Annotated in this window: 43 protein-coding genes and 1 pseudogene (2 of these 44 running past the window's edge); 34 read left to right on the top strand and 10 right to left on the bottom strand. The window is 53.5% G+C overall.

Annotated elements, in window-relative coordinates; genetic code table 11:
* From K7P76_RS12020 to K7P76_RS11970, 11 genes and pseudogenes are all read left to right on the top strand, one after another.
* Positions 1-1,205, top strand: the 3' portion of a protein-coding gene (locus K7P76_RS12020; RefSeq protein ID WP_232185536.1) for a response regulator transcription factor. It extends 493 nt beyond the left edge of the window; only the last 1,205 of its 1,698 coding nucleotides appear in the window; its start codon lies beyond the left edge, outside the window; the stop codon is at positions 1,203-1,205.
* A gap of 124 nt (positions 1,206-1,329) precedes the next feature.
* A complete protein-coding gene (locus K7P76_RS12015; RefSeq protein ID WP_232185535.1) occupies positions 1,330-4,716 on the top strand; it encodes a discoidin domain-containing protein in 3,387 nt (1,128 codons plus the stop codon).
* Positions 4,717-4,742: 26 nt separating this feature from the next.
* Positions 4,743-6,911, top strand: coding sequence for a glycosyl hydrolase (locus K7P76_RS12010; protein WP_232185534.1), 2,169 nt, complete (start codon positions 4,743-4,745; stop codon positions 6,909-6,911).
* The gene (locus K7P76_RS12005) at positions 6,908-8,578 is read left to right on the top strand and encodes an extracellular solute-binding protein (protein ID WP_232185533.1); all 1,671 of its coding nucleotides are present in this window, start codon (positions 6,908-6,910) and stop codon (positions 8,576-8,578) included. The genes K7P76_RS12010 and K7P76_RS12005 overlap by 4 nt, the downstream gene beginning before the upstream one ends.
* A gap of 77 nt (positions 8,579-8,655) precedes the next feature.
* Entirely contained in the window at positions 8,656-9,567 is a 912-nt protein-coding gene (locus tag K7P76_RS12000; RefSeq protein ID WP_373692379.1) for an ABC transporter permease, read from the top strand.
* A gap of 15 nt (positions 9,568-9,582) precedes the next feature.
* A complete protein-coding gene (locus K7P76_RS11995) occupies positions 9,583-10,467 on the top strand; it encodes a carbohydrate ABC transporter permease (protein ID WP_232185683.1) in 885 nt (294 codons plus the stop codon).
* A 37-nt stretch (positions 10,468-10,504) separates the two neighbouring features.
* The gene (locus K7P76_RS11990; protein WP_232185532.1) at positions 10,505-13,318 is read left to right on the top strand and encodes a glycosylhydrolase-like jelly roll fold domain-containing protein; all 2,814 of its coding nucleotides are present in this window, start codon (positions 10,505-10,507) and stop codon (positions 13,316-13,318) included.
* The gene (locus K7P76_RS11985; RefSeq protein ID WP_232185531.1) at positions 13,315-14,466 is read left to right on the top strand and encodes a glycosyltransferase WbsX family protein; all 1,152 of its coding nucleotides are present in this window, start codon (positions 13,315-13,317) and stop codon (positions 14,464-14,466) included. Before K7P76_RS11990 ends, K7P76_RS11985 begins: the two co-directional genes overlap by 4 nt.
* A 272-nt stretch (positions 14,467-14,738) precedes the next feature.
* Positions 14,739-14,921, top strand: a pseudogene (locus K7P76_RS11980) (TGS domain-containing protein); the annotation flags it as partial.
* A gap of 72 nt (positions 14,922-14,993) precedes the next feature.
* Positions 14,994-15,416 carry a DUF6157 family protein gene (locus K7P76_RS11975; protein ID WP_232185530.1) on the top strand — a complete coding sequence of 141 codons (423 nt, stop codon included), beginning with the start codon at positions 14,994-14,996 and terminating at the stop codon, positions 15,414-15,416.
* Positions 15,417-15,788: 372 nt separating this feature from the next.
* On the top strand, positions 15,789-16,877 hold the full coding sequence (locus K7P76_RS11970; protein ID WP_309244755.1) for an RNA-guided endonuclease InsQ/TnpB family protein: 1,089 nt from the start codon (positions 15,789-15,791) through the stop codon (positions 16,875-16,877).
* Between the two features lie 125 nt (positions 16,878-17,002).
* Here K7P76_RS11970 and K7P76_RS11965 read toward each other — a convergent pair whose 3' ends face one another.
* Together K7P76_RS11965 and K7P76_RS11960 are read right to left on the bottom strand one after the other, a co-directional pair.
* Entirely contained in the window at positions 17,003-17,599 is a 597-nt protein-coding gene (locus K7P76_RS11965; RefSeq protein WP_232185528.1) for a hypothetical protein, read from the bottom strand.
* Positions 17,589-18,404 carry a hypothetical protein gene (locus tag K7P76_RS11960; RefSeq protein ID WP_232185527.1) on the bottom strand — a complete coding sequence of 272 codons (816 nt, stop codon included), beginning with the start codon at positions 18,402-18,404 and terminating at the stop codon, positions 17,589-17,591. Before K7P76_RS11960 ends, K7P76_RS11965 begins: the two co-directional genes overlap by 11 nt.
* A 169-nt stretch (positions 18,405-18,573) precedes the next feature.
* Here K7P76_RS11960 and K7P76_RS11955 point away from each other — a divergent pair, with 169 nt between their 5' ends.
* Complete coding sequence (locus tag K7P76_RS11955) at positions 18,574-20,745, top strand: methyl-accepting chemotaxis protein (RefSeq protein WP_232185526.1); 2,172 nt, start codon at positions 18,574-18,576, stop codon at positions 20,743-20,745.
* 57 nt (positions 20,746-20,802) lie between these two features.
* Here the strand turns inward: K7P76_RS11955 and K7P76_RS11950 are convergent, their stop codons facing one another.
* On the bottom strand, positions 20,803-21,252 hold the full coding sequence (locus tag K7P76_RS11950) for an SRPBCC family protein (protein ID WP_232185525.1): 450 nt from the start codon (positions 21,250-21,252) through the stop codon (positions 20,803-20,805).
* A gap of 129 nt (positions 21,253-21,381) precedes the next feature.
* On the opposite strand from K7P76_RS11950, the gene K7P76_RS11945 reads away from it, so the two are divergent.
* Both K7P76_RS11945 and K7P76_RS11940 read left to right on the top strand, forming a co-directional pair.
* Positions 21,382-22,200 carry a DUF6597 domain-containing transcriptional factor gene (locus K7P76_RS11945; protein WP_232185524.1) on the top strand — a complete coding sequence of 273 codons (819 nt, stop codon included), beginning with the start codon at positions 21,382-21,384 and terminating at the stop codon, positions 22,198-22,200.
* Positions 22,201-22,297: 97 nt separating this feature from the next.
* The gene (locus K7P76_RS11940; RefSeq protein ID WP_232185523.1) at positions 22,298-22,483 is read left to right on the top strand and encodes a hypothetical protein; all 186 of its coding nucleotides are present in this window, start codon (positions 22,298-22,300) and stop codon (positions 22,481-22,483) included.
* A 100-nt stretch (positions 22,484-22,583) separates the two neighbouring features.
* On the opposite strand, the gene K7P76_RS11935 is transcribed toward K7P76_RS11940, so the two are convergent.
* Positions 22,584-23,054 (bottom strand): SgcJ/EcaC family oxidoreductase, encoded by a 471-nt coding sequence (locus K7P76_RS11935; RefSeq protein WP_232185522.1) that lies wholly within the window; start codon positions 23,052-23,054, stop codon positions 22,584-22,586.
* Positions 23,047-23,895 carry an aminoglycoside 6-adenylyltransferase gene (locus K7P76_RS11930; protein WP_232185521.1) on the bottom strand — a complete coding sequence of 283 codons (849 nt, stop codon included), beginning with the start codon at positions 23,893-23,895 and terminating at the stop codon, positions 23,047-23,049. The genes K7P76_RS11935 and K7P76_RS11930 overlap by 8 nt, the downstream gene beginning before the upstream one ends.
* Before the next feature lie 115 nt (positions 23,896-24,010).
* On the opposite strand from K7P76_RS11930, the gene K7P76_RS33360 reads away from it, so the two are divergent.
* Positions 24,011-24,892: a cyclic nucleotide-binding domain-containing protein gene (locus K7P76_RS33360; protein ID WP_304518401.1), complete on the top strand. Its 882-nt coding sequence runs from the start codon at positions 24,011-24,013 to the stop codon at positions 24,890-24,892.
* Between the two features lie 158 nt (positions 24,893-25,050).
* On the opposite strand, the gene K7P76_RS11915 is transcribed toward K7P76_RS33360, so the two are convergent.
* The gene (locus K7P76_RS11915; protein WP_232185520.1) at positions 25,051-25,197 is read right to left on the bottom strand and encodes a hypothetical protein; all 147 of its coding nucleotides are present in this window, start codon (positions 25,195-25,197) and stop codon (positions 25,051-25,053) included.
* A gap of 311 nt (positions 25,198-25,508) precedes the next feature.
* Positions 25,509-25,940 carry a universal stress protein gene (locus tag K7P76_RS11910; RefSeq protein WP_232185519.1) on the bottom strand — a complete coding sequence of 144 codons (432 nt, stop codon included), beginning with the start codon at positions 25,938-25,940 and terminating at the stop codon, positions 25,509-25,511.
* 254 nt (positions 25,941-26,194) lie between these two features.
* On the opposite strand from K7P76_RS11910, the gene K7P76_RS11905 reads away from it, so the two are divergent.
* Positions 26,195-28,099, top strand: coding sequence for an ABC-F family ATP-binding cassette domain-containing protein (locus tag K7P76_RS11905; protein WP_232185518.1), 1,905 nt, complete (start codon positions 26,195-26,197; stop codon positions 28,097-28,099).
* A gap of 19 nt (positions 28,100-28,118) precedes the next feature.
* On the opposite strand, the gene K7P76_RS11900 is transcribed toward K7P76_RS11905, so the two are convergent.
* Genes K7P76_RS11900 through K7P76_RS11890 form a run of 3 tightly spaced genes read right to left on the bottom strand, consistent with a single transcriptional unit; the run spans position 28,119 to position 31,318 of the window.
* Positions 28,119-29,093: a 2,3-diaminopropionate biosynthesis protein SbnB gene (locus K7P76_RS11900; RefSeq protein ID WP_232185517.1), complete on the bottom strand. Its 975-nt coding sequence runs from the start codon at positions 29,091-29,093 to the stop codon at positions 28,119-28,121.
* An 18-nt stretch (positions 29,094-29,111) separates the two neighbouring features.
* On the bottom strand, positions 29,112-30,077 hold the full coding sequence (gene sbnA, locus K7P76_RS11895) for a 2,3-diaminopropionate biosynthesis protein SbnA (RefSeq protein ID WP_232185681.1): 966 nt from the start codon (positions 30,075-30,077) through the stop codon (positions 29,112-29,114).
* A gap of 20 nt (positions 30,078-30,097) precedes the next feature.
* Entirely contained in the window at positions 30,098-31,318 is a 1,221-nt protein-coding gene (locus K7P76_RS11890; protein WP_232185516.1) for a phenylacetate--CoA ligase family protein, read from the bottom strand.
* A 168-nt stretch (positions 31,319-31,486) separates the two neighbouring features.
* Between K7P76_RS11890 and K7P76_RS11885 the strand changes: the two genes are divergently transcribed.
* The 18 genes from K7P76_RS11885 to K7P76_RS11800 all read left to right on the top strand — a co-directional run.
* Entirely contained in the window at positions 31,487-32,359 is an 873-nt protein-coding gene (locus K7P76_RS11885) for a YheC/YheD family protein (protein ID WP_232185515.1), read from the top strand.
* On the top strand, positions 32,359-32,745 hold the full coding sequence (locus tag K7P76_RS11880; protein WP_309244754.1) for a TFIIB-type zinc ribbon-containing protein: 387 nt from the start codon (positions 32,359-32,361) through the stop codon (positions 32,743-32,745). The genes K7P76_RS11885 and K7P76_RS11880 overlap by 1 nt, the downstream gene beginning before the upstream one ends.
* A 163-nt stretch (positions 32,746-32,908) precedes the next feature.
* Complete coding sequence (locus K7P76_RS11875; RefSeq protein ID WP_232185514.1) at positions 32,909-33,784, top strand: ABC transporter ATP-binding protein; 876 nt, start codon at positions 32,909-32,911, stop codon at positions 33,782-33,784.
* A gap of 54 nt (positions 33,785-33,838) precedes the next feature.
* On the top strand, positions 33,839-34,879 hold the full coding sequence (locus K7P76_RS11870; protein WP_232185513.1) for an ABC transporter substrate-binding protein: 1,041 nt from the start codon (positions 33,839-33,841) through the stop codon (positions 34,877-34,879).
* Positions 34,876-36,975 (top strand): Fe(3+)-hydroxamate ABC transporter permease FhuB, encoded by a 2,100-nt coding sequence (gene fhuB, locus K7P76_RS11865; protein ID WP_255678471.1) that lies wholly within the window; start codon positions 34,876-34,878, stop codon positions 36,973-36,975. Before K7P76_RS11870 ends, fhuB begins: the two co-directional genes overlap by 4 nt.
* 59 nt (positions 36,976-37,034) lie before the next feature.
* A complete protein-coding gene (locus K7P76_RS11860) occupies positions 37,035-37,997 on the top strand; it encodes an AAA family ATPase (RefSeq protein WP_232185512.1) in 963 nt (320 codons plus the stop codon).
* 1 nt (position 37,998) lies between these two features.
* Positions 37,999-39,096, top strand: a complete 1,098-nt coding sequence (locus K7P76_RS11855; protein WP_232185511.1) for a DUF58 domain-containing protein — start codon at positions 37,999-38,001, stop codon at positions 39,094-39,096.
* Complete coding sequence (locus K7P76_RS11850; protein WP_232185510.1) at positions 39,096-40,400, top strand: hypothetical protein; 1,305 nt, start codon at positions 39,096-39,098, stop codon at positions 40,398-40,400. The genes K7P76_RS11855 and K7P76_RS11850 overlap by 1 nt, the downstream gene beginning before the upstream one ends.
* 104 nt (positions 40,401-40,504) lie before the next feature.
* Positions 40,505-41,230, top strand: a complete 726-nt coding sequence (locus tag K7P76_RS11845; protein WP_232185678.1) for a MerR family transcriptional regulator — start codon at positions 40,505-40,507, stop codon at positions 41,228-41,230.
* A gap of 37 nt (positions 41,231-41,267) precedes the next feature.
* Positions 41,268-41,492, top strand: a complete 225-nt coding sequence (locus K7P76_RS11840; protein ID WP_232185509.1) for a hypothetical protein — start codon at positions 41,268-41,270, stop codon at positions 41,490-41,492.
* Positions 41,493-41,702: 210 nt separating this feature from the next.
* Positions 41,703-42,620, top strand: a complete 918-nt coding sequence (locus tag K7P76_RS11835; RefSeq protein WP_232185677.1) for an ABC transporter ATP-binding protein — start codon at positions 41,703-41,705, stop codon at positions 42,618-42,620.
* Positions 42,613-43,569: an ABC transporter permease gene (locus tag K7P76_RS11830; RefSeq protein ID WP_232185508.1), complete on the top strand. Its 957-nt coding sequence runs from the start codon at positions 42,613-42,615 to the stop codon at positions 43,567-43,569. Before K7P76_RS11835 ends, K7P76_RS11830 begins: the two co-directional genes overlap by 8 nt.
* Positions 43,570-44,286: 717 nt before the next feature.
* A complete protein-coding gene (locus K7P76_RS11825) occupies positions 44,287-48,186 on the top strand; it encodes a hypothetical protein (protein ID WP_232185507.1) in 3,900 nt (1,299 codons plus the stop codon).
* A 31-nt stretch (positions 48,187-48,217) separates the two neighbouring features.
* The gene (locus tag K7P76_RS11820; RefSeq protein ID WP_232185506.1) at positions 48,218-51,427 is read left to right on the top strand and encodes a glycosyl hydrolase; all 3,210 of its coding nucleotides are present in this window, start codon (positions 48,218-48,220) and stop codon (positions 51,425-51,427) included.
* A 5-nt stretch (positions 51,428-51,432) separates the two neighbouring features.
* Entirely contained in the window at positions 51,433-53,349 is a 1,917-nt protein-coding gene (locus tag K7P76_RS11815) for a hypothetical protein (RefSeq protein ID WP_232185505.1), read from the top strand.
* Positions 53,342-55,015: a response regulator gene (locus tag K7P76_RS11810; protein ID WP_232185504.1), complete on the top strand. Its 1,674-nt coding sequence runs from the start codon at positions 53,342-53,344 to the stop codon at positions 55,013-55,015. The genes K7P76_RS11815 and K7P76_RS11810 overlap by 8 nt, the downstream gene beginning before the upstream one ends.
* A 31-nt stretch (positions 55,016-55,046) precedes the next feature.
* A complete protein-coding gene (locus K7P76_RS11805; protein ID WP_232185503.1) occupies positions 55,047-56,783 on the top strand; it encodes a sensor histidine kinase in 1,737 nt (578 codons plus the stop codon).
* A 108-nt stretch (positions 56,784-56,891) separates the two neighbouring features.
* Positions 56,892-57,671, top strand: partial view of an extracellular solute-binding protein gene (locus K7P76_RS11800; protein ID WP_232185502.1) — the beginning only. 894 nt of this gene lie beyond the right edge of the window; the window shows 780 of its 1,674 coding nt (coding positions 1-780); the start codon lies at positions 56,892-56,894; its stop codon lies beyond the right edge, outside the window.

Here is a 57,671-nt window from a genome sequence, read left to right as displayed (position 1 = left end):
GCGATGAACAGCTTCGGGAGCTCGGCTTGGCGTTCGAGCCGGCATCGCCTGTTGCCCTGATTATCGGTCGAATCGACGGACAGGATTCCTATGCGGCGTTTACCGGCAAATCGCAAAGGATGTATTCGGTCAACGTCATCACCGAGGAGAAGCTCACGGCGGTTTCAGCCTTCTGCTTCGCTCCCGTCCGCTCCAACATGGTGTGGATCGTGCAGCCGAACGACTCGTTCCGCGGCGTAATCGCGGATCAAGCGGATCATCCGGATCACCCAGGCCAAGCGGGCTGTCAGAGCCAATCTAAAGCGGGTTGGCACAAGTTTGCCGCTTACTTGAACGGCATGCTGGAGTCCGTGCAGAATCTGTGCAGGGAGACGCTGGGGTTTACGGTTTCTTTTGCTGTCGGCAGCGTTCCCGTCCTTTGGGAGGACATTCACCAGAAATACCGTTTGCTGTGCGGCATCGTCGGCTTCAAGTGGGGTGACGGCACCGAAATGCTGCTCAGCGAAGAGCAGATGGTCCGGCACGACACGGATCGTTACAACGCAGCGGATGAAAGGGAAGGCAATTTGCCGCTCCGGATGGAGAAGCTCAAGGCTTGTCTGGAAGCGGGACAGCGGGACGAGTTCATGCGTTTGTACGATGGCTTGACCGGGGGAGTTGAGCGAACCGATGCGAACTATTTCAAAACGGTCGAACGCTATTATGCCGTCTCGTCCATCCTGCTGTCTTATGTCAACGAGAAGAAGCTGGCGGACAAGCTGCCCGAGCTACATCGCATCGGCCAAATCGAAGCGCACGATTCTTCAAGCGGCGCCATGTTCTACTTGGCCGGGCTGGCGAACACGCTGTTCGATCTAAGGGGCGCGGAACAGGAGACGAGCACGGCTTCGGTCATCGAGTCGATTCAGCGCTATATTGGCGACAGTTTGCAGGGAGATCTTTCTCTTCTGCAGCTGGCGGAGACGTTTTATTTTAACCCCTCTTATCTGTCCAGACTTTACAAACAGGCGACCGGAACGAATCTGTCGGACTACATTATTGATCGGCGGGTCGCCGCGGCCAAAGAGCTGCTGGCTGACAAACAATATAAGATCAACGAAATTGCCGCCAAAGTCGGCGTGGATTCGGTATCGAACTTCTCCAGATATTTCAAGAAGCACACGGGCATGACGCCTCAGCAGTATCGGGACGTCCATATGAAGTAAAGCGGTGACGAGGAAAGTAAAGATTTGAATATTAAAACGCACGACAAAATCCCCTATGCTAAATACAAGAGCGGCCGCTCGGCAGGAAACCACATCACGGAAGGCAAGGGGAGGGCATCGCGGTATGGAATGGGTGACGAAAGATAAGCTTCCGGTTTATCTGAAAGCGCTGCTGTTTACGGCGTTACTGTATTTCGGTTTGTCTTGGTTAACGGCGGAATCGGCTTCCGCCGCCGGCACGACCTATTACATTAACAATGTAAGCGGATCCAATGCGGATAACGGGATGTCGGAGCTGACGGCGTGGGCCGATTTCACGAACGTGAACAACCTGACCTTGCAGCCGGGAGATCGGGTTCTGCTTGTTCGGGGAGGGGTTTGGAATCAGGAATTGCGTATTTCCGGCGCCGGCACGAGCGCGGACTGGATCGAGATCGGCGCCTACGGCACCGGCGACCGTCCGAGGATTGCCGGGAATGCGAATACGACGGATCGGGCCGTCAGGCTGAACAACACAGACTATGTGCGCATTAGCCAACTCGAGATCAGCCACGTTCCGGTGGGCATCGTCGCCTACTACACGAGCAACGGTCACCGGGGGCTACGCATCGAGGACTGTTATTTTCACGATATCTACGGGTTCAAGGGCTCGCAGCCGATCCAGGATCACACCGATATCCCGGGACTGTACCACTCCGCCAGTATCTTTATCTCGGGGGACGTGCCGGTCACGACAAACGAATATGCGATCCAGGACATTACGATCGAAAATTGCGAGTTCGACAAAGCCGGCAACGCCGTGGACGTCGCCGGGTTCAACTACGATCCGCAGGGCCAGCAAGGCTTCCTGAGCACGGAGCTCGGCACCCACGCGGCGCGCAACATCGTGTTGAAAAATCTGGACGTGCGTAACGCGCTGGCGTTCTTCAATCTCGGCAATGTGGAGGATGTCAAAATCGTCAGCTCGGGCTTCGATTTCAGCGGCTACGATCTGACGAACGGGTGCGGCGGGTTTTTCTGGTCGGTGAAGAACGTCGAGATGACGAACAACACCGTGACCAATCAGAACTACAAGATCAGCGGCGGAGCGTTCTTCGTCGACAACTCGGGCATCGATTTCGAAGCCTACAACGATTCAATAAAGGTGCGGGGCTCGTACATCGCCGATCATAACGGACCGGGCATCGAAGTGCTGGCGATCGCGACAACGCCGGGCAATCATCAGACGAACCATGTGATCTCAGGGAATGTATTCGCAAACAACGGAAAAGCAGACAATACCCGGTACGTATCGGGTGTTTGGTTGGACAATCACTACCAGGTGGATCTGACGGGCGCGATCGACGACAATCTGTTCGCCGAGCCGACCGGCCTGATCGCAAGCAGCGGCGCCGGCGACGACGATTTTACGTACAGCGGCAATCTGTTCTATGCCGACCGGTCCGACATCTACCATGCGGCCAACGATTTCGGCATCGTGCAGGGACACCGCGATTGGAAATACGAATATCTCGATAGTGGCACTTACTACAGCCTGAACTATGACAGCGCCAACAAGCGGTGGGGGAATCTGGAGGGCAACGTTTCCCGGTTCGACATGAATACAAACAGCGACAGCGATATCTGGTTGAGCCGGACGTGGGAAGCGCCGGAATCGGCCGTCATTTCGGTGCGCGGCCGGGCGCTGAAGAACGATATTAGCGGCGGAGACGGCGTGCGGGTACGGATCACGAAGAACGGTAGCGTCATCTGGCCGGTTTCCGGTCCGTCGCAAGCCATCGCGTACAACGACAATTCCGGGATCGATACGTTCCTCGATTCGATCAGCGTGAACGAAGGTGATCTGATCCGGTTCGAGGTCAACAACGGCGGCAACGGGGACAAGACGGGCGATCGGATCAGCTGGACCCCGGCCATCGGCATGAACGGCGCGGCGGCCGCCTCGCCCTACCATACGACGATCGAGGTTTCCGACGCCGACGGCATCTCGGGCCTCGGCACGAACGCGATTGACGACAACGAAACGACAGCCTGGCAAGCGTCCGACACGTCCTATCCTCAATGGCTGAAGTACGATCTGGGAGCGGTCTATCCGCTGAACAGCGTATCGATTCGTTTTATCGCCGATACGACCTGGGAATACAAAATCGAAGGCTCCGCAGACAATGCGACATGGACAACGTTGTCCGATCATACGGGAGTGGGGGTCGGCGGCAGCAAAGCGCTCGACACGGTCTCCGGAAGCTACCGGTACGTCCGGGTGACGATAACCGGCGCAACGGTCGGACCGGCGGGAATTACGGAGCTGAGAATCAATAAAAATATCGGCTATGCGACACTGCTGTCTGCGGGCAAGCCGGTTATCGCCACCACATCCTCGGGAGCGTCGTACGACGGCAGCAAAGCGGTCGACGGCAACGACGCCACCTACTGGTGCGCTTCGAGCGGCAGCTTGCCGCAATCGCTGACGGTGGATCTCGGCGACCTTAACTACGTGTCCAATGCGGCGATCCGTTTCATTACATCCGACGTTTGGAGCTACCGGATCGAAGGGTCGATCGACAACAGTGAATGGGTGACGATGATCGACCGCACGGCGGATGCCGTACAGACCGGCGTCGCGTTGGAACGGACTTATGGCACTTACCGTTACGTTCGGCTGACCGTGACTGGAAGCGGCGGCAATTGGGCGGCCGTCAACGAGTTCAAGATTTTCGGCAGTCCCGAAGCGAGAGCGCTCATATCCCAAGGCAAACCGGCGACCGTCTCCTCCTATTCCGGCAGCAATACGGCAAGTCAAGCGCTTGATGGGGACGAGGACACGTACTGGGTGGCGTCGAACGGGACCAAGCCGCAATGGTTGACCGTCGATCTCGGCAGTCAAATGGAGCTGACGGGCATTCGAACCGCGTTCTATGTACCGGATACATGGCAGTTCAAAGTGGAAGCTTCGACGGACAACGCGAATTGGATGCTGCTGACGAACAGCTGGGACGGCGGCGTCTACTGGGCCAATCCGAATTTCGAAGACGCCGTTCACGGCAAGTACCGTTACGTGAGGCTGACTGTCCGAAAGGGAGATACGCATTGGGCAGCCGTGAAGGAATTTAAAGTATTCGGAATTCCGCAGGAACTTTCAGCGGGAAAAGGAGCGGCCGCTTCGTCCAGCTCTTCGGCGGCGTTCGCGGCGGACAAGGCGACGGACGGAAATGCGGACACGTACTGGTGCGCTACGGACGGCACGTTCCCGCAATGGCTGACCGTCGATCTCGGGACGTCCCAGGCGCTGTCGAAGGCGACGACCCAGTTCTTCGTGAACGATACGTGGAAATATAAAATCGAAGGCTCGAACGACAACAGCAGTTGGACATTGCTTGCGGACCGCAGCGCAGTCGGGGTCGCAGCCGGGCAGGTCGCCGACAATTTGAGCGGCAGTTACCGTTACGTCCGGATTACTGTCGTATCCGGCGCGGCCAACTGGGCGGCAATTCGGGAATTCAACCTATACTGATCAGACAAACATCGGAGGATATGCAATTGCAATCGCAATCGTGGATCGAAACATTCATAAATCCGCCCAAGGACGCACGCATGCTGAAAATCATTCACGCCTGGCCCGACGATCCTGCGCAAGCCGCGCGCGATATCGCGCAAATGGTCCGCCAAGGGTACGGTGGCGTTGTATGCAACCAAGGCTTCGACGGCGTGACGTGCGACGCGTCAATGGACGGCGGCTATGTCGAAAGCGCTTTTAAATGGGCGACGTTCCGCAAAGGTGTGGAGTTAGCCGACGAAGCGGGCTTAACCATGTGGCTGTACGACGAGGCGGGCTTCCCGTCCGGCGTGGCGTGGGGCATCACGCTGCGGGATCGGCCCGAATGGGAGGCCGCCGGTCTGTTCGCGGCGGAGACGATCACCGAAGGCGAAGGCGTTGGCGGTCAGGTTCATCTGGAGATTCCTCCGGGCACGCTCGTCTCCGCCGCAGCTTATCCGTTAGCGGAAGGCGTTGCCGATCTGGGACGAGCCATCGATCTGACGCCGCATGTGCAGGCAGGACGAATAAGCTGGGCAGGCGGCATGGGGGAGTGGCGTGTAGTTGCCATCACTTCCGGCCCGTTGTTCGAAGGGACACACACGGGCGTAAGCGGTGTCCCCGGCAAACAGAAATATATCAATTTGCTTCTCCCCGAGCCTGTGCAGCAATTTATCCGGGTCACACACGACCGCTACGCGGAACAGCTTGGGGGAGATTTGGGCAGGTACTTTGAAGCGGCCTTTACGGATGAACCCTCGCTGATGAGCCTGTTCATGCGTGAAATGCCGTACAAGCCGCTGCCGTGGTCGGACCGACTGGCTGGCCAGTTCCGCGAGAGGTATGGCTACGAACTGATGCCGGTGCTGTCGGCGTTGTTCATCGAAGCGGGGAACGTCTCCAGGCGAGTGCGCTTCGACTTCTGGCAATTGATCGGCGAACTCGTGTCCGATAATTACTTCGGCGCATTGCGATCGTGGTGCCGAGAGCACAATCTGCCGTCCGGCGGCCATCTGCTGCTTGAGGAGTTTCCCGTGCAGCATGTTCCGAACTACGGCGATTTGTTCCGCTGCCTGCGTCAGCTCGACGCGCCGGGAATGGACTGCCTGACGATGAAGCCTGCGCAAGCGCCTTGGATGGTGGCCAAGATGGTCGGCAGCATTGCCGACCTGCAAGGCAAGCTGCACACGATGAGCGAAACGACCGAGTTTCACGAGCTGAATTGCAGTCCGCCTTTGGCAATATCGCTTGCCGAGTACAGGGGCACCTGCAATCGGCTGATAGCCGGAGGCATCAATAAGATTACGACGTACAGTAAGTTCCCGGAATTAAGCGATGAGGAGTTGGCTGAGCTGAACGTCTGGATCGGCCGCTGCTGTGCCTTGCTCAAAGGCGGTCGTCACGTGGCGGATGTGGCGGTGTATTATCCGATCGAAAGCTTATGGACCGCTTTCGCGCCTTCGCGCCATTGGGTCGACGAGGCGGGGCCGCAAGCCGAGCGCATCGCCAAGCTGTTCGAGGACGCAAGCAACGCTCTGTACAAGTCGCAATACGAATTTACTTATTTGGACAACACGGCCTTATCCGCTTGCGAGGTGTCGGACGGCAAGCTGGTGTACGGCGAATTGAGCTGGAAAGCGCTAGTGCTTCCGGGCGTCACAACCTTGAGGAGCGAAGCTGTCCGCGTCATCGAAGCATTCTGGCGGGCGGGCGGTACCGTCATCGCATTGGGAGACGTGCCAGTCAATACCGAGCAAAGCTTCCCGTGCCCCGATCTGCAGGCTTTGTCCGCGAATATCTTCGACGGCAGCGACAACGGCTATCGGATTGTGGACGACGTGGCGACGGCGCTGCCGGCCACCCTCGTTCGCGACTTTGTCAAGGACGTGACGGTCGGGCAGCCGGATTCAGAGCTGCGCGTCGCCCATCGGCTCATAGAAGGCAAAGACATTTATTTTATCATCAACGATAGCCCGGATGCCTGGGAAGGGGACGTCACGATCGCGGGCGTCTCCCGTGGTGGAACAATCCTGCGGCTGGACCCCGCGACAGGAGACGCAACTCCGATTGAAGCGGGGCGGCCTATCCGGCTGGCGCTGGGCGAATACGGCGGCGTGCTGCTGGTCGTTGATAAGACGAATAGGACCATAACGACGGAGGTAACGACAAAATGACGACTAAGTCCAAACGCGGATTGCGCTTTTTCCTTCCGGCATTGACACTTTCCCTGACGCTGTCCGCATGCAGCGGCGGCAACTCGCCGGACGCATCTCCGGCCGAATCGTCGGCCAGCGCGACGAGTACGAGCAGCGCTTCGCCGGCCGCAACCGGCAAATACGACCCGGCGATCGAGCTGTCCACGGTGCGGGTTCTTTATGACGGCGATACGTTCGCCGGGGATGTGTCGATGGACAACAACATCTGGTATCAAACGTACGACAGCGAGCTGGGAATCAAAGTGAAGAATCTGTGGACCGTCCCGTCCGCGCAGTGGGAACAGAAGATGAACATTACCATTGCGTCCAACAACATTCCCGACTTCATGGCGGTCAACTCCAAACAGTTGAACCAGCTGATGAAATCGGACATGATCCAGGATCTGACCCAAGCCTACAACGACTATGCGACGCCGTTGACCCGGCAGATCATGGAGTCGGACAACGGCATCGGCATGAAATCCGCCACCTTCCAAGGCAAGCTGATGGCGCTGCCAAGCATGAGCAGTTCGCTCGACCAGGCTTCGATGATCTGGGTGCGTACCGACTGGCTGACGAAGCTGGGACTGGCCGAGCCGAAGACGATGGACGACGTGTTGAAAATATCCGAAGCGTTCACGAACGGCGATCCGGACGGCAACGGCAAGAAAGACACGTACGGGTTGGCCGTGCAGAAGGAGCTGTTCGGTTGGCTCGCCGCTTTGCAAGGCTTTTTCGAAGGCTACCACGCCTACCCGAACAGCTGGATCAAGGATGCAAGCGGCAAACTCGTTTACGGCAGTGTACAACCGGAAGTTAAGACCGCGCTCGCCAAGCTGCAGGAAATGTACAACGCCGGCCAGATCGACCGCGAGTTCGGCGTGAAGGATTACGGCAAGTTGGCGGAGGATATGACGGCCAACCGGGTGGGGCTGCAGTTCGGCATGTCCGGCAACGCGTTCTACCCTTATCCGGATCATGTGAAGAACAACCCAGATGCGGACTGGAAAGCGTTCCCGATCGTATCCGCCGACGACAAGCCGGCCAAGGTGGCGCTTAACAACGGCGTTCTGCAATATTACGTCGTCAACAAGAACGTCAAAAATCCGGAAGCGGTCGTCAAATTGCTGAACTTCGCCGTAGAGAAGCAGTACGGCGAGAAGGGCCGCGATCTGGCGTTCTGGACATCCGAGGACGCGCCAAACCTGTGGCATACGGCGGCGGTCATCGGCCAGGACGCCAGACAGAACATCAATATTTACCTGAATATCAAGGACGCGGCGGCGAACGGCGCGGAGCTGTCCTATGACGCGAAGGACAACTACGACCAGATTCAGAAGTTTCTAGCCGGCGACAAGAGCTTCTGGGGCACTTACAGATGGGCGGGAGAAGAAGGCTCGCTCAGCGTGCTCGATCTGTACGATACGGAGAAGCGCATCCAGTTCAATGAGTTTTACGGCGCTGCGACGGACACTATGACGGCCAAGATGGCGTCGCTCGACAAGATCCGGTTGGAGACGTTCACGCGAATCATCATGGGTTCAGCGTCGATCGACGAATTCGACAAGTTCGTCAGCCAGTGGAACTCGCTCGGCGGCGCGGACATTACCCAAGAAGTCAACGACTGGGCCGCATCCCTGCAATAAGCGGCGGTTCGATCAGAATGGGCGGGGAGGACGAAGCGTTTCGCATTCCTTACCGCCCATGAAAGGAGTTGCCGATATTGCATAAATCGGAAAGAACGGGAAAGTGGTCGACGGAGTTGCCGCTCCACCTTATGGTGCTGCCGGCCGCGGTCCTGATCGCGATCTTCAGCTACGGCCCGATGGTCGGGCTGACGATCGCCTTTCAGGATTTTAATCCGTCGAAAGGGTTTTTCGGCTCGCCGTTCAACAATCTCGATAATTTTCGCTACGTGCTGCAGCTGCCCGATTTGCCGGGCATCCTGTTCAACACCGTCTACATTTCTATGCTGAAAATCGTGGCGGGCGGCATCGTGCCGATTCTGTTCGCCGTGCTGCTGAACGAAGTGCGGGTACGGTTCTTCAAGCGGACGGTTCAAACGCTCGTTTATTTGCCCCACTTCCTGTCCTGGGTGCTGCTTGGCGGCATCCTGATCGAAATCCTTTCTCCTTCCAGCGGGATCGTCAACGCCGTACTCGGTTTTTTCGGCATCGAACCGGTCTTTTTCCTCGGGGATTATCGGATTTTCCCTTACGTGCTCGTTGCGACGGACGTCTGGAAGGAATTCGGCTTCGGCACAATCGTTTATTTGGCGGCGCTGACCGCCGTCGATCCGCGCTTGTACGAAGCGTGCGTCATCGACGGGGGTAACCGCTGGAAGCAAACGATCCATGTGACGATCCCGGCGTTGTTTCCGGTCATTATTTTGCTGTTGACGCTGAGCCTCGGCAATATTCTAAACGCGGGATTCGATCAGGTGTTCAACCTGTACAGTCCGCTCGTTTACCGTTCGGGCGACGTTATCGACACCGCGGTGTACCGGATGGGCTTGCTCGACATGCAGTTCGGCGTGGCGACGGCGGTCGGCCTGTTCAAATCGGTTGTGTCGCTGGTATTTATTTCGCTGTCTTACTTTCTGGCCTACCGGTTGGCTGGCTATAGAATTTTTTGAGTGGGTGAACAGATGATGGTACAGAAAAGCTCGCCGGGGAGAATGCTGTTTCAGTTCGCAAACTATTCGCTGCTCGCGATTATTGCGGCGGTATGCTGCCTGCCGTTGATTCATATTGCGGCTATTTCCTTCAGCTCCAGCTCTGCGGCAACCGCCGGTCTGGTGAACGTATGGCCCGTCGATTTTACGACGATGGCTTATCAGTACACACTGTCGAAATCGGAATTTCTCACCTCGTTTCTCGTTGCGCTCGAAAGAATCGCGATCGGCGTGCCGCTGGCGATGCTGCTGACCGTGCTGGTCGCGTTCCCGCTGTCCAAGGAATCGAGGCATTTTCGTTTCCGCAGCGTTTACGTCTGGTATTTTGTCGTCACGATTTTGTTCAACGGCGGGCTGATTCCGTTTTATGTGTTGCTGAAGGAGCTGCACCTGCTGGATACGATCTGGGCGCTGACGCTTCCTGCCGCGGTGCCGGTGTTCAATGTCATTCTGCTGCTGAATTTTATGCGCGGATTGCCCCGGGAGCTGTCGGAAGCGGCCTATATCGACGGAGCTGGCCACTGGTCGACGCTATGGAAGGTGATCTTTCCGCTCTCCAAGCCGGTGTTGGCGACGGTGCTGCTGTTCACGTGCGTAACGCACTGGAATTCGTGGTTCGACGGCCTGATTCTCATGAACGACCCGCATAACTACCCGCTGCAAAGCTACCTGCAGACGGTCATTATCAACCAGGACCCGCGCTTCATGACGGTGTCTGAACTGAAGGTGTTGTCAGAGGTGTCCAACCGAACGGCGAAAGCGGCGCAAACGCTGGTGGCGGCATTGCCGATATTGCTTGTCTATCCGTTCCTGCAACGGTTTTTCATCAGCGGCATCGTGCTCGGCAGTGTAAAAGGGTAAAAGATTCGGGATTCGACGAGCAAGGAGTGCAAGCGCAATGGGCGAAAGATGGAAGGAATTGATGGATGGCGCGCAGGTGCCGGGATATATCGCGCCTTTATTCTGGCAGCATGGCGAAGACGGAGAACTGCTGCGCGAAGAAATCCGGCAAATGCGCGCGGCGGGCATCGACAGCTTCGTCGTCGAATCGCGTCCGCACCCGGATTATTTGGGCGACGGCTGGTGGCGCGATCTGGAAGTCATCCTAGCGGAGGCGCTAGAGTTGGATATGAAGGTATGGTTGTTCGACGATTGCCAGTTTCCGAGCGGGTTCGCAGGCGGATTCGCCCGCGACGCACATCCGGAATATTTGAAGACGTATTTGGCGGAAAGGCATATTGACGCGATTGGCCCGCTGAAGGGCAGTTCGTTTCTCGTCGATCTGTGGCTGGAAAAAGAGGAGAAGCTGCTGGGCGTCGTCGCCGCCAAACGCGCGGACGGCGCAGACGGCGCGGACGGTACAAACGGTGCAGACCGAATTGACGGTGCGACTTTGACGGATATCGGGCATCTCGTACACGACGGCGTGCTTCACTGGGACGTTCCCGAAGGCGCATGGCGGGTGTTCATTCTTGTTCGCACGCGCCTTGGCGGCGAGGCCTATACGAAGGACTATATCAATCCGATCGACGAACGGGCGGTCGGGATGTTTATCGATCGCATTTACGAAGCGCATTACCGCAAGTATGCGGAGCATTTCGGGCGAACGATCGCGGGATTTTTCACAGACGAGCCGCGCTTCGGCAACGTCGGTTCCTACGATGCGAGCCTCGGCCGCAAGCAGTTGGAGTTTCCTTACGGCGGAGAGCCCGCCAAGCCCGGCTATTCGCCGTACGTATTACCTTGGTCGGACACGCTGCCGGCGGAATTGGACAAGGCGTGGAACGGCAGCCAGGACGGGAGCGTAAGCGTCAGCGTCAGCGGAGGAAATGGAAACGAAAACGGACAGGAACAAGCGCAAGCACAGGGACTGAATGCCATTCGCCGGTGGCTGCCGCTGCTTTGGTATGAGGGCGGCGACCAGACCGCGGCGGTGCGGTTCACTTTTATGAATACGGTCAGCAAGCTGTTCGGACAAAACTACATGCGCCAAATCGGCGATTGGTGCCGGTCGCACGGCGTTAAGCTGATCGGACACGTGGTCGAGGACAACGGGGCACACGCGCGGCTCGGGTTCGGCAGCGGACACTTCTTCCGTTCGGTGAGCGGGATGGACTATTCCGGCGTCGACGTCGTCTACCATCTGTGGCCGGAATTTACGGAAGGGAAATTTCATTCGCCGTTCGGCTATCTCGACGCGGATTTCTTCTATTGGGGCTTAATCAAAATGGCCAGCTCCGCCGCGCACATTGACCCCGCGAAGCAGGGGACGACGATTTGCGAAGCGTTCGGCGCTTACGGCTGGCAAGAGGGACTTAAGCTGATGAAATGGATCACGGACCATATTTGCGTCCGGGGCGTGAATTTCATCGTGCCGCATGCGTTCTCGCCGAAATACCCGGATCCCGATTGCCCGCCTCACTTCTATGCACGGGGAGAAAATCCGCAGTGGCGGTTTTTCACGGAATGGTCCCGTTACGCCAACCGGGTCTGCCATCTGCTCTCCGGCGGGCGTCATGTCGCATCAGCGGCGGTCGTCTATCATGCCGAAGCGGAATGGGCTGGCGGCTATCAGCCGTTCGAAAAGGTCGTCAAAGAACTGGCACTGCGCCAAATCGACTGCGATGTCGTTCCGATCGACACGATTGTCGCGCAAGCTGCGGTCACGGCTGTACGCGACGGCCAACTGGTCATCCACGAAGAAAGCTACAAGATCATAATCGTTCCGTACGCGGAGTGTTTGCCCGAAGCTTTTATGACCGCATTGCTTGAACTGACGAGGCACGGAGCGACGGTTCTGTTCTCGGACGGTTTGCCAAGCCGAAGTGTGGAAAATAGCGCAGGATTGCCGGAGTTGCTCGGGGAGCTGGCGCGGAGAACCGCCGTCTGCGCATTGGATGGGTTGTCCGATTGGTTGGGGCTGCACGGCTTACGCGACATAGAAGTCGGCAAACGCGAACCTTCGCTGCGGTATTGCCATTACGTCCGCGAAGGAGAGGAGCTTTATTTCTTCGTCAATGAGAGCCGTTCGAAGGTTGTTCATACCCCGGTCACGATGAAGCATGGCCGCGTCAAGCCGGTCGCCTACGACGCGCTACGCCACGAAGCGTACGAAATCGATTGTGTTAGCGATGGAGAGACGACGACGGTCGATCTATGGCTGGAGCCGTATGAATCCATCTTCCTCGTCTATTCAACCGCCGGAAATGCGTTCGTTAACGAAGCGCTGCAGCAAGCACATTTCTCCGCGCGTCAATCCGGTCAACAGCTTGCTGAGCTGCTGGGACAATGGACGGTCAGTCTGGCCGATGCGGAGAACTATCCGCAATTCCGTCCGGCAGCGCAGCTGGATGCGTTGACGAATCTGGCGAGTCCCGCGCTGTTTCCGTCGTTCTCCGGAACGATCAGCTATGAAACGAAATTCGAGGTGCGGGCGGAAGAGGTGGAGCTGTACGCAACGCTCGACCTGAATGAAGCTTACGAAATTACCGAGGCATGGCTGAACGACCAGCCGCTCGGTATCCGGATTTGCCCGCCGTACCGGTACGACATCGGCGGTAGAGTCACGGCAGGCGTGAACCGCTTGCGTATCGAAGTGACCAATACGCTGGTCAAGCGGCAGCCGTCCGCCTTCGATCGGGCGATGGCTCAGGAGCCTTCGGGATTGATCGGACCCGTCGTTATCACCAATGGATGGAGGAAACCAGGATGACCACGAGCTTTAAGCCTCAGGTTGCCGTTTATTATTTTCCCAATTATCATCTCGATCCGATCAATGAGCGGACTCACGGGAAAGGCTGGACCGAATGGGAGCTGGTGAAGCGCGCCACACCCCGATTCCCGGGACACGAGCAGCCGAAAGAACCTTTGTGGGGCTACCTGGACGAGTCGAAGCCGGAAACGGCTGAACGTCAAATCGCAGCAGCGGCTGACCACGGCATCGACGCTTTTATATATGACTGGTACTGGTACGACAATCAGCCGTTTTTGCACCGCGCGTTGGAAGAGGGCTATTTACATGCCGAAAACCGCGAGCGGCTGAAGTTTGCGCTGATGTGGGCGAACCACGACTGGCTGAATATTTTTCCGTACAAGCGGGGGATGAACCATACGGTGCTCTCGAGCGGACTTGTGTCCGATGAGGCGTTCGAAGCGGCAACCGATTACGTGATCGCCAACTATTTTAGCCAACCGTCCTATTGGCGTGTGAACGGCGGCTTGTACTTTTCCTTCTATGAATTAATGAGTCTTATTCAAAGCTTTGGCACGATGGATGCGACTAAACGCGCGCTCGACCGCTTCCGTACAAAAGTACGGGCCGCCGGATTAGGCGAACTGCACGTGAACGCGGTCGTATGGGGAATTCAGAACTTGCCGGGCGAGAAAAAGCTGGAGCGGCCGGACGAGATGGCGCGAGCGCTCGGGGTGGACAGCGTCACCTCCTACGTGTGGATTCACAACGTGCCGCTGGAGGAGTTTCCAACCGTTGATTACGCCAAAGTCGCCAAACAGGCCGAACAGGACTGGACCAAGTTCAAGCACGAATTTTCGGTGCCCTATTTCCCCAACGTCTCGATGGGATGGGACCCGAGTCCGCGCACGGTGCAGTCGGATATTTACGATGCGCTCGGGTATCCTTTTACGCCGATTATTACTGGAAATACGCCGGAAAGTTTTGAAGAAGCGATGAATGCGGTGAAAAAGTTTCTGGCCGGGTCGGACGAAGGCGTTCCGCAGATCGTAACTGTTAATTCCTGGAACGAATGGACCGAGGGCAGCTATATCGAACCGGACACGGTGCACGGCACCGCTTATCTAGAAGCGATTCGCCGCGTCTTCGGCGATACGTCGAACGTGTGAGTTGTTCCTAGGGCGACCGGTTGGCAAGGCTTACGGGTCGCAGCTCCATATTGGGTGCCGGGAGACATGTGCAGGATTACATTGTCTGCAGTGTTCCAAGCAGTCAAATCATAATATGAAAACCATCGGCTGCCTTCAGTAACAAACCTGAAGGAGCCGATTGTTATTTCAATGAGAAATGACTGAACATTCGAGGACTCGGTTAAGAGTGTAAGTTCATGTCCTTTAAAGATGCATGTTCTTGTCCTCCAACAGTTCCATCGGCGGGTCGAATTAGGGTGGAACCACGAGCTGAACGCACTCGTCAAGGGACTACGATTGAACAGGTTGCTGAGTCCATCAGTCCAAGCTTAAAGAAAAACGCGGTAGCCGGCAAAATCAATGGAAAACCCGTTGATCTAAACAGGCCAATCGAAGAGGATAGCCATATCGGGATCATTACGCTCGACAGCCAGATTGACTGACTGTATCTGTCAGGTTATTCGGATATAATGGAGACAAAGCGGTGAAGCAAGGAGGGATTCGATTTGGAATGGAATTATTACGATTCGTTCATTACGGTAGCGGGGGATTGTCCTGCCGAGAGAGGAATGATTCCTCCGGAGAAGAAAAACGGCAGAACGAAGCCGCGCATCGAGTATGAAATGCTCTTCAACCATCCGTACACTTATACGCAAGAGGAGCTTCTCTATCAAACCTATGTCCAGCACAAGGAGATTTCCGAAGAGGAGCTTTCGGCACGGGGAGATCAAATTCGCGAGGCTTTTTTCCAGAAGCCTATGCCTTGCTTGCGGGCATCGATGCTGCCGAAGAAATACGGCTGGGGCCTGCATTTCGATACGGAGGGGAGAATCGCCCTCGTTGCTCGGGAGTCCGCGGAATATGACGATTTTACAAATGGGAATGGCGGGGATTTGAGAATATTAGCCGCAATGCGGAATAGTCGATAGAAGAGAAAACAAATAACAAAAGCCGGACCCATGGGGATTCCGGCTTTTCGCATTGTAGTAATCGTTGCGCCCCTTGCGCCCCTAAGCCTGCTTCACAGAGCTAGAGTTGTCCGAACCCATTACGTTTGCAGCGACCCAATCGGCAGGAATATCCGAAGCTTTGTCGTGGGGGTTTTTAATAGTAATCCGAGAGTAGTCCTCTTCCTCTGTAGGGAGGGGATGAATTTCGGTTAGGCAAAGCCTAACTGTATTTGTCTATTTGCCTGAATCCGACATCAGAATCGATCGCTTATCATATTTTCTAAAGTTGGAATGGAGGATGTTTTTGTAGTATAATAGGAATATACGTTCCCATTATGGCGGTGAACCTTTGTGCAAATAACCTTTCAGTTTCGCCTCTATCCGACCCCCGAACAGGAACAACAAATGAATCGAACGCTGGATTTGTGCCGGAAGCTTTACAATCAGGCCAAGGAACAACGTGAGACCGCCTACAACCAAGAAGGTAAAACCATCACTTATGCCATGCAGCAGAACGACTTGCCTGCCTTAAAGAAGGAATTTCCAGCCTACAAGGAAGTCCATTCGCAAGTGCTGCAGGATTGCCTACAACGTTTGGACGATGCCTATCAGCGTTTCTTCCGCGGTGAAGCAGGGTACCCCCACTACAAGTCGGCAGACCGATACGTCTCCTTTACCTACCCGCAGCCCGGTGCGGTACAAAAGACATTTGCCAAAGAGGGAACCGTCTATCTCCCAAAAATCGGCGTTGTCAAAATGAATGTCCACCGTCCCTTCGACCGGGTGAGCGTGACGCAAATCAATGTGAAACGATATGGGGAACGGTGGATGATCAACATCAGCGTGAAAGTGCCGAATACGGAAGTCATGCAAGCGGTGGAATCCGCCGTCGGCATTGACGTAGGGCTGAGCTCGTTTGCGGCGCTGTCCGATGAAACAAAGGTGGACAACCCGCGGTATTTGCGCAAAGCGGAGAAGCGGCTGAGGCGCGCTCAGCGGCGGCTTTCCCGCAAACAACGAAATTCCCGCAACCGGCAGAAGGCCAAACGAAAGGTCGCCAAAACCCACCAAAAAGTCGCGCGGCAGCGCAAAGACTTTCTGCATAAACAATCGTACCGCATCGTTCAGGGCCATGATCTGATCGCGGTGGAACAGTTGAAAGTTAGGAACATGGTACGCAACCGCCGCCTGGCCAAAAGCATCTCGGATGCCGGATGGAGAAAGTTTATCACCTACCTGTCCTATAAAGCCGAAAGACATGGAAAGCGATTCGTTCAAGTGCCTGCCCACGGTACATCGCAGACCTGTCTATGTGGCGCGGACGTTCCGAAAACGTTGGCAGTTAGGGTTCATGAATGTAAAAGATGCGGGCTTATTCAAGACAGAGACGTTGTTTCGGCCAAGATTATCTTGCAGCGCGCCTTGAAAATATCAGCTTGATGGGCCGAACACCGTAGGGAGGGTTTGCCCCGAACGGGATGCGAGCAGCATCGAACGCTTGTGGAGATCATGTAAGACCTTTCTCCCGGGAAAGGCAGAGATCGTCGAAACAAGAAGCCCCCGCCTCAGTAGGCGGTGGGAGCATTCACTTGGATATTTTTCAAGCCGCGTGACACGTTGATGCATAGGGTCAAGAAAATGCAATAAAGGGTAAACTCAAAAGCGGAGTGGACAAGCAATACCGTCGTGCTTGGATCGTCTATTCTAGAGATGTATTTGCTAAGAACGTTTGTAATGAAGAAGAAGATAATCAACGGTGCAGCTAGCCAGCGAATGATACGGCCCTGCTTTTCAACGCCGATTGCCTCTCGAGAGTAATGCGTTCCAATCCAATTGTAGGTCGAGGGTATACCATAAAAGTTGTAGAACGGCACCATCATGCAAGCAAGCGACGAGCCTGGCGAACGGGGGTAGTTGGGGAACACGGCAATTAAATCCATATGTATTCGGTAGATCCATATTAAATAAATAACGAGGATAATGTAATAAAGAACGACCGAGCTTAAATTTACAAACCCGTTCAAGGAGTATGCATGTTCGATGAAGAAGTCAATGTCAATGGCATAGATAATCGTGCTTAATAGTTCTAACGCTGACAACACGACTAAAGCCCAGAGCAATAAGGACAGAACATTGGACATCAATTCCGATTTAAGTTTCATTCGCTGTATTCTCCTCATCCAGATGGTTTAACGTTCTTAGAAAATCCAGCGCTTCCTCCATGGTTTCCACCGGTACGACTTGAAGGCTCAGATGCAGTTCTTGCGCGACCAGTTCGGCTTCCTCCTCGTTGCTGAGCCCTTCATAGTAGAAATGTTCTTTATCTTTAGGTACGAAAAAATAATCCGCCCCAAACTTCTCCGCTGTCCGAAGCTTATCCCGTATCCCCCCGACGGAGCCAACCGTATGGTCTGCTTCCATCGTTCCCGTCCCGGAGATGACATACCGGCCATTCCCGGAGAAATCCAAGTGTTGTTCCTCTTCGACCAAGCCGATGCCAAGCATTAGCCCGAGCGAATCGCCGTAATAGTTGGACGTTTCTTCGACAAGGGTGTCTAATCTTTGCTCTAATTCATCATCCGATACCTGATCATCCATCTGCTCGCCCGCAGAACTTACCGCATTTCTAATGGTTTCATTTCGAGCCTGTTCGCCGATTTCTTCAACGTTGGAAAATTCGTCTTTGGCTGAAGCGTCGGCTGGAACGAATTGCGCATCCGGCATCGCTCGCCGCAGGGACCACCGTTCATACAAATTTCGAGTGTATCCTTCGCGTACATAGCAGAAGCTCACGCTGCCATTCACGCCGATTTCTTGAACGGAGACAATTTCTCCGGGGGCCGTGAAGCGATAATATTGCGGGAGAAAACAATAAGTTGCTACGCTGATCGGAAGGAGCAGGAGCACGGATACGATAAGGATATCCGGGCGGATTCGCAGTTTAGTCAACTTTTGCGCCAATGTCATCAAGTCCAATCTTGGTAAATGTTACTTTCCTAAGGAAAATTCGACAACAATTTCATGAATCCCTTTGATTTTCGACAAATTTTACACAATATGTTCCTATCGATGATTCTGAGTTAAATATTACCTATTAGTGTTATGCCTAAGTGCAATTAACTTAGGAGGAATTCCCGTGATCGGTAAGGACAGATTCAAGGGATGGTCGCTCGGACCTCGTACGATCCAGAACCAATTTTTGCTAACGTTTATGTCAGTCGTTCTCGTCATCACGATTACTCTAACCTGGGTGAGCTATGCATTTTCCAGACAGTTGATCGCGGACGGCATTGAGGAGAAACTGAAAAGCCAGGCGCATCAATACGTGAATGAAATCGAGAACAAACTCATTTCGACCGTCCTTACTCCGCAGACTCTGGCCCCGGTAGCGGAGGCCAATGGTACTTTGGGCGGGCAAGTCTCATACGAGGATCCGTATTTGGATCAGACGACAGGGACGGCGATGGTCAAAGTGAAGGTTCCCTATTTTGACGAAAATGCAACTTTAATAGGCGTAACGACAGCGGACATCCCGCTAGATAACATACAGCAACTTGTCGGGAGCATTACGGTAGGGAGGAATGGCTCGGCCATCATGATCGATAAGACCGGTCTAATCCTGTCCAGCAAAGATTATGCCAAGATGATGACGGAGAAGCTCACCGATGACCCGAATAAATCGCTAGCCGACTTAGCCCGGCAGATGCTGGCATCTCCTGCGCCCGAAGAGGCCGCCGACGGAGAGAGTGCAACGAGCGAAAGCGTGCCAAGCGAAAACGCGATGAGCGAAAATGTACCAAGCGAGAGCGCGGCAGCGAGTTCCGATGATGGAGCAGGTTCGGAGGCCACGGATGATACGGAGGGCGACCTGGCGGGTCTCGGCCTTGAGCTGGACTTGAGTTCCGATGACGGCACGGTTCAGGAGAGCCCGGCCTCCGCAGCCGAACCGAGTGGTTCAGCCAACGATCAGCTAGTGGATGAGCTCGATGCGAATGTGACTGCGCCTATTCAGAATATCGAGGGCATGGGAACTTATGAGAATTTAGGGCGCACTATACGGGTCTATTATGTCACGGTTCCGGATACGGGCTGGCTGCTTGCCCTTACCATCCCGGAAAGCGAGCTATATGGACCTTTATTCAAGCTCTTCGAGCCTATGATCTCTATCATCATTGTTTCCTGCGTAATCGTTGCTTTGTTCGCGCATTTGTATAGCCGTTATATTCTGAAAAATATTCGGGACATCGATCGTCTGGCCATCGCCATGTCGGAAGGCGATTTCACGAAACGTACCCAGATGCGGTCTGGTAACGAGCTTCAAAGGCTTGGAGATAGATTTAACCAGACGTTGGACGGGTTGTGCGATACGATGGACAGCATAGCCGCCGCCTCACACGAAATGTCGGCTCACGCCGATCAGATGAAGAGCGGGACGGAGGAAACGACGCGCGCGGCCGAGGAAATCGCCAACTCTATTCAGAACGTCTCCGAAGGAGCGGAACGGGAGGCGGGAATCGTACTAGGCTTCAAGGACGCAGCCCAGGATGTTCTCAGTCGAGTCAAACAAATTAATGCCGGCACGGAGCGGATGTCGGAACTGGCTATGAAAGCGAAAGCGGCGTCCGAGGGCGGCAACCAATCACTGACGCAGGTTATTCAGCAGATGGATACGATCCATTATTCGGTGCAAACATCCTCCGAATATGTCCTTAAGTTGAAACAGAGCTCAAATGCCATCGATGAGATTGTAGCCTTCATTACTTCCGTTGCATCGCAAACGAGCCTCTTGGCGCTCAACGCGGCGATCGAGGCAGCTAGGGCGGGAGAGGCGGGCAAGGGGTTCTCGGTTGTATCCATGGAAATTCGCAAGCTTGCTGACCAATCCTCCCGTGCAGCCGGAGAAATTAGCGGGCTGCTCTCGGAAATTCAAGGCTCCATCGCTCATGCGGCGCTTAGCATGGATGAAGGAACGGATGCCGCTAGCGCCGGGATCGAGCTTGCCCGTGAAGCGGAGCAGTCTTTCGGCGGCATCGGGAGCAGTATCGAGAAGGTCACGCTGCAAGCTGCCGATGTGTACGATTCCATCCGGCAAATTGTCGCGAGCACGGACAGCATGGCCGCATCGGTGCAGGATTTGCTGAGGATTGCGGCCAAGAACGCGAACGATACGGGCAACATCGCCGCAGCGGCCGAGGAGCAGAATGCTGCCATGCAGCAAGTTGCTGCATCTGCCGCTTATCTCGCAAGCTTGTCCCGCGAATTGAAAGAGAAAGTTCAGCCTTTTAAGAAGACAACAGCTAAGAAATAGTCAGGTGAATGCAAAAACCCACCCTCATGGCCGCGAAGCCGATAGGTGGGTTTGTTTTTACCATCCGAAGTCCAGTGTCTTGCCCGTTTCCGAATATGTTTTGATGTTGCTTAGGATCATAGGCCAGCTTTCGGAGGTGTTGGAGAACGAAGGGTGGTTGTCCGTCCACTGGTCGTTGACCAAGGTTAACTTAGTCGTGTTGCCGACGGTCTCAAGCGTTATCGTGATGCGGCTCTCGAGCTCAGCGTGGTTCGGATTATAAGAAGGTCCCGGGTGCTCCGTGCAACTGAACACTTTGTTCGGTTCGAAGACAAGCACCTTGCCGTAGACATGAACCGTTTCATCGCCGTCGCTGCCCGGTCCGACATACTTATATGGACTGCCCGGTTCGAAAGTGGAGTCGATGATGCAACCGAAGAAATTGGCCTTGGTTCCCTCCGGCGAGACGAAAGAATTCCATACGACTTCGGCGGAAGCCCCGATATAAAATACGAATTTTAGTTCCATGATTAAATCCCCTTTCGCGTGCAATTAGATGACGTAGTTCACTCCGGTTACTATCTTTTATGGTAGAATAACACGAGAGAATAGTATTGTAAAAACGCGACAGACCGGAGTACGGAAGGAGCCGGATGGATGGATCCCAAAGCCGATCATTCAACAAAAGGAATATTGCAAGCGGATGCGGGTAAGCAGAAATTCAGTCTCTTGCGGTACGAGCCAGCGGAAAAGCTCCGAGTGTACATTCAGCATTATTGGGTGGTCGAGTGGGATTTAAGGGGTCAAGAGCCTTATCGTCAGGTCGTGCTTTCCCATCCTAACGTCAATCTGGTTTTCGAGCCCGGCCGTACCCGGTTGTACGGAATCTGGGAGAAGACCTCCGAGCAACTGCTTCAAGGCCAAGGCAGCGTGTTCGCCGTTAAATTCAATCCCGGCGGATTTTATCCTTTCTGGAAGCAGCCCGTCTCGAAATTAACCGGCTCATCAATGGCATTAACGGAAGTGTTCGGTGAAAGCGCGCGGATACTTGAGGAAGATATTCTTGCTACGAAAAACGTTGCTCATCTAGTCGAACGGATTGATCGTTTTTTCATCTCGCATCTTCCGGAACAAGACGATAACGTCGCGCTTCTGAATGAGATGGTAGCCGTTCTCATAGCGGAGAAGGACATTCTCAAGGTTGAACATTTGGCTAGTCGTTTCGGCATGAGCATGCGAACATTACAGCGGCTCTTCAGTAAATACGTTGGCGTAAACCCGAAGGGTGTCATTCAACGATATCGGCTTCATGAGGTCGCCGAGAAGATCGAAAACGGGGAAGCCATAGACTGGGTAAAACTAGCTACGGATATGGGATACTACGATCAAGCCCATTTCATTAAGGATTTCAAAGCCATCCTGGGCAAGTCGCCCGATGAGTATATAAGATCAATCGACCATTCCAGAGAAGCATGAGACAGATTACGGCGTTTTGGCTAAAAATAGGTGAAAAACCACGGATTACATGATATAGTGTTGGATATATCTAGAAATGAAAGCGGAGGAAATGCAAATGAGCATGAGCGTTGGAGGCAGTCGTGGAGAAGGCGTTATCACCCAGTCAGTTCAATCGGGTGTGCAGAGAGCTGAACAAGTCGTTCAAGAAATGATCAACGATGTGAAGAACGATCCAGCGAAAACATTGCGTGAATTGCAGCAGCCGTCCGGATTGAGTACGTTCTTGGATATCCGCATTTAATTTAATCGCCAAGTCATCTGCATGACGCGGCTTTATAGGCTGAACGAGGTAGCAATGCGACCACGTTCAGCCTTATTGGGTTTGCATATAACTTTCGTTTCTAAGATAGCAATTGGCTGAGCTCGTCGGTCAATTGCTGAACCTCCTCCGGTCTGCCGTGCAACTGAACGGGAGTGTTCTGGAAGAGCTTGATTCGCCAATTACCCGCTTGCTTCACCGCCATAATGGTCTGATGCGCGTGTACATTGGGGTTAAGCTCCGATTGCCCGCGCGGCACCATACCTGCGACGGCACGAAGATAAGCGATATCGGGGCCCAATAATCGAATCACCCGAACTTTGTTCACGTAGGCGGCAGTAGGGTGATCGGCAAATATAGGCGCAAGATGCGCGGAAATTTCCGACTGTCCTCCGATAAAAGTTCCATCATATCCGATGAGCTCGCCATCCTCTGCGAACAGCTTAGCCATGTCGTCCGCATTGCGGTTGTTCCATCCTTGTAACAATTGTTGATACAGCGTATAGATTTCCTTTTCCTCGGCAGAGTATGTGTTATTCGATTGGTTAGCCATTTTCCCGTGCGCTCCCCTTCCGTAATTGAATGATATATTCCGTTACTTTCGTGTCCTCCGCTTGCGGATAGTCGCAGCCTAGGCCGTCTGCGACTGCTTTCCCAACCGTTCTGACTAACTCGCCGGTCTCGAGGAGCGCATTCCAGTTGTGCTCCGGATCGCCGCCTACATACGTTTTGGCAAACGCGGTCCAAACGTCCCCCGGCAAAAACCTTTCAAGCCATCTGCCAGCTTTCCCCGTGTTAATATTCCATCCGTTATTCATCCCGATGTACCAGGACAGCAACGTCACTACGGCATCCCTGACGACGACATCCAGCATGTACTTGGCATAAGGAAGCTCGCCTCTCCATAGCCCCTTGGCGACATTCGTCGAACACCACCAAATTTCGTTTAACGCCTCGTCATATTGCTCTTTGCTCGGTTTATTAGTGACATAGGAGCGATCGCTTGCAGGCTCTATTATACCCATTAGGTTTTCTTTGTCCAAGAGCACCTTCGTCAGGCTATCTGCAGGTTCTATGATTTGCTCTGTTTTTCGAATTGAGAGATCGACCCGTACGCCATCCGTAAAAAGCATCAAGAAGATAGGCCAATCCTCGGCATCCTCCTGAATGGTGTTATGCTGCATAATGATGAGCTCGCCGAACTTTGAAATCCACTCCTGATTCTCGACAAAAGAGTTTGTATCCATCACGCCGAAAATGACATCATAATCGCACAAAATATCTTTGCTTACTTTAGGGTTTACGCGCGAGCCATTTAGGAGAACGACCTTAACCCGAGCATCAAGTTCGGCATAGCGCAGCAATTGTGATATAACTTCTTTTTCGCTTCTCATTTTGATCACCTGATTAATGTATTAGACATAAGTCGTTTACTTCCCTGCTGCTGTACGGATTTTGATGGCCGCAACCGATATAAGAGGTAGAGAGAGAAGGAGTGTGAAGGAAGAGATGACTGGACCTGAAATTCCGCAAATTAAAGGTGAGGAAATGATCTTCCTTGCCGGAGAAACGATTTTTCACGAGGGAGATACCGGAAGGCAAATGTACGTCTTGCTGGAGGGAACGGTGGTAGTAAACGTCGTGTCGGACGGTACCCGCATTCCCGTGGGTAAATTCGCCCAAGGCGATTTCTTCGGAGAGATGTCTCTGCTCGAAGGACTTCCGAGAAGCGGTACGGCGGTCGCGTCGGAAAGAAGCCGCCTGCTGGCGCTCGACGAGGCGGCATTTCGCGAGCTAGTCGCCGGGGACAGTTCCTTCGCTTGGCGAATCATGAAAGCATTGTCGTTGCGAATCCGCAACAATAATAGGGAGCTCATTCAGCGAATCGGCAGCGATCTCCAAGAGGTCTCGGCGCAATTAGGAGACCACGCGCGCGGAATTCATCAAAGTATTGAAGAAATCGCCGTTTCCGCGGGGGAAATCGAAATGAACGAGAAGCGTCTCGCTGAGCAAGTCAAAGACGTGGAGCTCCTATCCGGGCAAATCGTATCCACGCTGACTTTCCTTCAGCAGGTCGCTCGGCAAACCCAAATTCTTGGGCTGAATGCCGGAATTGAAGCGGCCAGAAGCGGGGAATTCGGACGCGGATTCTTGATCATAGCCGAGGAAATACGCAAGCTTTCGGTGTTATCCAAAGACAACGCGGAGAAAATCGCCGTGCTCACGGAACAGATCGGCACGAAGATCGGCAGCGTCGCGGCAGCCTCGGAGGATAGTGCCCGCAGAAGCAACGAACAAGCATCAGCCACGCTTCTGATGGTCGCATCCACCGGCGAAGTCACGCAGTTAGCTCAGCGGCTCGGAGAGCTGTCGGAATCGTTGAAAGCATAAGTGTTATGGACATCTGCTTATCTAGGTTTAATATGTTTTTTCTTCTTATGTACCATTATCCCGCAGCGTCAGAAAAGCAGGAAAAAATCGGCACCTCATTTCCGTGCCATTTCGGAGAAATCGTACCATTATCCCCTCGCCTCAGAAGTGAGTTGCAATCAGCGGATTTCCCGGAAACAAAACTCGTCTAAATAAGCCTGCAAATGTTTGGCGCCGATGCCTTGAAACGTATCGTTCAGCCACGCGGTCACATGCCGCTTGATTGGGTTCAAAGCAGGGTGAAGTTTGCCGCCAAAAACGGTCATGACCTTTCCAACCGTATGATTGTTTACGACAAGGTTCCGGGTTTGTATTCAGAAGCATGAACGAGGGTTTTCCTCCCCCCTTATCGGATGGGATAATGGTACGTTTTTGCGGAAAGGAGGTAGGGGAGGCTGCGGTGGTCCTATTTTCCTCCTGATGCGAAGGGATAAAGGTACGTTTTCGCTAACAGCAGCAGGCAAGAACAGGGATGTCGGATCGGTCGACCCCGAGAGTTACTAGGGGTTCAGGAGTCGATTGCTTCATTATGGATATCCGCTAAAAGTAAGAAACCGGAGGCAAAGCCTCCGGTTTCTTACTTCATAATCAGGACAGGAATGCGCGCATGCTGAAGGACGTTGTGGCTTACGCTTCCGACCATAAATTCCCGAATCGCGCCTAACCCTCTGCTCCCCATAATGATCAAATCGCAATCGCTGTTATCGCTGTAATCGACGATAGCTTCGGCCGGAGACCCCGCGAGCACGACAACATTCGTATGAGGGAGCTCCCCTAATCTCTGTTTGATTTTATCCAAAAGCTCGTTGCCTTGTTTCTTAACTTGCTCCTGATAACCTTCCGGCTGGACAAAAGTGATGTCCGCGACAACCAACGGCTGAAGATTGATGACATGCGCGACCGTGAGCTGAGTAGCGGGATCGGCTTTTACGAATTGAATGGCTTTGTCTAACGCTTTGGCGGATGTGTTGGAGCCATCGTAAGGGACTAGAATGTGCTTGAATATCATGTCTAAACCTCCATTTGCCAGTATGATCTTATTTAACCACATCCAGCAGCGAATATAAACTTGCTATAGCTTCAGAAATTTCGAATTGTTGCCGGCGATCCTGGTAGTCGTCTTGGGAACGACAGGCGTTTATATCTTTCGGGCACTCAGATTATAGTGATTTCCAAAACAAGGTTCCCGGAATCCATAATCAAATTGTGATATGATACGGAGGATTGCTTGTGTATCCTCGTAGCAAAGTGAGTTGATTCTTCATGCATTTACTATCCGTTGAAAATATATCGAAAAGCTATAGCGACAAAATCCTATTCGAAGACGTTACGTTCGGCATCGAAACAGGCGATAAGATCGGAATTATCGGCGTTAACGGAACGGGGAAGTCGACTCTGCTGAAGGTTGTGGCCGGGCTGGAGCCCGCCGATTCCGGCAAAGTGTCGATCGGCCGTTCGGTTGTCCTTCGAATGTTGGCGCAAGATCCGGCATTCGCGCCGGAGGAAACGGCGTTGGAGCATGTACTCGGCGGCGACTCCCCGCAATTGAAGGCGGTACGCGACTATGCCGAGATCATGCAGGCATTGGCGGTGAATCCGGACGATTCCAAGCTGCAGGAGCGTTTGATCGCGGCGAATCAGAGAATGGACGAGCTAGAGGCTTGGCAATTGGAGAGCGAGGCTAAGACCGCGCTTACGAAGCTGGGTATATTGAATTACGACGAAAAAGTGGCGACTTTCTCAGGCGGACAAAGGAAGCGGGTAGCGATGGCTGCGGCGCTTCTTCAGCCATCCGACGTGCTCATTCTCGATGAGCCTACGAATCACATCGATAACGATTCGGTCGCATGGCTCGAAGGCATGCTTCAGAAACGTAAGGGCGCGCTGCTTATGATTACTCATGATCGGTATTTTTTGGATCGGGTCAGCAATCGTGTTATTGAGCTCGACCAAGGCCGCGCCCATTTCTATGAAGCGAACTATAGCCGGTTTCTGGAGCTTAAGCTTGAGAGGGAAGAGCGGGAAATCGCATCGGAGGCGAAACGCCAGAACCTGTTGCGCAACGAGCTCGCTTGGATACGCCGCGGCGCCCAAGCTCGTTCGACGAAGCAGAAGGCGCGGATCGACCGATTTGAAGCGCTTAAGGAGCAAGGACCAAAGGCTAGCGGCGGCAAGATGGACGTCTCGATAGCTTCTTCAAGGCTAGGGAAGAAAATCATCGAAATCGACAAGCTCATGAAACGGTTCGGCGAACGGACGCTTATTAAGGATTTAAGTTATATTGCCGTCCCGGAAGACCGCGTGGGCATCGTTGGGCGCAACGGCAGCGGAAAGTCTACGCTGCTCAAGCTGATAGCAGGGAAGTTCTCACCCGATGGAGGCAGCGTCGAACTCGGAACGACCGTTAAACTAGGTTGGTTCAGCCAAGAGCACGAAGAGATGGACGAATCCCTTCGCGTTATGGAGTATATCCGGGAAGGCGCCGACCAAGTGAAGACGGCGGACGGTTCAACGATTTCCGCCGGGCAGATGCTGGAGCGGTTCCTTTTCTCGCCCTCCATGCAATGGAGCGTCATCTCCAAGCTTTCCGGAGGAGAGAAACGCCGGCTGCAGTTGCTTCGCGTGCTAATGAACGCGCCTAACGTTCTGCTCCTGGATGAGCCAACCAATGATCTGGATATCGCCACGTTGACGGTATTGGAAGATTATTTGGACGATTTTCCTGGCGTTGTGCTTATCGTTTCCCATGACCGTTATTTTCTCGATCGCACGGTGGACCGGATACTATCCTTTGAAGGCGAAGGCGTCGTTACGCACCACACGGGCAATTACTCGGACTACCAAGCTTACGCGGAACGGCAAGAGGCATTGAAACAAGCCCCCGCCAAGTTAGCCGCTCCTTCTAAGCCGGAGAGCAGAGAGCGCCCGCTTAAGATGTCGTACAAAGATCAGAAAGACTACGAACAGATAGACGGGTGGATCGCCGAGACGGAAGAAGGGATTAAATCCATCGTGCAGCAGATGGAGCTTTCGAGCAGCGATTCCGCGCGTTTGCAGCAACTGGCGGAGGAGCAACAGGGGCTCGAAGCCAAGCTGGATCAATTGCTTGAGCGCTGGACCGAGCTTAACGAGTTGGCGGAGCAGATTGCGGCTAATAAGAAAGGGTAATTCGATTGTTGATTCCCGACTAGTTCTCCAATGAAACTCCTACGCCCAGCCGCTCCGCCTCGCGCCAATAGTGGGCGGCAAGGGTCATGTCGAATGCGGCCATCCCCATCGGGTTGAAAAATACAGGCTCGCCCGGCGGAAGCTTCGATAAGGCGTTGTCGCAGATGACGTTTCGCAGGGTGAACGTCTGTTGCTCTTGCAGTCCGCATTGCCGATGGAGCTGCTCGATGTCGGTATTTTCGCGGCACACCTCGTTCCAATCGTCCACGACGATCCCCTTAACCTCTTGAACGCTAGACGGAAAATAGTCGCGCAACGATACATTCAGCAATAAAGTTCCCGGCGACGGGGGCGAATCGATATAACGCTGCGTCGCCGCCGTGCAGGTGATGAACACGTTGCTGCGACCGTAAACCTCCTGCCAGGAGGAGCAGAAGATTGTTTTGTTCCGTAAGGGTTCGGCGACCGTCAAAGGGTCAACGCCTTTAATATCGAAGATTCGCACGGACTCTAGGAAATCTCCGAAAACCTCGCCGACCATCTCCAGATGCCGCCGCCCGATCGGCCCCCAACCGATGATTCCAAGATGCAGAGGCTTCCCGCGCTCGAATTCCCTATACTTGTGCAACATCACTCCGCTGACAGCGGCAGTACGCAACGTATTTAACCATTGGCTCTGGAAAAAAGCGACAGGAGCACCGGTTGAAGGATCGTTCAGGATAACGGTGCAATGAGCGCGAGGGAGACCCTGTTCGTGCATAACGTTACCCGGAAAGCTGGATATCCATTTGATACCGCAAATGTCCACCTCGCCTCCGACGAAGGCGGGCATGGCGATAATCCGGTTGCCCGGATGACGAAATCGTAAGTAAGGCTTAAGAGGTTGGACGATCTCCTCGGTATGCATAAGCCGAGCCGTCGACTCCATGAGGGAAATAAGAGTTGTCCAATCGACGCCGATTTCGCGGATATGCCCGTCGTTTAAGTAAATCATCCAGTCGCACACCTTTCGTTAAGCATCGTGAGCGCCGATTACATGCTGTCGCACCCATTCCTCGTTGTACACGGTATCCAAATAACGGTCTCCACGGTCGGGCAAGATCGCGGCGCATATTGCTCCCGCGGGAATTTCCCCTTGCATCGCCCGAATGGCAGCAATAACGCCTCCGGATGAAGCCCCGGCCAGAATCGCCTCCGTACGGACAAGATCGCGGCAGCCGTCGATACATTCTTTTTCCGATACGTAGACAACCTGATCGATCAACTCTTGGCGACTAATCGGAGGGGTAAGGGCCGCGCCGAGCCCGGGAAATTGCCGAAATCCCTTCACTCCGCCGAAAATAACGCTGCCAACCGCATCCACCGCAATGATCTTCGTTGCTAGATTGCTCTCTTTCAGCTTTTCCGAGCAGCCTCGTATGGTTCCGCAAGAGCTGACGCCGCAAAATAAATAGTCTACTTGAGGCAGCGCCCCGAGAATCTCTGGCATCGTGGTATGATAGTGCGCCAAGTAATTGTTCGGATTGCCGTATTGGTTCGTCCAATAACAGTTGCCGATGTGCTGCTTCAATTGTTTGACGCGTTCTATACGTGCAGGCAAATAATCGCCGCTGACCGGATCCGGCTGCGACACCATTTCGATCTCCCCGCCAAGGCTGCGGATTAACTTCAGGTGCGTATCTGTCGTGCGCGGGTCGACGACGCATACGAAGCGTAAACCTAAATACAGGCATAGCTGCGCCAAGCTGATAGCCATATTACCGGAACTGGATTCGATGACGGTCGTATCCGGACGGATGTCTCCCATTCGAATGGCCTCCCGGATGATAAACAGAGCGGGACGATCCTTGGCGCTGCCTCCCGGATTCGCCATTTCCAGCTTACCGTACACCTGAAACGGCGCATGTTGGAAAAGCCGCCGCAAAGGAACGAGAGGAGTACGGCCGATCGTCTGGAATAAGCCGTCCATGACGTCCATGACCACCAGCAATTCCTCCCTCAGTCGTAGAAAATCTTTTTGTGCTTCAGCGCCGCGCTGTCGAATGCAACATCCGAAGGGATGACCCGCAGAGCATCCAGCATCCCGCCGCGAATCATTATGCCGATTTCCGGAATCCGGTCCAATAGCTCCAACTCAATCTGCTCATAGATGCCAGGGTCCTTGATATCGCTGTCGATATGGACGCTAAGTTTGTTGGCGCGAACGTGAATCCGGACGAGGGCTTCTTTCAGATGGCGGTAGACGACGTCTTCGATATCGTAGACGCTGATTTTCTCCCCGTGCTTAAGCTCCGAACCCAGACGTCTGACGACGGCCTTAAAGCTCATCCTCCATTCGCCAGCGACGAGAATCGGACGCAGATCCCGCACGATATCGTAAGTTACGTACCGCAGCGCCGGGAACAGGTCCCGGACCAGAGAGGTGAGCACAAGCACGGATTCGCCCTCGCCTAAAGGATCGATGCCGCTGAACAAAGCTTCCGCCGATACCCCCTCGGCTTCTATCCCTTCGGCAAACAAGTATCGTTCATGCTCGTGTGAGTAATAGGCAATCGTACCGATTTCGATGGAACCGTAGGTGTCCGTAATGTCGGCAGCAGGAATTCGCAATCGCTCCGCAACGCTATGGAGCCAAGCGGGAGAAGCAATCTCTCCTACGAGGATGATCTGGCGAATTCCATAGTCCGAAAGGTCATCTGCGGACGCGGATAATAGATGATCGAGAATCGAAGGCATCGTATAGAGGACTTGCGGGCGGAAGGATCTTAGCTTGTCGAGATGCTGCTCAATCGGTTGTTGAAAGGGGATGGAATCGGCATGGATGCCAATGCGGGTGAACACCTCGACAGCCGTATTTGCGGCATGGCCTGTACCCATGTCGGATATCGCCGCGCATGGATCCGAAGGCCGAAGAAATCGTTGAAAAAGATCGGCTTTGATGTCCAAATAGTTTTGTTCGTCTTCGGCGGAATAATAGATGGTTTTGCGGCGCAGCGAGCTTGTACCGGAAGTTCGGTAAGCGGTGACGTTATCCTGACGGCCAAAGGGCTGTTCTTGATTATAATAGTGCTGCTCCAATAGCTCGGAGGTGAATAAGGGCAGCTCGCGTATCGACTGTATGGCTTCCTTGTCAACGCCATTATCTCTAAGAAGCTGCTCATACCACGGGAATACCTCAAGAACCTGATCCATTTTTCTTTTCAGCTGCGCTTCATCCAAGCTTATACCCTCCGCTCTCGCAATGAGACGATACTCAAGTATATGTTAGGGATTTTCGCGCGTTCTTCAATTGCCGACGGGCGGCAGCCCCTTCCCACCTGCGGCTATTTCCATACAGTAACGGGAAGGGTCATGCCGAAAAGGGAAGAAAGGCGATGGTGAAGCAACATGAACAAGCAGACCGCGGTATCCAGCAAGTGGATTAAAACTCGGGTGATGGAGGGCTCTGCCTTTCTGGCAGCTCATATTCCAACAACCAGGCTGCTTAATCGACGAACTCTATCCGAGTTATTGAATCGATACGGCATGGTTTACGTCAAACCGGTGAAGGGTTCCCTCGGAGTTGGCGTAATGCGAATTGATCAATCGACGGGCAGTTGGGTTATACAATCAGGCATGAACCGAACCTCATTCTCGACATTCGAGAAAGCCTACCAGGGGCTTCGTAAACGCATAAACGGAAAAGCGTATTTGGTCCAGAGGGGCATTCATATGCTGAGATACAAAATGAAACCCTTAGATTTCCGTGTCATGGTTCAGAAGGGGAACCGGGTCGGATGGGAGGTGACGGGAATCGCTGCTCGTGTAGCCCATCCTGGCAAGGCGGTCACGAACGGCAGTCAAGGCGGGAGCATCTATGCGGCGAAAATGCTGTTGCGACGAACTTCGGGTAATGCACAAGCCGCTAAATTATCTCGATTATTCAAACGACTAGGTTTGTCAACGGCGAAGCGGCTCGGGGCAACCTATCCGGGAATGAGAGAGCTTGGGCTTGATATTGCCGTGGACGGTGAACATCGGGCTTGGATTCTTGAAGTCAACACTAAGCCCGATCCATGTCCGTTCACCAAATTGGACGATCCCGCCATGCTGCGGAAAATTGTCCGTTATGCGAAAGGCTATGGCCGTTCTTACAACTTAAGGTGCGGTAAAGCGAAGAGCGGGGGGATAATCACACATGAAATCTCACTTTTCTCCAGAAACCACAGAGCATCTGTAACGTATTACAGATCATATTTGGATATAAGGAGGAAAACGTAATGTTGAACTGTCCGGTTTGTGAAGGTTCCCGGATGAGGGAAGTGGAGAAAGACGGCATTCTTATCGACATCTGCCCAACCTGCAAGGGGGTGTGGCTGGATCGGGGAGAATTGGACAAGCTGATGCAGGACGTGCGGGAAGTTCGACAGGATTATAACGAGTGGTATTACGGCGATTCGCCGAGGCAGGAAGCTCCGAGAGGTTCACAGCCGCAGCAGCAACCGTATAACCCGCCACCACAACAGCCCTATAACCCGCAGCAACAACAGCCGTATTACGGAGATAAGCAGGATTCCTATAAGCATGATTCTCATAAGCATTCCCAATACCCGCACAAGAAAAAGAAAAAGAGCGTAATGGACGTTTTCGGAGATTTGTTCGACTAATTTCGCGGGGTCAAGTAAATTCCGCATGGTTTAACAAGATGCCTTGGCTAATTGCCGGGCATTTTTTTTATTTATCCATTGACATTGATAATGAGAACCATTATCATTCAATTCGTAGCAGATAAATGAGAATCATTTTCAATGATGAAGGATGGATGAAACGATGTCACGGTTAAGTACAAATCAGTTGTCCCTAGCCTATGGAAGCCGGCAAATTGTGCAGGAGCTGAATTTGCGCGTTCCGGACGGTCTGATTACGGCGCTGGTAGGTGCTAACGGATCAGGCAAATCGACCATCCTGAAGTCGATGGCTCGTATTCTCTTGCCGGTGCAAGGCGGCGTCTATTTGGACGGCAAGCTCATACACCGCCAACCAACGAAGGAAGTGGCTAAGCAATTAGCCATTCTTCCGCAAAACCCTTCCGCGCCGGAAGGACTTACGGTAAGGGAACTCGTGTCGTTCGGCCGATACCCCCATCAGAAGGGATTCGGTAATCTGAACGGGGAAGACAACCGTATGATTGAATGGGCTCTGCAAGCGACCGGAATGTCGGCGTTTAGCGATAGGCCCGTCGATCAATTGTCCGGAGGTCAGCGTCAACGGGCTTGGATCGCGATGGCTTTGGCGCAAGGCACGGAAGTGCTTCTGCTCGATGAGCCGACGACTTTCTTGGATATGGCGCATCAGATGGAAGTGATGACCTTGCTCGAGAAGCTCAACCGCGATCAGCAACGTACGATCATTATGGTCGTGCATGATTTAAACCACGCGTCAAGGTACGCTCAGCATCTTGTTGCTCTTAAGGACGGAACGGTTCTGTATGAAGGGGAGCCGACAGTTGTCATGACTTCTCGGATGTTGCGCGAGGTTTTTAATATCGACGCCGACGTCATTCCGGATCCGCGCACAGGCGCGCCTCTATGTTTGCCTTATGGGCTCGCGGAGGATCATCAGGAAACGGCAACCGATACGCTTGTGCTGGGCGGAAACTTCTCACAGGAGCATCACGGCAATAACAGAGTCAAAGCAATGGCCTAAGCATGCATAAATAAAATACTTACTGAAACCACTTATTCGAGGGGGATATTTGCTGTGCGCATTTTTAAGCAGTCAACCGTTATGATCCTATTGTCATTCATTCTCATACTTACCGCATGCGGAAATAAAGAAAACAACTCAAACGCATCACCGTCGGCTTCTCAACCCCCAGCATCAGAATCTGCTTCTCCGTCAGCGACGGATACGGCAAGCGCCGCGAACGAAACCCGCACTTTCAAGCATGTTCTAGGCGAAACAACAATTACCGGAACCCCGAAACGCGTTGTCGTTCTCGAGTGGACTCATGCGGAAGACGTGTTGGCTCTTGGCGTTCAGCCCGTAGGGATTGCGGATATCGAGAATATGAAAAAATGGGTGAGGCTGCCCGTTGCAATAGACTCCGCTGTCGTGGATCTAGGAGACCGGTCGACTCCGAACATGGAGATGTTAGCCTCCTTAAAGCCGGATCTCATCATCGGAACGAAATTCAATCTCGAGAAAACCTACGATACGTTCAGCAAGATCGCTCCTACGCTCGTTTATGATGCTTACCCGCAGGAGGGTCAAGGCGATCAGTACGAGGAGATGGTTAACACTTTCAATCAAATCGCCGACGTTCTGGGCAAGAAGCCGGAAGCGGAAGCGGTGCTTCTTAACCTAGATAAGGCATATGAGACGGCGAAGGCAAAAGTCGCGGCGACCGGCAAGGACAAAATTCCGTTCGTGCTCGCAATGGCATACAGCAATCAGAATGCGGTCACTTTCCGTTTGTCCACGGACAACTCCATGGCGGTTAAGATTCTGGAGCACATCGGCCTTACGAATGCTCACAAATCCACTAAGTTCGAGAATTATGGATTTACGACAACGGATGTAGAGGCGCTTCCGGCCGTGCAGGATGCGAACTTCCTGCATATGATTCAAGAAAGCGATAACGTGATCGAGAATCAATTGAAAGACAACTCGGTATGGAAAGGCCTGAATTTCGTTAAAGAGAACCGCGTGTACGCTCTGGGCGGAGATATGTGGCCTTACGGCGGACCCTTGTCCGCGCAGATCATGGCTGAGAAGACGGCGGAGCTTCTGACGAAATGAGGTTCATGAAACGAGAGCTGGCAGCGGCTTCCGCGCTGAATGCCCTTCCGAACCGCAACGCTAGCGGTAAAGTAGGCTGGAGGCCGTTATGGGTGCTGCTCGGAGGTCTTGCCGCGCTAAGTATTCTCACTTTCCTAAGCCTTACGCAAGGCTTGGCGAATATATCGGTTCGTTCGGTCATCATGGCTATAATTTCCCCGCAGGACATAGCGGATCACAATATGATTCGGGGAGTAAGGCTGCCTAGAACGGTCATGGGGTTATTATCCGGTGCGGCATTGGCCGTAGCGGGGGCGCTTATGCAAACCGTAACCCGCAATCCGTTAGCCTCGGAGACGACTTTGGGCGTAAATGCGGGAGCCTATTTGGCTGTCGTCGCCGGATCGATTTTCTGGCCCGCTATGCTTCATCAATTTTCGCTCCCTTTTGCCGTTGTCGGGGGTACTCTCGCGGCCGCAGCCGTATACGGGCTTGGGGGAGGGCGTAAAGGAACGCCGATCCGGATCGCTTTGTCGGGGATGATTATTACTCTAGTTCTATCCTCGTTTACCAGCGCATTCATCCTGTTAAACCAAGAGTCTGTAAAAGGAATTTTCTTGTGGGGATCGGGGTCGCTCCTTCAGAACGATTGGGATGGCGTTGGTTTCTCGTGGCCTTGGATTATCGGGGGAATCGCCATCATCTGCGCAGCCGTTCGGCATCTCGACGTCCTTACGTTAAGCGAAGAGACGGCCCGTTCTTTGGGGCAGAAGGTCATTGGAACCCGTATTATGGCGATGGCCATTGCCATTCTCATCGCTTGCGTCAGCGTCAGCGTCGTCGGGCCGATCGGTTTCATCGGTTTAATCGCCCCGCATGTGGTGCGAATGTCGGGTTTGACGAGGCACGCTTGGCTGATACCGGTCAGCGCGCTCTGGGGAGCGGCTATTCTAGTAGGCGCGGATACGCTTGCCCGGGTATTCGCCGATGCTTACGGAGAACTCCCCGCAGGAGCCGTTACCGCCATGATTGGCGCGCCGTGGCTTATTATGCTGGCATTAAAAATTTCGCGCAAAGCTCAGTCGGCAACGAATTCCGGCTCTTCCATGAGCGTCGGGGGTATGCAACGGCGTTTTCCCTACACGGTGTTGGTTGCGGCGTTCAGCATTCTATTAATCGTTGTCTGGATTGCCAGCCTAACAAGCGGAAGCATGCACATTCCATTGTCTGAAGTGATGGCGGTGTTAACCGGACATGGAGAGGATCTGTACCGGCAAATTCTGATCGATTTCCGGCTGCCGCGAATGCTTGTGGCAGGTCTTGCCGGAATGGCGCTCGCCGCAAGCGGAAGCCTGCTGCAAAGCGCTGTCCGCAATCCGCTAGGCGATCCCCAGGTTATTGGCGTAACGGGTGGAGCGGGCGTTGGCGTGCTGCTTCTCATGGTCGCGATACCTCAAATCGCAATGGGCTGGATGCCTGCGGCAGCGATAATCGGCGGGGTTGGCGCGGCTGCCGTCGTGTACTCCGTTTCATGGAAACGGGGGCTTAACCCGACGATTATTACGTTAGTAGGAATCGCCGTATCCGCAGCGGGCGCGGCAATCATTAGCATGCTTGTCATCCAGGCCGAGATGAAGATAGCGCCTGCGCTGGCTTGGATGGCGGGGAGCACATATGGGCGGGGTTGGCCGGAAGTGTGGCAGATGGTGCCTACCGTCTGCATTCTGCTTCCGATCGGATGGTGGCTGGGGCGCAGGGTCGACCTGCTTTCCTTCAGCGACGAAAGCTCAACCGGACTTGGGCTGCGGGTGAGGCGAGTAAGACTATACGTCGCGATCGTCGCGGTCCTGCTGGCTTCGATCTCCGCCGCGAATGTCGGAGCGGTCGGCTTTATCGGACTTCTTGCCCCGCATGCGGCAAGAATACTGGTCGGATCTCATCACCGCCGCGCGATGGTCATCTCCGCTTTGCTCGGAGGCGTGCTGCTGGCAGCCGCGGATTGGATCGGAAGAATCGTTATCATTCCCAAAGAGTTACCTTCCGGGATTGTTACGGCATTGCTCGGCGCGCCATATCTTGCATTTCTCATGTATAAAGCGGGCAAGACTCGCAACTAAACGTTTACGCTCTCCCCCAGCATTGTTAGAATGTAGAAAATGGGGGAGGGTGTTTTTTTGTGGATAAACAAGTTAGGGAGCAGAAGCTTGCCGCTGTAATTGCGAATGTCGGCTCCGTTGTTATAGGTAAGGAAAAGGTATTGGAGCACTTGCTTATCGCGCTGCTTTCTTCCGGCCATATCATTCTGGAGGACGTACCCGGCACAGGCAAGACGCTTCTCGCGAAGACTCTCTCCAGAACGATCGACTGCCATGTTCGCCGCATCCAGTTTACCGCCGATTTGCTTCCTTCCGACGTTACGGGCATTAACTTTTACAATCAACAGGAGGGACGATTCGAGCTTCGGCAAGGTCCCGTCTTTACGAATATTTTGCTGGCGGACGAGCTCAACAGGGCTACGCCTCGCACGCAATCCAGCTTGCTGGAGTGCATGGAAGAACGGCAGGTGACGATCGATGGCGTTACCCACGTCTTGGATACCCCGTTCATGGTAATCGCCACCCAGAATCCAATCGATAATCACGGGACGTTCCCGCTGCCGGAAGCTCAATTGGATCGCTTCATGATGTGCGTGTCCATGGGTTATCCGACTGAGGATGAAGAACAAGCGATATTGCAGCGATTTACCGCTGGCAACCCGTTGGAAGCGTTAGAATCGATCATAAGCAAACAAGAAATTGCCGAACTGCAAAGTCTTGTACCGAAGGTTTACGCTAGCGATGAGATCGTTAGTTATTTAATCGCGATCGTGAAGTCTACGCGTAACCATCCCGATATATCGTTCGGAGTCAGTCCTCGGGGAAGTTTGCAATTGCTTAAGGCATCTCAGGCACGCGCGTTGCTGCTGGGACGCGATTTCGTGATCCCGGACGACGTGAAAGCTTTGATCAAACCCGTATTGGCGCACCGAATTATTCTTAAAGATTCTTTCCGGGGCGAAACCAACCGTGCGGATCAGCTATTGGATCGCCTCGTGGCGGATATCCCCGTCCCGACTGAAGCCGTACTGGAGTCGAGGTAAGATGGCCGTCCTCATCTGGGTCGTTCTTATGATGTGCGGCTGTTATATTTTGCAGAGAATCGCCTATCGGTGGTTTGGGCTAAAATCCGTTACTTACATTCGTTCATTCAGCGTTCCTAGGTTATTTGCGGGCCAGACGGTATGGATGCACGAGACGATTGCGAATCGTAAAAGACTTCCGCTGCCTTGGCTGCGAGTGGAGTCTCTTCTTCCTGCCCAATTGGTATTCAAGCAGCAAGAGGCGCACATGTCTATCAACCGGGGGGATCAGCTGCAAAACCATGCCAGCTTGTTCAGCATTCCACCTCATACGGAGATCGTGCGCAAGCATGAAATTTTGTGCCCGCATAGGGGGAAGTATCGCATATTAAGTTATACCCTCTCTTTGGGAGATATCGTAGGCGTAACGAGCAAGACGGTAAAACAGCCGGCCGATTGCGAAGTCGTTGTCTATCCCAAGGTGAAGGAGCTTCGCGACTTCCCATTGGAGGCAAGGAAATATCTTCAGAGCGTGAGAAGCATGAATAGTCCGATCATGGAGGACCATTATTACGTTGCGGGGATCAGGCCTTATCGGCAAGGCGATTCCTTCCGCATGGTGAATTGGAACGCGACGGCTAAGTCAGGAGAACTGCTCGTACATAAGCGCGAGAGCATGCAGGACAACGATCTGACGATTATTCTTAACGCCGAGTTATTGGACTCCGCCCATAATCGGCGGATTACGCCGGAAGACTTCGAAGAAGCGCTCAGCTATGCGGCTTCAGCGGCGCAATACGTTGTTTCCGGCGGAGGCAAAGCCGGGCTTCTCTTTAACGGAATCGCCGAGGGGAATGAAGGGATGCTGTTCAGGGCGCCGGCAAGAGCCGGTTCCGCTCACCTTGATCTGCTTCTTGACGCCATGGCTTCTTTTCAGCCGGTGACGACTTTAGGATTGTCTTATGTTCTGGAGCAAGTCGTTGCCGATCGGACGAGCGGGATGAATTATATGCTGATTACCGGCTTTGTTGACCGGAAACAAGAAGATCTCGTTCGGCAACTGCGCAAACAGGGCAATGCCGTAGAGCTCTTGCTCCTTGCCAAGGAGGTGAAGTCCTAATGGGATATGAATCCTCCGCAGTTGGAAGAGCCATTTCGAGAATATTGCTGGAATGGTTAATATGGTTGCCTTTGTGGATCATACTCACGATTAACATTGGAGCAATGGGCAAACTCGGCACGATAGCGGCGGCGACGGGTTTCTTTGCGCTCGGGTTTCTGCTATTCAAGCTGTCTGCGGTGTGGAGCCGGATTACGGTCGCGGCTATACTCGTTATCCTCGTTGCCGTCGGGATCGGCCGATATACCAATGATCTGTCCATCTTTCTATGGATGGGCGTATTGCTATGGAGAGGACGTTATCGCAGACTCAAGCCCCTGCATTACGGACTCGCTTTCCTCATCTGCGCTGCGGCTGTTATCGTCGCTTCACAGAACGATAGTTTGTCCGGTTACCGCTTGTTGTTCGTTATTTTAGCTATAGTCTGGGTAGTCATATGGTTTATTTCGATTAACAGAAGCTTGTTGGATGAAGCAGGCTTGCACAGCAACATTGTCACGCGACCGGTGAGATTGGCTAATCGCAAATATCTCTTTATTTTCCTAGCCGCGGGACTGCTCGTCTTTGCGCTCACGGTCAGTTATGGCCAGCAACTGCTGACGCCTCCGAAGATAAACACGGATTTGTTGGACGTGAGTGAGCTACAACCTCCCCCAGAACCGCCAAAAACACAAGAAAACCCCTTGTCGGGACTATTGGATAAAGAACAAGGCCCTCCTTCGCCTATATGGGATATTCTGTTCTGGATCATGGTCGGAGCAGCCGTTGTGGGGGCGATATGGTTTGCGCGATTGATGTGGAGAGATAGAACGTGGACTTGGAACGGAATGATCGAAGCGATACGTCGTTGGTTTATCAGAGCCAAGAAAATGGAGGCTCTGCCTTACGTGGAAGAGCACCGAAGTCTGTTGAAGGAAAAGAAGAAAGGCCATAGCCGCTTCGACGCCTTATTTCGCAGGCATAATCGCATTGCGGAATGGGAGCGGCTAAGTAACCCGGAGAAGGTTCGCCGCCTGTACGAGGAAACGGTATTGTCCGGGATCGAGCAGGGGTATGACTTCCAGACCCACCACACGCCGGCCGAAACGCTGGAGGGGATAGAGAGGTGGCGGGCGAGCCAGCGGCCGGTTTCGGATAACGACAAGCACTCTTCCTATTGGAAGTGGCTTCTCGTCATCCGCCTATCGTTGCTCCAATTGTACGAGAAGGCCAAATACAGTCCCCACTCGATAACGGAGCAGGAAGTGAAAGAGCTGAAGGAGCACCGTCCGGAGGGGAAAGATGCCTCTCGTAGATCGCCTTGAAATGCTTTGTAATTATTTTGAAAAAAGGACTTGAGCATGACGTAACGTCATGATTTATATTGAATTTACCGCGGGAGTCAAACTTCGTACGAAATGAGGAGATGATGTTGAACAAGAAACATTGGAAGGTAGGAGAGCTGGCGAAGCTATCCGGATTGACGGTTCGGACCCTTCGATACTATGACCAGATTAAGCTTTTCTCGCCTTCTCATTTTACGGACACCGGGCATCGGCTCTATAACGAAGAGGATCTCGTGCGATGTCAACGAGTCATGTCGCTTAAGGAATTGGGCTTCTCTTTGGATCAAATTAAGGAATTAATCGAAAGCCCCGAATTCAATCCGGAAGAAGTTATCCGGGTGCAATTAGAGCGGTTGAACGAAGCGATCAGAATTCAGGAACAGCTGCGGGTCCAGTTAGAAAACGTATACCGGTTGCTAAGAAATCAACAAACGGTATCGGCAGAGGATTTTATCCAATTAATCGAGGTGATGAGAATGAATGCCGACAAATATTTTACGCAAGAACAAATGGATCAATTGCACATGAGAAGCCAGCAACTTAACCAAAACCAAACTCAAACCGTTCAGGACAACTGGTCTGATCTGATCGAAGCTCTTCGAGCCAAAATGGAGAGCGGAACTTCGCCCGATAACCCGGAAGTTATTCAACTGGCTAAACGGTGGAAAGAATTGATCGATCTGTTTTCCGGTGGGGATCCGGAGTTTATTAGATCAGCGGAAAAGTTTCATGCCGAGAACCCGAATAATCCGCTTCAATTTGGTTTAGATGGCGAGCTTTATCGTTATATCAATAGAGCTTTGTCGTGATAAGATAAACCTTATTAGGCTGGAGGGAGCGGAACGGATGAGTGATGAATGGAAGGAAGACCTGCGATCTGTTATTCAAGAAGAAATACTTCCACGTTTAGATTGGATTGAGAACGAGCAAGCGTTGATTAAACGGACAGTACTGGAGACTAATGATAGCGTTAAGCGGCTAGAAGCGATTCAAGAAAGCCAACATCGTATTATTGAACTCCTTTCCGTTCGCTCCATCGAACAGGAAGCCCAACTGAAACGAATTAAATAGTATTTTAAGAGTATGGGATTGTTCCAAGCCATGAAAATGGCAAGGGAATAGTCCCATTATTAATATCGGCATCTCCTTATTGGCAAAGTCCTTCCTCGACTAAAGTACAGGAAACATACTCACCTCAAGCCCATTATCCTATTAACCTCACGACGGTATACTTCATTCATACAAGAGATTTCAGGAGGATGAAGTATCATGCAAGCAACTATGGAACCCGTATTGCAGCTTCGGAATGTTACCAAGAAAATCGGCAGACGTACTATCGTCGACAATCTTTCCTTTGACGTCCCCGCGGGAGAGGTATTCGGATTTCTAGGTCCCAACGGTGCCGGCAAAACGACGACGATTCGCATGATCGTCGGGTTGATCTCGATGACGAAAGGCGAGGTTATCGTTAAAGGCGTCTCTGTCCGCAAACAATTCGCGCAAGCGATGACCCATATCGGAGCAATTGTCGAAAACCCGGAAATGTACAAGTTTCTGTCGGGTTATCAGAATTTAGTTCATTTCGCACGTCGCCATTCCGGTGTTACGAAACAACGGATTGATGAAGTCGTTAAGCTCATGGGCCTTCAGAATCGGATCCATGAGAAAGTCAAACGCTACTCGCTTGGAATGAGACAGCGGCTTGGCGTCGCTCAGGCGATTTTGCACAGGCCTTCCGTGCTCATTTTGGATGAACCGACCAACGGACTCGATCCCGCAGGCATTCGCGAGTTGCGCGACTATCTACGGAAGCTTACGCAGGAAGAAGGAATTGCCGTTATCGTCTCTTCTCACCTGTTGTCGGAGATGGAGTTAATGTGCGACCGCGTGGCGATCATCCAAGGCGGTAAGCTTATCGTTGTCCGCTCTCTGCAAGAAACGACGGATTCCGTGCAAACCAGAATTATCATTGATGTCAGCAGCCCGCCTCTTGCCTATCAATTATTAACCGAATCCTTTAAGGATATGAGTATCTCTATCGTTGGCAAACAGCTTGAATTGGAGACGGACAAAGCTCGCATTCCAGAAATCGCAAGGCTGCTTGTTAAAGCCGAGCTTGATATCTATGGCATATACTCGTCTCAGAAATCGTTGGAAGATCAATTTTTGGAAATGACCGGAGGCGAGATGGTTGTCTAATTTTAATGACCTGTTGCGAAATGAAAATATGAAAATCTACCGGCGTCCCCGGACATGGTTGATGATCGGGTTCCTTGTGCTGTCTTTATTGCTGATGAGCGGCTTGATGAAGTGGGATGAAGTTCGCAATGAAAGCCCCGATTGGAAGCAGCAAGTGACCCAGCAAAATCTTGTCCTGCAAAAAGAAATTCAGGAGAACAATAAAATAGGTCCCGATCATATAGAGAGCATGAAAAAAGAGATCAAGTTGAACGAATATTACTTGGAGCACAATATCAATCCGAACGAACAATCGATGTGGGATTATGTCAACAATTCGGCAATGCTCATTATTTTGGTAACGATTTTGACGGTTATCGTCGCTGCGGATATGATCGCGGCTGAATTCACATGGGGAACGATTAAACTATTACTGGTAGGCCCCGCATCGCGAAGTAAAGTCATGCTCAGCAAGTATGTCGCAACGATGGGCTTTGCGCTGCTGTTGCTCATCATCTCGTTTGCAGTCGCCTTCGCGGCAGGGGCGGCGCTGCAAGGTTTCGGCGGATTAAACCTCCCGCATCTGACGATAGGCGCGGACGGTATCGTGCACGAAGGCTCCATGGTTGTAGACTCTCTGCAAAGATACGGCTATGCCATTGTATCGCTTCTGATGTACGTCACGTTCGCCTTCATGATCTCGGCAGCGTTCCGCAGTTCCTCAATGGCAATTGCTTTCTCGCTCTTGTTCATGCTTGTCGGCAACACGTTAACGGCGGTCTTCAGCAGCTACGAATGGGTAAAATACTTGTTATTCGCCAACGTCGACCTGACCCAATATTTGGCTGGCTCCAATCCAGTCCGACCGGAGATGACCCTCTCCTTCTCCATCATGATTCTAATCGCTTATTATGTCCTGTTCCAGTTTGTTTCTTGGCTCTTGTTTACGAAACGCGACGTTGCGGCTTAACAAATGGAAAAATACCTCCATCCCCAATATCACTAACAACCGTTCAGCGCCCGGGTTTCCGGGCGTTTTTTCGCTGTCCTTGTCTGAATCGACTCCGATAAGAATGACAATCTTTGTCCCCAGGGATGACGAAGTCGTTTTGGCAGAAATAGAGCGTCTAAATCGCTTTAAATCGTCGGATGAGGCACTTGTGGAGGAAATAGAGCGTCTGAGTCGCTTTAAATCGCCGGGTGAGGCACTTGTGGAGGAAATAGAGCGTCTAACTCGCTTTAAATCGTCGGATGAGGCACTTGTGGAGAAAATAGAGCGTCTAAGTCGCTTTAAATCGTCGGATGAGGCACTTGTGGAGGAAATAGAGTGTCTGAGTCGCTTTAAATCGCCGGGTGAGGCACTTGTGGAGGAAATAGAGCGTCTAACTCGCTTTAAATCGTCGGATGAGGCACTTAGAGTGGGATACTTATGCCGTGGTCCTTAGGACGACCAAGTTGTTTTTACTTGTTGCGCTTCGGAGGTGTCGGCTTTCCCCTATCAAGTAGAAATCGGAATAGAAAGTAGAAGTTTTAGTATATCTGGCACACGGGCGACCGGGATAAAATGGTATTGCAACGCTTGTAAGTCCGCAAAACCTGCAAAGTCCGCTAGCGGGAGGAGGGACGGTTGATTCAAGCTGAAATTGAATGGACTGTTTTGACTAAGTTGAAAAAAGGAGAGATTCGGATGACGAAGAATCGCTTTTCCGTTATGGCTGCTGCCGGCATCGTCTCGCTTATCGTCTATTTGGCATTCATGATGACGGCGTTCGCGGCATCGGCGCCGGTCGATCAGTATAACGGGGTCAACTATTCGGCCGTCACGATAGGAACGACGGACTCGGCGGCACAGAAATTTACCGCGAGCAGCACGTTCTACAGCGTCGCTGTCAGGGCTCCGAGCTATGGAGACAGCAACGGCAATTTGACTATGCGACTGTATGCTTGGAATACGAATTATGCGACGACGGTTGCGGGTACGCCAGTCACGACTCGCACATTCACGAATTTCGGCGACAATGAATGGCTGCGCTTACAATTTCCCGCGCAAAACGCCGGAACGTATATTTGGACTTTATCGGGAGCGACCGGATGGGTCGGCGTTTGGAAAATCACGGACAGCACGGATGCATCGATAGCTTACTGGAACGGAACGGCTGTGACCGGAAACTATCAGGGCCGGATTTATTACGGTGATTCGGATCCGAATTTGTACAACGGGGTCGCTTACGTCGGCACGACGATCGGCACTTCGGATACCGCGGGTGAAGCGTTCGCGGCGACGGTTCCGTTCCACGGGCTGTCGATACGGGCAACGAGCTTCGGCGACAACAGCGGAAGCTTGACGCTGCGCGTATACGCCTGGAACGGAAGTTACGCGACGACGGTCGCCGGCACGCCGGTCAATACGAAGACCTTCACCGACTTCACGGATAACCAATGGTTTCGGATCCAATTCGATACCCAACCGGCAGGCCAATATTTGTGGACGCTGACGAATGCTTCGGGCTGGGTTGGCGTATGGAAAATTACGGACAGCGACGACCCGGCGCAGGCTTACTGGAACGGGGCGGAAGCGACAGGCGATTATCAAACGAAGCTGGAATACGGGAATCCCGAGCCGGAGCCTTATCTATATGACAACGTGAGTTATGCGGACGTGACGATCGGTTCGTCCGATACGGCGGGATCCCGGTTCACGGCGCGCGACAAGTTTTACAGCCTCGCGATTCGCACGCCGAGCTATGGTGACAGCAACGGCAATTTGACGCTAAAGCTGTACGCATGGAATACCGATTACGCGACATCGGTTGGAGGTACGCCGCTCGTCAGCAAGACGTTCACTAACTTTGCGGACAATGCTTGGCTACGCATTCAATTTCCCGAGAAAGCGGCGGGCCAATACGTTTGGACATTGTCCAACTCCACGGGCTGGGTCGGAGTATGGAAAATAACCGATAGCGCCTACCCGGCCACGGCCTACTTCAACGGAACGGCGGTTGCCGGGGATTACCAGGCGCGGCTGTATTACGGGGAATATGATACGGCGCCTCAGGAAATGTACAGCCACGTCGATACGACAATACGGGATGTGCCGATCTCCGGCTCCGGAACCGCAGGGGAGAAATTCAAGGCGGTGTGGCCTTTTACGATGATTGAAGTTAATACCCCTAGTTACGGTGACAACCAAGGCAATCTGACGCTAACCCTTTATGCCTGGAATACCGATTACGCGACGACTGTAGCCGGTCCGCCGTTGGCGGCGAAGACGTTCGTCGACTATACGGATAACGATTGGCTGTCTTTGAATTTCGCGGAAAAAGCGGCGGGTGACTATTTGTGGGTGTTAAGCAGCGGATCGAACGGGGTTGGCGTATGGCAAACGTCGGGAAATAACTTTTTCCCGGGAACTCCCTACATCAATGGAGCAGTTGCTTCTTCTTACGGGGATTTCAAAGCCCGGATCACGTACACGCCGAGCAAGGTGCTGCCCGACCTTCCGGTTTTCTCGTCATCGAATGCCTCTTATTCGGACACTCTGAACCATATGTACAAATACCTGTACACGCTCAAGTTCGGTCCGAGCCCGATCGATGGCAACCCGCAGACGAACTGGATGCAGTGGGACGCCATGACGACTGCATGGATGAACACCGGCCTGAATAAGGGGAAATACGGAGCCGACTACAACCAGGTGCTTCGCAATCATTTGCTGAACGACGTCAAAATGACCTCCGATGGCTATGTCTACGTGCTGAACGCAACGAATTGGTGGAGCGAAGGCACGAGCTTGGTCGGCTGGCCGTTTCCGTCGACGGGAAGTCCGGACGATCCTACAGTGAATAAATATACGTTTAACTCAAGCACTTTGGGTTGGACGACGAATATGAGCAGCCATGCGATTTCCGGCGGAAAATGGGTCATTCAAACACCGGGCAGCGACCCGTATATCCTATCTCCAACCCAGAGCACCCTAGCTTCGCATATGCCGTATCTGTATGTCCAGATGAGCAATTCGAACGCCAACACAGTCGGCAAAATTTATTTTACGACGACTACAGATTCGGTTTGGAACGAGGCGAAGAGCGTCACCTTCACGGTGGACAATACGGGCGTGAACAAAGGGTACCAAATTCCGATGTATCAAAATCCGAGCTGGACGGGCACGATCGCGCAATACCGGCTCGATCCGGTGGAAACCGGACAGACGGGCGGTCAGGTGGCAGTGGCGATGGTGAAAGGGGAATACGATACGCGCCACGTGCAAACGAATACGGCATTCGTTCTGGGCAGTGCGGAATTGTTCATGTGGAATCCGAGCGACGTTGCGTTCCTTCAAAGCAATATCGGCCGGATGCGCATAGCTTTGCATTTTCTCAAGACGGAATTCGATTCCGGTACGAACAACTATTTGACTGTTCCGTGGAGGGGCCATGAAGGCACGAGCGGCGTCGACGTGACACAGCCGAATATATCCGACCGTTACCTTCACGGCAAAGGGATCGGCTCGAATTATTGGGACATCCTGCCGATCGGCAATAAGGATTTCTACGATACGATCTATTATTACGAGGCGTTAAAGACGATGTCGCAAATCGAGAAGCTGATCGAAGATAATCCCGGCTGGTCTATCGCGGCCAATCCATACGGCGAGTCTTCAACCGTCCTGAGCTCCAAAGCGACGAAAGTGTTCACCGCGGTAACGGGCGGAACGACGTTCTGGAACACGGCCACCGGCAGGTACGTACCGACCGTGGACGTAAACGGCGCGCTCCACGACTACGGTTATACGTTCGTCAATCTGGAGGCGTTGGCGCAGGGCTTGGCGGATTCGACCCGGGCGGCGAGCATATTCGACTGGCTGGATGGCGCGCGCACGGTGACAGGGGATACGTCGACGGGCGCGGACATATACGCTCCGAAGTTTGCCGCGAGGGCTTCGACGAAGCGCAACGGCGATTGGTACAACATCATCTGGGCGCAGCCGGAAAACTATCCGTTCGGCACGCAGGTTCAGGACGGCGGCGCGATTCTATACGTCAACTATTACGACGTGATGGCCCGCTTGAAATATAAGTCCGCGGATAATGCATGGACCCGGTTCGCGCAAATGCTGGACCTGCATCAGCAAGCCAGGGAAGAGGGCGGTTACCGGTCTTACTATGATATCCGGGGCATTCATATGCAGGGAGACGGATCGGCGGGAGGCATCGGCATCGACGCCGAATTTACGGAATCCGCGCTTGCCCCATTAGCGTTCCTATATGGATTTCTTGGCGTCGATACGGATAAGGACGGATTGGTCATCGCGCCCAAACGCCCATCGGCGCTTAGCTGGATGAAAGTAGAGAAGCTCTATTACGACGGGGCGGAAGCCTCCGTCTATGCCTCCGCGTCGGAGACGACCGTTACGATCAACGTGGCCAGCGGCTCCAAGTCGCTGAAGATCGGCGGCTTAACTCCGGGCGTCGGCTATGCGGTGAAACGCGACGGCGCGGCTTGGCAATCGTATACGGCCGACAGTTCCGGCTTTATTCGGTTCTCCACGTCGGGAACGGGTTCGCACGGTTACCAAGTCGTTTTATAAGAAATTAGGAGCAAGGAGAGACATACGCAGCATGAACGAATGGAAAGACAGGTTCGCCGACCCGCCCGCACTGTATCGGCCCGCGCCGCTCTGGGTATGGAACGATGATATGACGGAGGAGCAAATCCGGGATCAATTGGGACGGATGAAAGCACGCGGCTTCGGCGGCGCTTTCGTCCACCCGAGGCCGGGGCTGGTGACGGCTTATTTGTCCGAGGCTTGGTTCGAGTTATGGGGCAAGGCGCTTGAAGCAGCGGATAAGCTGGATTTAAAGCTATACCTTTACGACGAGAATTCCTATCCGTCGGGTTTCGCCGGCGGCCATGTTCCGTCGCGTATGCCGGACGGCTTGGCGGGAGCCTTGACGGCCCGCTTGGTAGAAACCGGAGAATGCGGTCATCTCCGTTGGGAGTCGGCCTTGAGCGGTGCTCAAGGTCGGCTCTTAAGCGCTTATGCGGTCGAAGGGGGAAATGGAAGCGCGTCATCGCTCCGGCTGAAGACGGAAGTGACGAAACGCCCTCCTTCCGAGTGGCCTTCCTTCGGCAACCGCTTTTTGCTGCTGGAATGGCGGATTCCGGAGACGAGTGCTTGGCTTGGAGGCTTTGCTTACCCCGATCTTCTTCGTCCTGAAGCGGCGCGGCATTTTCTGGAGACGACACATGAAGCTTACCGAGCTCGATTTGGTGATCGGTTCGGAGAGCGGATTCCGGCGTTGTTCACGGACGAACCGTGTCTCGTTCACGGTCACTTTCCGGATGCGCAGCCTTTGCCATTCAGCTATTGGTTTGCTTCGCAATTCGAGCAGCGCAACGGGTACAGCTTGATCGAGCATCTGCCATGTCTGTTCGCGGACGCGGCAGCCGGTGACGGAAAGGCAATCGATCCGCTTAAGGTGCGTTACGATTACTATGACACGCTGCGCGAGCTTTGGGCGAATAACTGGGTCAAACCGATATCCGATTGGTGCGAGCTTCACGGGCTGGCTTTCACCGGTCATTATTTGGAGCATAACTGGCCGTACCCTTGGGGGCGTTCATCTCCCTCCGTGATGTCCTTCTACGAATACATGCATTGGCCCGGCATCGACATGCTGCTGACGTCCCTGCTTAAGGAAAACGGCAGGGATCCCCATCTCTTGGTTACGATCCGAGAAGCGCATAGCGCGGCCAACCAGTTGGGTCGGAAAAGAGTGCTGTGCGAGGCCTACGGTGCGGGCGGCTGGGATTCCACGTTCGAGGATTTCAGAAGGATCGGAGATTGGCTCTACGTACACGGCATAAACTTTCTAAATCCGCATTTGACCTTGTCCTCCATCGCGGGAGCCCGCAAGCGGGATTATCCGCAATCGTTCGATTGGCGGCAGCCTTGGTGGGAACCATACGGCAAGCTGAACGATTATTTCGCCCGGCTTTCCGTCGCGCTCGGGGAAGGGGAGACGCGCAACCGGATTCTCGTGCTGAATCCGACGACTTCCTTCTATATGAAGACGCCAGATTTGGCTGAGCCGGGGCTGGAACCGAACCATGCCGAACCATTGAGCAGCGATGTGGCTATTCTTCAATTGCTCTCGGAACGTCAATGGGACTTCGATTTAGGCGACGAATTCATCGCGGAGCGCCATGGCCGGACGGAAGGAGCCTCCTTCGTCATCGGGCAGGGGAAATATGAAGTCGTGGTCATTCCAGCAGCGATGGAGAACGTTAGGGAGAGCACGATGCAATTGCTTGGGGAGTATTTGTCCCAGGGAGGCAAGGTGCTTGCCCTAGGCTCGCCGACCCGGATAGAAGGGAACGTGGCAGAGGAGCGGCTGGAGCAATTGAAAGCTCACGAAGGTTGGATGACCGTGGAAAATGCCGAGGCGTTGGAGCGGACGCTTCATTCGTTCCTGAGTCAGCGCCTAACGATTGCTTCAATGGGGACGGACGAGGATTTCACAGGGTGGAGTGAACGTTCCGCGCTAGCTCATCTTCGCAGGGAGCAGACTGACGGTAGCGTCATATGGTTTGTCGTCAACAGCGGTCCGAAGGCGTTTCAAGGGAACCTGCGGTTGAAAGGGGAAGCACTGGAGCGATTGAACCCTTGGACCGGCGCAGCGGAACCGGCGGTATATAGGCATTCGGGCGACGGAACGCTGGAAATGCACATTACGCTGGAAGCTTCCGGTTCACTGCTGCTTCGCAGCGGTCGCGCTTCCGATAAAATGATACCGCCTTTAGCGTTCCTCCCCGGTGAACGTTCTGAAGAGGAGGACAACGGGCAAACGCTTGTCATGCCGGCCATTTCTCCGACGATCGTGCCAGAGGAGTCCAATGTTTGGCCACTAGCTTATTGCGATCTGAAGATCGGTTCAGAAACTCACAAGGATATCCACGTTCTATTTGCTGCCAGTAAAGTATTCGAGTTCCATGGGTTCGAAGCGAATCCTTGGGATAACGCGATTCAGTACCGGAGCAGGCTGACGGAGCGCGACAAAGAGTTCGGCGAACTATCGGGTTTCGAGGTATCTTACCGGTTCTTTATATCCGAAGGGAGTATTCCTTCTCGCCTTGGCCTGTTGGTGGAAAGAGGAGACGCCTACCAGATTCTCGTGAACGGAGCACCGTTGAACAACGGCGGCGAGAAATCGAGGCTGGACGATCATTTTCGGGAGTATAATATCGTTTCGTTAGTCAGGGAAGGCGACAATGTCGTGACGTTGCGGGTTTCTCCGTTCAGCGTGCTGCTGGAGGTGGAGGCGGTTGTGCTGCTTGGAGATTTCGCGGTATCCGATCGTGGAAACCGCTGGGAGATGGAGCGGGCGAAGCCGCTTCGGACAGGTTCCTGGGGCAGGCAAGGTTATCCGTTCTACGGGGGAGCCGTCGTCTACTCGCGATCGGTGGAGTTGCCGGATACGATACGGGAAGCGCAATTGGTGTTAGGAGACTGGAATGGAACGGTCGCTTCCATCGCGGTGAACGGCAAATACGCTGGATTGCTCGGGGTGGACGGCAGCGTGTCTATCGATCTTATGCCGCACGTTTTGCCAGGCAAAGAGAACTTCATCGAGGTTCGAGTATGCGGCAGCTTCAAAAATTTGCTCGGGCCCCATCACCATCCGGATCGCCCGCGCAAAGTAGGCTGGTCTTACCTGTGGCAAAGCTTTCCAATCCAGGGGAGCCCGAAACCCAAGGAATATGATTTGATCGCCTACGGGCTAATGTCGGATTATCGGATAGTCGTCCGAACGGAAAATGGGGAGTGACAAACATGTGGAAAATCAATGACGACGGTGCGGTTCACGCGTTAGGCAATGGACGGTTTCTGGTGTACGGGCGCGGCAATGACTGGGTTGAAGTTTACGGACCTCCGTATAGCTCGCCTTCGCTGCTGCAAGGAAAATGGACACTAGCGGACGGTACCAGTCCTCAATATGCATCGATGAGAGTGGATGGTACGAACCGTTGGCTGCATCGGTATTTAAGCGGCGAAGGGGTGGAAGCTGCCGTTGCCGAAGCTTTCGTTGCACAGGACTTGCCGGTATACCTATGCAAGTTGCAAGCCAACGTGCCGCTTCGTCTGGAGCTGTCTCTCGGCGAAGGGTACGAATGTTTTCCAGGAAACGACAGCTTCACAGCGGAGGATACTTCCTTGAGGTCGATTCTTGTGAATGCGCCCGATACGGCTCGCATCTACCGCTATCCGATGGGAGTGGAGACGTTCCTCGCGGTTCTTTGTTGGGGGCAGGAGGCAGATATCAAGATAGTACAAGGCAAAGTCAGCCTCTCTATACCTGCAGGCGAGTCTTATGTCGTACTGATCGGAGGGCCCACGTACCCGGAAACCGAACACCATGCCCGCATGCTGCTGGACAAAGGATACGAGAGGCTTAAAGCGGAAGCGGAGGAGGCGGATCGTCGGCTTGTCTCGCGCATCATTCCCCTTGCATACGGCGAACACATCGGAGAGGAAATGAGGCAGCGCGTCGATTGGCTGTCCGAGAGCGTTGCCTTTCTTATTGCCGCGCAGCAGTCTGAAGACGGGGGTATTATGGCGGGACACAACTACGCGCTTGCCTACGTCCGGGATCAATATGGAGCATCGAGGGGACTTCTGTCCCTCGGCCTGTATGAGGAAGCTAAGCGCAACCTGGCATTCCGCTTCGGGAAATGGACTAGGCTCGGCGGCATTCGCAACGCGGAAAGCATGGGGCACGACCGCGCTCGTCACGTGCACGAGAACGACGACGTGGAGATTACCGCCTACACGATCGTGCAAGCTTTCGATTACGGTCGTGCTACGGGAGATTGGGCTTTCGTGGAATCGATCTTTCCCATGCTCGATCATTGCTGGAGTGTCCAGCTGCCGCACCTTCATGACGGCATGCTCCCTTTTAACGGAGACGAAACTTACGTGGCGGGAGGTTTCCTGCCGCGTTCCTCCTTGCTCGACGGTTCCATGGAAGCGACTTTGCTGTTCTTAGAGGCGGGAAGAAGGCTTCTTCCCTTTGCCGAGAGCCGCAAACTATGGAATGAAGAGCAGATTGCGTCTTGTAAATATATCCTCGATCGGACGGAAGCTTCATTCAGGCGGAATTTCTACCGGGACGGCAGATTCGTCGCGAACGCGCCGCAGCGGGCTTTGACCGCCGAGCTTCCGTCGTACCGTTACGGAGTGTGCGAAAGCTGTAATTTACGCGGCAATCATGTGTTAAAATGGACGGGAAGAACCGACAATGGCCGTTACGTCTGCCCCGCATGCAGATCGATGGAGCCAGCGTTGGAGGCGGTGGAACCACGGGTCATCACGGTACAATCCGCGGGGCTGCTTCCCGGCTTCCTTCATTCCGGCGTGCTGACGGTAGAAGATAAAGGGGAAGACGTGCGGAGAGCTTACGGGATTTTCGAAAAATACGGTTATTTGCCCACCGTTCCAGGCTCTACCTATTTTGTTGGATACGACGAAAGTTTGCTGCTGTACGGGCTAACGGAGCTCGGGTATCCCGGCGCTCAAGCCGTCATGGAGCATGTCGTCGGGATCGCGGACTCGACGGACGCATGGGTGGAATATTACGATGCGGGACGGCCTTTTAATACGAGGTCCAGGCCTTGGGAGAGCGGCATGAATATCGCGGCCGTGCGGCGTTATGCTGCGGTATCGCAGACGGGAGAGCGGAATCATGATTAACTTGCTCATTGTCGACGACGAAGCGATCATTCTTGACGGACTAACGGAGTTATTTCATACGGCAGGCATCGCGGATCTGGAGGTCCACCGCGCGAATTCGGCCGTTCTTGCCTTGAAGATCATGACGCGAAGCAAAATCGATATCGTGCTGACGGATATCCGCATGCCTGAGATGTCCGGCCTTGAGCTGTTCGATCAGGTCCGGGAGCGCTGGCCGCGCTGCAAGGTTATTTTCCTAACGGGCTACAACGATTTCGGATACGTCCAAGAGGTGCTGCGTAAAGGCGGGGCCGACTACGTGCTGAAGATGGACGGAGACGAGGAAATCGTCCGTTCCGTGCAGAAGACGATCGCCGATATCCATGAAGAAACGGATGTCGAACGGTTCATTGTGGAAGCCAAGCAGAAGATGAAGCTGCTTCAGCCGCTTGCCCAGCGGGAATACGTCGGCAACCTTGTCATGGGGGAGCCTTTTACCCTTTCCGGCCTGAAACAGCGCTTCGAGGAACTGGATATCCCGTTCCGGACGGCAAAACCGGCCTACCTGCTGCTAGGCAAGGTGGATGCATGGGAGGACGTGATTCGTCCCTCGGACCGCACCCTATTGTTGTACGCGCTGCAGAACATCGCCATGGAAATCATTCCAAGCTCGTTTCTAAGCTTATCTATTCCTTGGGATGGGTCGTCCTTGTTGTGGCTTGTCCAGCAACGGGAAGACGGGGAACCCGAGCCTTCCGCAGCTTCGGCTGAGCGGGAACGGCGCCCGGAAGAACCCGAGGATCCCGTCGACCGGAGACTGCAGGACAGCCTGGATTCGATCCAGCAAGCGGCGAAGCGGTTTCTGAATTTGCAGGTTTCCTTCTCGTGCAGCGGGTTGTTCGATTGGCCAGCTATCGGCCAAGTGTACGATCGTTTGCGGGAGCTCATTCAGAAGGGCGCGGGCATCGGACAGGAGATTTCATATTTGAGGAGAGAGAACGACGGCACGAATGCCGCCGAGGAACGGAGGGCGGAAGAGCTTCGCGCCCAGTTGAAGCGGTTCATCTTTCTGGAGTCTCACTTGGAGAACGGCAAGGAGGCCGAATTCGATCAAGCGCTCCTACAATTGATGCACGCCGCGGACAGAGACAAGGTTCCGCTTTCCTTGTCTCTGGAAGCATTTAATAGAGTATCGAGCTTGCTGCTGTCGCATATGAACCGTTTCGAAATGACGGAGCTGCTATCAGATCCGAAGGAGCTTGAGAGGCTTACGAGGATCGACGCGTTCTCGTCTTGGCCGGACACGACCGCTTTCTTTCGCAAATCGGCAAACGGCTTGTTCGAGCATCGCAGGCGGAAACAGGCGGATCGCGGTCTTGAAATCGTCGAGAAGATAGAAACCTATGTTGGCCGGAATTTGCAAGGGGATTTGTCGCTGAGCCGTCTCGGGCAGGCGGTGTATCTAAACCCCGCGTACCTCTCCAGGCTCTACAAGCAGATTACGGGAGTCGGCTTGTCGGATTACGTAACGGAGAAGAGAATCCAGAAGTCTAAAGAACTGCTGCGCTCCACGGACATGAAAATTCAAGATATTACGACGCTGGTCGGGCTCGAGTCGCCCTCTTATTTTGCCCGTTTGTTCAAGCGGCTGACCGGGCAGTCGCCCCAGGAATTTCGCGAATCCTGAATCACACTCCATATAAGAAAGGGAAATTCGCTTGCAGACCGGTTCCCTCTTCCAATCCACTTACACGAGAATGGTCGTTACGCTGCTCGTCGCCGTCATCCCTTTTTACCTGATTGTTCTGCAGATTAACCGCTCCGACGCCGAAGGCGTCAGACAGGGTGTAAGCGATTCCATCAGTTCGCAAGCCCATTACTACCTGAGCAGTCTCGAAGCGGAGCTGTCGCAGGTCATTAAGTTCCAGCAGCAGTTGGCCGCCAACACGGATCTGGATACGCTGAGCAACGCTTCCGAGATTATGACGAACGAAGACAAGCGGAAGGCTGTCTTGTCCATCCAACAGCAGCTGATCCAGTTGAAGTACATGAGCCAGTACATCGCGAATACAACCGCTTATTTGCCCGATCTCGGCAAGATGATAACGGCGAACCAGACCTATCAGGATATTTCGAAGGCCGAGTACGATGCACTCGGCCATTTCATCGTGCCTGCGACCGCTCCTTTGCGCGCCCTTGGCGATCGGCTCTTCATCTGCTATTCCAATCCGAATCTGTTTGGGGTGACAACCCCCTCCTTCGTGCTGACTATTGAAATCGATCGTTCCCGGCTGTCCGCGGCATTGGAACAGTTCAAATATAATGGGGCAGGAATTACGGCCCTGCTCGGATCGGACAATCGTTGGCAGGTGATTGCCAGCGGAAGCGAAACGCCGGCAGCCGGCTTGCTGCTGGGCGCGCATGAGGAAGGCAATGAAACGTCCGGCATCTCGACGCTTCGATCCGAGTCGGGGGACTATCTCCATTATTATGAGAAATCGTCGTTCCTCGGAGCCACATTCGCCGTTCTCGTTCCCGAGAAGGAAGTGTTCGGCAAGCTGAAGCTGAACCGCGACCGCATACGTTATGTCTCCTTGTTTTCCCTCCTTATTATCGCGGCCGTGTCTTACGTCATCTATCGCGTCATCCACCATCCTTTGCGGAAGTTTATCGTGGCTTTCCGGCAGGTGGGCAATGGCAATTTCAACGTATCCATCGAGAGAAGCAGCAAGGACGAATTCGCGTATCTTTATCGGCATTTCAACCAAACAGTCCGTAAGCTTCAGGAACTGGTCTACGAAGTATACGAGCAGAAGTACCGGACTCAGCATGCCGAATTGAAGCAGCTGCAGTCGCAGATCAACCCGCATTTTCTGTATAACAGCTTTTTCACGATCTACCGGATGGCGAAGTTCGGGGAAGTCGACAACGTAGCGCAATTCACGAAGTATTTGGGCGAGTATTACCGCTTCATCACCCGCGACGGAGCGGAAGAGGTTTCCGTACTGGACGAAACCGTGCATGCCCGCACGTATACGGAAATTCAATTGTTCCGGTTCCATGACCGAATTTCCGTCAGGTTCGGCGACATTCCGGAGGGACTCGCCAACCTGACCATTCCTCGGCTGACGCTGCAGCCTGTCATCGAGAACGCATTCGTGCACGCACTGGAGGATCGGGCGGAGGGCGGTTATCTGGAGGTACAATACTCGCTGAATGAAAACTGTGCGGTTGTAACAGTGGAGGATAACGGGGGCAGATTGGACGATTCCGCGTTGGAAATGCTGCAGAGGCGCTTGCATGCTTCTCAACAGAGCGGGGAAACGACAGGAATGACCAACGTCCACCGCCGTTTGCAGCTTCGTTTCGGCGAGGAGGCAGGTCTTAAGCTCAGCCGAAGCCCCTTCGGCGGGTTGAAAGTGGAGATTGTCATCCCTGTCGCCCCCAATTGGTAGAGATCGGGCAAGGAAGTATAAATTTTAGGATTTGATGCCGCCCGCCGCGAATTTACAATTAAAGCAGATGATCATCTATGCAACAACCAAATTCAAGGGGGACTCACCATGAAACGCAGCATTTTGTACGGCACGTTGGCTTTCATGCTTTTTCTGACCGCCTGCAGTTCCAACGGGAACAACAACAACACGGCGGGAACGCCTAGCGGCTCCGCTCCGCAAACGAGCGCGGCAGCTTCCCCAAGCGCGGAGCCCGCTAAGGATCCTCTGGGCAAATACGAGACGCCGATTGAAGTTACAACCGCGCGAAGCCTCGGCAGTACCGTTCAGTTCGCCGAAGGCGAGTCGCTCGACAATAACGTATGGTATCGCGGCTATAAAGACGATCTCGGCATCATTCTTAAGAACGAATGGACCGTTCCGGACGCGCAATACGGACAGAAAATGAACGTCTCCATCGCCTCGGGCAGCATTCCGGACATCGTAGCCGTGGATTTGACCCAGCTCCAGAAGCTGATCGAATCGGACATGATTATGGATATGACCGAAGTCTACGAGCAGTACGCTTCTGAATTAACGAAGCAGACGCTTTCTTCCGACGGCGGCGTTGGCTGGACGGCCGTCACGTTCGGCGGCAAGAAGATGGCGCTTCCGTCCACGGCATCGGTTATCGACGGAACCCAGATGATCTGGATTCGGGAAGACTGGCTCAAGAAGGTCGGCTTGTCCGCACCGAAGACAATCGATGACGTCTTGAAAATCGCGGAAGCGTTCGTTAAGCAAAAACCGGGCGGCCAAGACAAAACTTATGGGCTAGCGCTCGGCAAAGATATCTATTCCGGATATGGCGGTATTGGCGGTCTGGCTTACGGTTTCAAGGCTTATCCG

The organism is Cohnella silvisoli, from assembly GCF_021190915.1.
GTDB classification, from domain to species: Bacteria; Bacillota; Bacilli; order Paenibacillales; family Paenibacillaceae; genus Cohnella; species Cohnella silvisoli.
Note: the sequence above shows the minus strand (reverse complement) of the source record. Positions and strands in the feature narration are given on the sequence as shown.

Coding starts and splice junctions, on each gene's coding strand:
- K7P76_RS11995 (WP_232185683.1), top strand. CDS start 9,583: ATGGTACAGAAAAGCTCGCCGGGGAGAATGCTGTTTCAGTTCGCAAAC.
- K7P76_RS11825 (WP_232185507.1), top strand. CDS start 44,287: ATGACGAAGAATCGCTTTTCCGTTATGGCTGCTGCCGGCATCGTCTCG.
- fhuB (WP_255678471.1), top strand. CDS start 34,876: ATGAGGTTCATGAAACGAGAGCTGGCAGCGGCTTCCGCGCTGAATGCC.
- K7P76_RS11885 (WP_232185515.1), top strand. CDS start 31,487: ATGAACAAGCAGACCGCGGTATCCAGCAAGTGGATTAAAACTCGGGTG.
- K7P76_RS11900 (WP_232185517.1), bottom strand. CDS start 29,093: ATGATTTACTTAAACGACGGGCATATCCGCGAAATCGGCGTCGATTGG.
- K7P76_RS12005 (WP_232185533.1), top strand. CDS start 6,908: ATGACGACTAAGTCCAAACGCGGATTGCGCTTTTTCCTTCCGGCATTG.
- K7P76_RS11810 (WP_232185504.1), top strand. CDS start 53,342: ATGATTAACTTGCTCATTGTCGACGACGAAGCGATCATTCTTGACGGA.
- K7P76_RS33360 (WP_304518401.1), top strand. CDS start 24,011: ATGACTGGACCTGAAATTCCGCAAATTAAAGGTGAGGAAATGATCTTC.
- K7P76_RS11985 (WP_232185531.1), top strand. CDS start 13,315: ATGACCACGAGCTTTAAGCCTCAGGTTGCCGTTTATTATTTTCCCAAT.
- K7P76_RS11850 (WP_232185510.1), top strand. CDS start 39,096: ATGGGATATGAATCCTCCGCAGTTGGAAGAGCCATTTCGAGAATATTG.
- K7P76_RS11815 (WP_232185505.1), top strand. CDS start 51,433: ATGTGGAAAATCAATGACGACGGTGCGGTTCACGCGTTAGGCAATGGA.
- K7P76_RS11855 (WP_232185511.1), top strand. CDS start 37,999: ATGGCCGTCCTCATCTGGGTCGTTCTTATGATGTGCGGCTGTTATATT.
- K7P76_RS11910 (WP_232185519.1), bottom strand. CDS start 25,940: ATGATATTCAAGCACATTCTAGTCCCTTACGATGGCTCCAACACATCC.
- K7P76_RS12015 (WP_232185535.1), top strand. CDS start 1,330: ATGGAATGGGTGACGAAAGATAAGCTTCCGGTTTATCTGAAAGCGCTG.
- K7P76_RS11990 (WP_232185532.1), top strand. CDS start 10,505: ATGGGCGAAAGATGGAAGGAATTGATGGATGGCGCGCAGGTGCCGGGA.
- K7P76_RS11935 (WP_232185522.1), bottom strand. CDS start 23,054: ATGGCTAACCAATCGAATAACACATACTCTGCCGAGGAAAAGGAAATC.
- K7P76_RS11940 (WP_232185523.1), top strand. CDS start 22,298: ATGAGCATGAGCGTTGGAGGCAGTCGTGGAGAAGGCGTTATCACCCAG.
- K7P76_RS11835 (WP_232185677.1), top strand. CDS start 41,703: ATGGAACCCGTATTGCAGCTTCGGAATGTTACCAAGAAAATCGGCAGA.
- K7P76_RS11880 (WP_309244754.1), top strand. CDS start 32,359: ATGTTGAACTGTCCGGTTTGTGAAGGTTCCCGGATGAGGGAAGTGGAG.
- K7P76_RS11950 (WP_232185525.1), bottom strand. CDS start 21,252: ATGGAACTAAAATTCGTATTTTATATCGGGGCTTCCGCCGAAGTCGTA.
- K7P76_RS11820 (WP_232185506.1), top strand. CDS start 48,218: ATGAACGAATGGAAAGACAGGTTCGCCGACCCGCCCGCACTGTATCGG.
- K7P76_RS11965 (WP_232185528.1), bottom strand. CDS start 17,599: ATGAAACTTAAATCGGAATTGATGTCCAATGTTCTGTCCTTATTGCTC.
- K7P76_RS11915 (WP_232185520.1), bottom strand. CDS start 25,197: ATGACCGTTTTTGGCGGCAAACTTCACCCTGCTTTGAACCCAATCAAG.
- K7P76_RS11945 (WP_232185524.1), top strand. CDS start 21,382: ATGGATCCCAAAGCCGATCATTCAACAAAAGGAATATTGCAAGCGGAT.
- K7P76_RS11845 (WP_232185678.1), top strand. CDS start 40,505: ATGTTGAACAAGAAACATTGGAAGGTAGGAGAGCTGGCGAAGCTATCC.
- sbnA (WP_232185681.1), bottom strand. CDS start 30,077: ATGGACGTCATGGACGGCTTATTCCAGACGATCGGCCGTACTCCTCTC.
- K7P76_RS11840 (WP_232185509.1), top strand. CDS start 41,268: ATGAGTGATGAATGGAAGGAAGACCTGCGATCTGTTATTCAAGAAGAA.
- K7P76_RS11930 (WP_232185521.1), bottom strand. CDS start 23,895: ATGAGAAGCGAAAAAGAAGTTATATCACAATTGCTGCGCTATGCCGAA.
- K7P76_RS11875 (WP_232185514.1), top strand. CDS start 32,909: ATGTCACGGTTAAGTACAAATCAGTTGTCCCTAGCCTATGGAAGCCGG.
- K7P76_RS11960 (WP_232185527.1), bottom strand. CDS start 18,404: ATGACATTGGCGCAAAAGTTGACTAAACTGCGAATCCGCCCGGATATC.
- K7P76_RS11905 (WP_232185518.1), top strand. CDS start 26,195: ATGCATTTACTATCCGTTGAAAATATATCGAAAAGCTATAGCGACAAA.